This is a genomic window from Serratia sp. OS31, assembly GCF_014164835.1.
Classification (GTDB): domain Bacteria; phylum Pseudomonadota; class Gammaproteobacteria; order Enterobacterales; family Enterobacteriaceae; genus Serratia; species Serratia liquefaciens_A.
In genome coordinates, this window is the sequence record NZ_JACJFQ010000010.1 from 56,601 (window position 1) to 113,335 (window position 56,735).

Below are 56,735 nucleotides of genomic sequence, written 5' to 3' on the forward strand. Positions count from 1 at the left end.
TGGTATCCAGCGCCGAGAAGGGTTCGTCCATCAACACAATCGGCTGACGTTCATACAGGGTGCGGGCAATAGCGGCACGTTGACGCATGCCGCCGGACAGCGCGGCGGGCAAGCTGCGGCCATAGCCGCTCAGCCCCACGCGTTCCAGCAAATGCTCCGCCCAGGCGCGGTCGACCTTTTCGCCGCGCAGCCGCGCGCCGAGGCTAATATTCTCGTCAATTGTCAGCCAGGGATAGAGCAGATCCTTTTGCCCCATATAGGCGATACGCCCGGCGATCGGCAGGCCATCGCTGCCGATAACCGTACCGGAAGTGGGTTTCGCCAGTCCGGCGATGATCTTCAGCAGGCTGGTTTTCCCCGCGCCGCTGGCGCCGAGCAGGGCAACGAAGCTGCCGCCGGCGATATCGAACTTCAGACCATCGAAAATCACCTGCTGACCAAAGCGCAGGGTCAGATCCCGTACCTGAATACCGGGCCGGGCGTTGCCGTGCTGCGTGTCGCCGAGGCTCATTGGGCATTCAACCCCATCTGCCAGAAGGCGGATTCCAGGCGGGTGGCGGTGGTGAAAATCGCCGACAGTTCGTTCAGACGGCTTGGGGCACCCCGCTGGAGGCCAACGTTTTCCAGCAGGTCGAGGGAGGCTTGTACGCCGCTCAGATACGCGGGATCACCATAGTTGCGGATCCACGAGGAATAGGGATTGCCTTCCATCACCGTGTTGGGATCGTTGAGCAGACGCAGGCCGATTTCGGCATAGCCAGCGACGCAGGGCATTAAGGCTACCAGCAGATCCAGAGCGTCCCCGGCGTGGCCGATATCGAGTACGTAGCGGGTGTAGTTCAGGGTTTCCGGCGCTTCGGGTTCGGCGGCTATCTGCGGTTCGCTCAGCCCCCAGTCGGCGCAATAGGCCAGGTGCAGGGGCAGTTCGGCGACAATGGCATTGAGCGAAGCGGTGGCAGCGCGCATTTCCGGCAGGGTGCGCAGTTTGCTGACCAGCAGGGCATAGGCTCGGGCAAAGTGGATCAGGAACAGATAATCCTGCGTCAGGTAGCGGCGAAACGCGGGTTCCGGCAGCGTACCGGCGGCCAGTTGCTGGATAAAGGGATGTGCCACATAGTCCTGCCAGTGGCCGCCGGCCTGTTGGCGCAGCTTTCCGTAAAGACCGTTTTCGAATAAGGGAGTAAACATGGGACCTCCAAAAGTGAGTGGAGATCCGGGCGTGCTGAGGTGAGGTATGAACAGGCAACCGCCGTGAGGGGATTGCCGACCGTCCCTTCGCTGGCATGACCCAGATCAGGTTCAAAGGGTTCGGCTTGCGCCATCTCAGCCCGTAACAGGACACCCCTCGGAGGAGCCTGTTATACGATATTTACTTTTTGATTACAATGCTCAGGCGATGCTTGGCCGCAGGGAAAAAGGATCCGTTTAGTGCGATCGGCCACGATATTTCTGGCCTGGAGGGGGGCATTTTTGTCACTGTAATCCGGTCATTAATGAATCTAAGGATCACCCCCATGAAGAAAATCGGATTCCTTTCTTTCGGCCACTGGACGCCTTCGTCGCAGTCGGGCACCCGTTCGGCGGCCGATGCGCTGCTGCAATCCATTGATCTTGCCGTGGCGGCAGAAGAACTGGGGGCGGATGGGGCTTATTTTCGCGTGCACCACTTTGCCCGCCAGCTTGCCTCGCCATTCCCGCTGTTGGCGGCCATCGGCGCCAAAACCCGACGTATCGAGATCGGCACCGGCGTGATCGACATGCGTTATGAAAATCCGCTTTATATGGTCGAAGATGCCTGCGCCGCCGACCTGATTTCCGGCGGGCGCTTGCAACTGGGCATCAGTCGCGGTTCTCCCGAACAGGTGATTGATGGCTGGCGTTATTTTGGCTATACGCCTGCCGAAGGCGAGACCGAAGCCGATATGGCGCGCCGTCATACCGACGTTTTGTTGGAAGCGCTGCGTGGTGAAGGCTTCGCCGAACCTAACCCGCAACCGATGTTCCCGAATCCACCGGGCCTGCTGCGGGTCGAGCCTTTCTCCGCCGGGCTGCGCGATCGCATCTGGTGGGGCGCCAGCTCGGACGCCACGGCGGTTTGGGCGGCGAAGCTGGGCATGAATCTGCAAAGTTCGACGCTGAAAAACGATGAAACCGGCGAACCTTTCCACGTGCAGCAGGCCAAGCAGATCCGCGCCTATCGCGCCGCCTGGAAGGACGCGGGCCATGTGCGTGAACCACGGGTGTCGGTCAGCCGCAGCATCTTTGCGCTGATGAACCAGCAGGATCGCAGCTATTTCGGCAACAGCGGTCAGGACAGCGATCAGGTGGGGTATATCGATCAGCAGACTCGTGCGGTATTCGGCCGTAGCTATGCTGCCGAGCCGGAGTTGTTGATCAAGCAGCTGGCGCAGGACGAAGCGATCGCCGAAGCCGATACCTTGCTGCTGACCGTGCCCAACCAGCTGGGCGTCGACTACAACGCCCACGTGATTGAGTCGATCCTGACTCATGTCGCGCCGGCGCTGGGCTGGCGCTGATGAGGGAAACGCTTCTCAAACCGGGAAGCGTTATTGACTTATCTTGTCGGTTTTGTATTTTAAGGACATGCATACATTTCTGATTATCGTCCCCGAAGGGGGCATGCTGTTCGAATCGGCGGGGATCGCCGACATCCTGATGCAGGCCAACCGCTTGCGGCCCGATGACGCGCCGCTCTACCAGATGGCGATAGTGACCACGCAAGCCCACCGGGTGGTGCATGGCTCATCCGGCTTGAATTTATTGGCCGATCATCGCCTGGCGGATCTCGACCCTGAGGTGGAACGCGATACCATCATCGTTACCGGCAAAGGTGCGACCGAGGATGAGAGCGCCTTTGTGGTGGATTGGCTCCGCCGTGCGGCCCCCAAGGCGCGGCGCGTGGCGTCCGTTTGCGGTGGCGCGATGCTGTTGGCCGAGGCCGGTTTGCTGGACGGCCGCCGGGCGACCACCCATTGGCGGCTGCTGGAAACCTTGCAGGCCCGCTTCCCCAAAGTGAAGGTCGAAAATGGGCCGATCTATGTGCAGGATGGTGCCGTTTGGACCTCTGGCGGCGTCAGCTCCGGGTTTGATCTCACTCTGGCGCTGGTGGAGGACGATTACGGTTTCGTGCAGGCCCGCGAAGTGGCGCAGGATCTGGTGATGTTTTTGCGCCGGCCTGGCGGGCAGGCGCAGTTCAGCCGTTATCCACTGAATCAGGCCAAAACACCGGGGCCTATCCGCGATCTGCAGAGCTGGATCCTGGAGAATCTGGCCGAGGATCTTTCCGTTGAGAAACTGGCCGAGCGGGTTGCCATGAGTCCGCGCAACTTTACGCGTGTGTTCACGCGCGAAACCGGCATTTCACCCGCCAAATTTGTCGAAGAAGGGCGCTTGTACATCGCCCGCCAGCGCCTGGAACAGAGTTCACAAGGCATTGAACAAATCGCCACCAGCAGCGGTTTCGGCAATGCGCTCAATCTGCGCCGCGTTTTCGAACGGCATCTGCAACTGACCCCAACCGAATACCGCGATCGCTTTCATTCACGCACTTTGGCGTAAATTGATCTACAAACGTCATTTACGACATGCTCCCCGCGGCTTAAATTTACACCAGAGCCAATAACGAAGGAGTAGATCATGGTCAAAGTAGGCATTAATGGATTCGGCAGAATCGGCAGGAATGTTTTGCGTGCTGCGTTAGGTCGCAGCGACTTTGAAGTTGTGGCGATCAATGATTTGACCGACAGTAAAACCCTGGCGCATCTGCTGAAATACGATTCGCTCTCGGGCCGGCTGGCGGCCAGCGTCGAAGCCGGTGAAAACCAGCTGCTGCTGGACGGCAGGCCAATTCATGTCTTCTCTGAAAGAGATCCGGGCGCCATTCCATGGAAAAGCGTGGGCGTTGACGTGGTGATCGAAGCGACCGGTTTTTTTGCCGATAAAGCCAAGGCAGAAGTCCATATCACCCGGGGCGGCGCCAAACGAGTAATCATCTCTGCGCCGGCTAAAGACGACGACATTACGATAGTGATGGGCGTTAACCAGGATCAGTACGATCCGGCCAAGCATCGCGTGGTCAGCAACGGCAGTTGTACCACCAACGGTTTGGCACCCGCCGCGCAGGTGCTGCATCAAGCCTTTGGCATTGAGTACGGCCTGATGAACACCACCCATGCTTACACCAACAGCCAGGCCCTGCACGATCAGCCGGAAAAAGATTTACGGGGTGCCCGTGCCGCTGCGGAGTCGATTGTGCCTTACTCCAGCGGCGCGGCGAAAGCGCTCGGCAAGGTGATCCCGAGCCTGGATGGCCGCCTGACCGGTTATTCGCTGCGGGTACCGGTGCCGGTAGTCTCTATCGTCGACCTGACGGTCACGCTGAAACGCGAAGTGACCGGCGAAGAGATCAACGCCGCTTTCCGTCAGGCTGCGGAGTCAGGGCCACTCAAGGGGATCCTTGGCTACAGCGATGAACCTTTGGTGTCGAGCGATTATAAAGGCGACCCGCGCTCGTCGATTATCGATGGGCTTTCAACGCTGGTGATCGGCGGCAAGTTGGTCAAGGTTCTTGCCTGGTATGACAACGAGTGGGGGTTCTCTAACCGCCTGGTCGACCTGGCGGTGCTGATGGAAAAACGCGGGTTGTAGGGGCCTCGCTGGCGAATATGTCCGTCCTTTCACTCAGGCAATAGCCCCCATCAGGGGCTATTGAGGTCGTTGACAAAGTGCTCTGTTGTTTAATGGTAGGGGCGCTGCATGCTGCGCCCAATAGCATAATCAATGGGTTAAATCGGGTCGAATATGTTCGACCCTTACCGGTTTAGCCTTTTCGAGTGTTTGTCAGTAGTCTGAATAGCCCCCTCCAGGGGGCTATTCAACGTCAATTCAGAGCTGTGCAATACGCATTAACTCTTCTTTGGCCCCAGGGGCCACCGCCAGCACCGGCCCGCCGCGCAGCAAATGTTCCCCGTCGGTATTGAACGGGTGGGTCCAGCCACCGGCTTCGTTCACCAGACAGTAACCCGCCAGACAGTCCCAGGCGTGCATGTAGGGTTCGTAATAGCCCACCAGCCGTCCTGCCGCCACCCAGGCCAACATCATGGCGCCGGAGCCGTTGCGGAAGAAACTGCCGCCCACGGCGGTGATTGCGGCGGCAATTTCACCGACGCGTTCCGGTTTAACATAGCTGTTGGCGCCAAAACCGGTGACGTGGTTTTGCAAGGTGCGCTTTGGATCCACCTGCAGCGTTTTGCCATTGAGGGTCGCACCCGCGCCGCGAGCGGCCTTAAAACACTCTTGCTGACAGGGGGCGACGATCACGCCGATTACCGGCTCGCCGTGATGGATAACGGCCACCGACACGCACCAGTTCGGCATGCCGTTAACGAATGGGCTGGTGCCGTCGATCGGATCCACTACCCAGGTGTAACCGGAATCGCCGGGTTGCAGGCCAAACTCCTCGCCCAGGAAACCGTCTTGCGGGAATTGGCGGGCGATGTGTTCGCGGATCAGCAGTTCAACCTCGCGATCGGCAATCGAAACCACGTCTTGCGCATCGCGTTTGGTTTCAATCACCAGGCTTTCGCGGCGATTAAAATAATCCAGCGCCTTGGCCCCGGCTTCGTGGGCTGCCTGTTCCGCCAGCGTCAGGCGCTGGGCAATCTGTTCGTTCATCTTCATTCCTTAACGTTGTTAGGATCACTGGGCAATCAGTGCCAGACCCTGAGTTTTGAAGTCAATGGCCACGCGGGTGGTCGGTGCCAGTTGGCGCTCCATCTGCACATCGACAATAAACAGCGCGCCGAGATCGGTTTTTACTTCATATTCGATATGGTCCCCAAGCCAGGTGCTGTGGGTGACTTCACCGTTCAAGGCGCCGCTTTGCTCCGGCAGCAGGGTAATGAACTGTGGGCGCACCGACAGTTGCGCTGCGCCGGGACGCGCCTTGGCACCCGGTACCCGGTACTGGCGGCTGCCGAGGGTGATCAGCGCTTCCCCGCCTTCCACTTGTTCTATGTCACAGGGCAGGATATTGGCTTCGCCCATAAAGTCGGCGATAAACACCGACGCCGGCGAGTGGTAAAGCTCCTGCGGCGCACCCTGCTGGGCAATATGCCCTTCTTTCATGACGATAATCTTATCGGAGACCGCCAGGGCTTCTTCCTGATCGTGGGTGACGTACACCGCGGTAAAGCCGAGGCGCTGCTGCAAATCGCGGATCTCGGTGCGGACACGGCGACGCAGCCGTTCGTCGAGGTTGGATAAGGGTTCGTCGAGCAGCAGCACCTGCGGTTCCAACACCAGGGCACGCGCCACGGCGATGCGCTGTTGCTGGCCGCCGGACAGCTCAGAGGGCAGGCGTTGGCCCATGCTTTCCAGACCGACCAGTTTCAGCCCTTCACGGGCCCGATCCTGCGCCTCCTTACGCGACAGGCCGCTGGCCAGCAGGCCGTACATCACGTTATCCAGAGAGTTCATGTGCGGGAACAGCGCGTAGGATTGAAACACCATCGCGACGTCACGTTCGTTGGCGGGCAGGTGTGTGACTTCCTTGCCGCCAATCAGAATACGGCCTGAGGTCGGGTGTTCCAGGCCGGCCAGCAGACGCAGGGTGGTGGTCTTGCCGCAGCCGGAAGGCCCGAGCAGCGTCACCAGCGTGCCGGGCTCGACGGTGAGTGAAAGCCCGGGCAAGGCGGTGAAATCGGCAAACTGTTTGGTGACGTTCTCAAACACCACCGAGCCGGAACGAATGGCAGTCATACGGCATTCTCCTGATGTAGGGCCGGTGGAGGCGTCACCGGCGGTGTGGCAATACGGATGGCGCGGCGCAGGCGACGTTCGCCCACCAGCAGCTGGAAAGTGAGGATCACCGCCAGCATCACCACGATAAGCACGGAGGAGTAGGCGATGGCCACGCCGTATTCCCCGTTTTCGACCAGCCCGACGATGTAGGAGGTGGCCATGTTGTACTGGGCGCTGACCAGGAAAATCACCGCGCTGATGGAGGTGATCGCGCGCACAAAGGCGTAAACCAGCGCCGCGCTGATGGCCGGTTTCAACAGCGGCAGGATCACTTTACGCAGGGTGCGGTAACTGCTGGCGCGCAGGGTCAGCGAGGCTTCATCCAGGCTGCGATCCAGTTGGCTCATGGCGGCGATCCCGCCCCGAACGCCGACCGGCATATTGCGGAACACAAAGCAGGCGACCAGGATCAGGGCGGTGCCGGTGATTTCCAGCGGCGGCAGGTTGTAGGCCATGATGTAACTGACGCCGATCACCGTGCCGGGGATGGCAAAGCTGAGCATCAGCATAAACTCGAAGGTCTGGCGACCGGCGAACTTCTGCCGCACGATCAGCCAGGCGGTGAGCAAGCCGACGATGGCCGTGAGCGGCGCGGCGATCAGGGCAATTTCCAACGTGGTCCAGAACGAGTTCCAGGCGACGCCAGTCCAGACGATTTGGCCGCTGTTCCAGTGGAAACCAAAGGCGCGAGCGTAATGGCCCAGCGTCAGGCTGCTGTCGAGTCCCCATGACTGCACGAAGCCGCCGATCAGGATCATGCCGTAGATGACCAGCGTGAACAGGCCCCAGGGGATCACCAACGCGTATACGCCGTAGCGCAAACCCCGCGGCAATCCACAGTGGGTGCCGGAATCCCCTTTGCCGGTAACGGTGGCGAAGCTTTTTCCTGCCAACCACAGGCGCTGTAAAATAAAGGCGCTGAGGGTAAAGCACAGCAGGATAATCGCCAGCACGGCGGCGCGGCTCGGATCGTTTTGCGCGCCGACCACCGAGAAGAAGATTTCGGTCGACAGTACGCCGTGGCTGCCGCCCAGCACCATGGGGTTACCGAAGTCCGCCATGCTTTCGATAAAGCTGATCAGGAAGGCGTTAGCCAGCCCGGGCGCCATCAGCGGCAGGGAAACGTAGCGGAAAGTGCGCCAGCGGTTGGCGCGCAGCGTTTGCGAAGCCTCTTCCAGCGAGGGGCTGACGCCTTCCACCACGCCAATCAAAACCAGAAAGGCAATCGGGGTAAAGGAGAGCACCTGAGCAATCCAGATGCCGGTCAGGCCATAAAGCCAGCGGCCGGGCTCAATGCCGAACACCCCGGCGAGCAGCTCGGTCACCACCCCGGCACGGCCAAACAGCAGCATCAGCGCCAGGCCGATCACGAACGGCGGCGTAATGATCGGCAGTACCGTCAACATACGCAGCCCTTTTTTGAACGGCAGCGGCGTACGGGTGGCAGCCAGGGCAAAAGCCAGGCCGAGCAGCGTGGATCCGCTGGCGGTCATCAGCGCCAGCGTCAGAGTGCGCCAGGCGGTGCCGCAACTGCCGCCCTTCAGGCAGCTCAGGCTCCAAATGGCCGGATCCTGCATATTGGCGATCAGGCCGTCTGGCTTGAACGATCCGTCCACGTCCTGCACCGAGGCGACAAACATGCTCAGTACCGGGTAAAGCACGAAGGTGGTGACCAGCGCGACCAGCAGCACAATGGCGGCGACCACAAAGGCATCGCCCTTGAGCACGCCGCGTTCGGCAAGCGCGAAAGAGAACAGCAGCAAAAATGTGGTGATCAGTAAAATAGCGCCGGCGCCAAAGGCGGGCTGGCCGTCGCTGAGTGCGCCGAACAGGTGTTCGCTCCACTGCCAGTTCCAGCCGCTGTAACCAATGGCATGGCCTTCAAACAGCAGAAAGACCACGCCGATCAGGCTGGCAGCGGTCAGCAACTGCGAGCGAAAACGGCCAATTTGCAGCAGGCGAGCTAAGGCGCAAACCAGCAGCATCAGCAGGGCAACCGCCAGCCAGGGGCGTTGAAACGTCAGTATTTGCCACAGCGCGGGTGCACTCGCCTGATCCTGCCACAGCGTACTTAGCCAGCCAAAGTCGAAGAACCCGGCTTCCTGGCTGTACCAGGGCAGCACCAACAGTGCCAGTGCGCCCAGCACGAGGGCCCCGTCAAGGCGGCGGTTTTGAGCATTCATCTTAACCTCGAGAGTTCATATGTCCTTCACCGCGCCCTGCATGGGCGAGCGTGACCTCGCCCGATTTATTGCAGAGCGCATCGCATGCGTGAGGGAAGGGCTTGAATTACTGGGCGCTGGCGCCGATCTCTTTATCCCAACGGCTGAGCAGGGCCTTGCGTTTTTCTGTCGCGCCGTAGGTTTTAAAGTCGTAATCGATCAGTTTGATGTTCTCGAAGCGCGGTGCGTATTCGGAAATAGCCGCGTTGCGATTTGACGGCAACTGGAAGGATTTGGCGTCTTTCATGTGCGATTGGGCGTCGGCGCTGAGCGCCCAGTCGTACCACACTTTGGCTTCCTTGAGGTTGCGCGCGCCTTTCACGATCGACATGGAGCCAATTTCAAACCCGGTCCCTTCGCAAGGGGCAACCGCCTTGATCGGGAAGCCATCTACCTGCATCGCGACGGCATCGTGCATAAAGACTATGCCGACGGTGGTTTCGCCGCGCGCCGCCGCTTTCACCGGGGCCGAGCCGGATTTGGTGTACTGCGAAATATTGGCGTTAAGCTTTTTCAGGTAGTCGAAGGCCGGCTCTTCCCCCATGATTTGCACCAGGGTGGCGAGGGTGTTGTAAGCGGTGCCGGAAGAGTTCGGGTTGGCCATTTGGATTTCGCCTTTGTAAGCCGGATCCAGCAGATCGCTCCAGCAGGCGGGCACCTGGAGTTTTTTCTCTGCCAGCAGCTTGGTGTTGTAACCCCAGCCCAGCGCCCCGGCGTAGACGCCGACGGTTCGGTAGCCGGCACTTTCCGCCTGTTTGCGCGCCCAGTCGTGCTGTTGGTCCAGCAGCGGTGACTGGTAAGGCTGGGTTAGCCCCTCGTCGGCGGCCTGCATATGTGGATCGCCGGTACCTGCCCACCAAATATCGGTGCGCGGATTGCGGGCTTCGGTACGAATACGTGCATAGGCTTCCCCGGCGGAGAGGCGCACCATACTGACTTTGATATCCGGGTGCTGTTTCTCAAACAAATTGGTCATTTGCTCACAGACCACCACGTCGGCGGAGCAGATCATATTCAGTTTCCCGGCAGCCTGAGCTGGCAGGGCAGAGAGTGCTGTGCCGGCGGCGAGGACCGCCATCAGAGTAACGCGTTGCATGGTGTTCTCCTTGGTTGTGTAGGGTGGCGATACGTTGTCGCCTATTCTTTTTGCACGTGTGTGCAAATAACTAGAGGATAAAAATTGTGCTGTCAATCGCGTGATGAAACAATTCAACCTACCCGTCACAAAAATGAAACAAAATGACCGCTAAAAATTTGCACAGCTTTGCAAAATGCGGCAAACTTTTCTCAGAGCGCGTAACGGATGGAAGTGAAGATGGCGATGGACAAGGCGATGATCAGTGCAAAAGACGTGGCGGAACTGGCCGGAGTCTCCCGTTCGGCGGTCTCGCGGACCTATACACCCGGCGCCAGCGTGTCGGCGGCAACCCGTGAAAGGGTGATGCGGGCGGCCGAGGAACTGGGTTATCACGTTAACCATTTGGCGCGGGGACTGGTACGCAACCGCAGCGGCATTGTCTGCCTGATCGTTTCGGAGCTGGCGACGCCTTATCGAGCCAGCCTGGTGCGATTGTTGACCCAGCATCTGCAGGATGCGGGGAAAATCGCCATGTTGATCAACACCGATCGTTCCGATGACAGCGTGTCCCAGGCATTGCAGCAGGCGATTAACTTCCGCGCAGATGCTTCTTTTGTGCTCTCCGGCATGCCGGACAGCGGCATTGCCCGCCTGTGCCACAAGCACGGCCAGCGGCTGGTGCTGATCAACCGCAACGATACCTTGCCCGGCTCGCTCAGCATCCGGCTGGATAACGAAGAGGCGGCCGGCAGGGTGGTAATGGCGTTTGCCCGAGCGGGCTGCCGACGCATCGCCTTCGCCAACTCTTTGGCCGGTACGCCTAGCCTGATGGCTCGTGAACGCGGTTTTCTCCAGGCGGCGGAAGCGGCAGGGCTGCAGGTGAGCGTCGAGCGGTTTGGCACCACCTCTTATGAGAGCGGCCAGATCCTGGCGCACCGTTTGCTGACCCGACGTGAACGGCCTGACGCGGTATTCTGCGTCACCGATTTGCTGGCCTGCGGTTTTATGGACGAGGCACGCCATCGTTTTGGGCTGCGCATTCCGGAAGATCTTTGCGTTGCGGGTTACGACGATATTCCGCAGGCGGCGTGGTCTTCTTATAACCTCACCACCTTTACCCAGCCGGTGGCGTTATTTGCTCAGGATGCGGTTTCCTGGCTGATGGCGCAAGAGCAGAAGGAAGAGAATACGATGCCGGCGCTGGGCCAGGAAATGCCGGGTGAAACCCGGCTGTATCATGCTGATTTCGTCTGGCGCGGCACCATCCGCGGCGGCTGAGTGTCCTTATTTCAGATTGCGCATGGCGCGTTGGCAGATCCGACGGGTCGCTGCGGACGGGGGGCCTGTAGCCATTCCTGACACAAACCCGATACCCATTCTGGCCGCTGTTTCAGCTCGGCAATGTGAGCGCGCCAAACGCCACGGGGGTACAGTGTCTCGCTGATGAAGCGGCACAAACGTTCGGAAGGCGAATCAGTCCAGATCACCAGGTGTTGGATAGCGTTATCTAAAGTGCGGGCAAAGAAGGGTTACATAGCGTTCGTAACGATGATGTGATTAATCTTCGCCGCTTAGGATACATGTCCGCTTATGCAAAGCGGACGTTATGCTAATCAATGATGAGGTGGTCAGGCTGAGTAGTACGTTTAGCCAGTTTCTTTTGAAGTATTATGACCATTACGGGAAATCCAGATGCGGCTAATGCACTGACAACTAACAGTCTGTTCAGATTTTGCGTTGTTATTCCCTGGTCAGGTAGCAATAAGGAAGACAGAAAGAATGCGAGAGTTGTTATCAGGGACATAATTGCTGTTTGTAGTGAAGAAAAACCGGCTCGTTGTTCATCCTCAGGATAGTGGACAGCAACCGACGAAGCGGAAACAAGTCGGCTATATGAGGCTCCAAGAAATAAGGTAATAAATAGAACTGCATTATGATAGCCCATCGCAGGAATCAGCAAACTTGCCAAAAAGAACAGAGTTGAAATTGTTGCCAACATAAGAGCAGATAAGCGTGATGTTAGAACACCTGTTATTTTTGTAGAAAGATAACCTGCAACACCTCCACTTAAGAATAATAAAGGTAATAGGTCTTGCTGTGCTCCCATAGAGTGCATCATTAATGGAGTCAAAATGGGAATAATTAGCATTGGACTAAATTGTACTATTGCAGTACAAGAGGCGAAAAGTAAGGTTTGGGTATCAATAGATAGATTACGCCTCACGCTTGATGGAACCGTATCCTTGGGGATAATAAATACTATCAACGGTAAAGACAGTAGGCAAAGTGAACTGATTAACCATAGCGCAGTATGCCAACCATAGTGTATACACAAAAATAATATAGCTGGCATGCCGACGATACTCACCATCGAGAATGATGCGATCACCGTTGCCAGCATCTTTCCACGTAAGTTAGCTGGGGCATAATTGATCAAAATGCTCGTGCCTACCCCCATTGTGGTTCCGCCAATCAATCCTGCGAAAAATCGTAGTGCGAGCAAAGTGTCAAAATGAGTAGTGAGTGTGGAGAAAAATGTTAATACTGCCAACAGCACCATATTATTGACCAGGAATTGTTTTTTATTAAACCGGTCGATCATATAAAAAGCAACAATTCCAGAAAGGACGGCACCCAGTGTGTACATACCAGAAACATAGCCAGAAAATGACACAGGAACCGAAAATTCGGCTGCCATAAAAGTAAACACAGGTGTTAACGCCATATACTCCAGCGCATTAGTGAATTGGATAAAAGCCATAACAATGGCTATCCGCATGAGGGCCTTATAATTAAATGTCTCTGTGACCAGTGGCATAGCAAGCAACCTATGGATAAAAGATGCCCTGAGTGTAACTGCTATCAATGGTGTCTATTATATGGTAGAAATGGCGTTCATTATTATCAAATGTGGGATAGTTGATGCGTTCGGCTCTTGATTTTAATACCCTAAAAGTGTTTGTGGCCGTGGTTGAAAGAGAAAGTTTTGTTGGGGCATCGAAAGTCCTTGAAATGCCGACATCAAATGTGAGCCGTTGTATTTCTCAGTTAGAAGAAAAACTGAATCTTAAGCTTATTGAGCGCAGTACCCGACACATGAAACTCACCCAGGCGGGGCACTTGCTCTATACCCGAGCGAAGCCATTACTGGAGGCGCTTGAGCAAACTGAGACAGAATTAACGTTGCGTCAAATGCAACTCAAGGGGCCATTACGCATCTGTATTCCCAATGAAATAGGTCCTGCATTGCTGGGTTCTATTGTTGCCGATTTCGCCTGTCTGTATCCGGACCTGGAGATCAGCTGTGTCACAAATTTGTCTGGTTTTGAATCCCTGCGTGATGATTTGGATTTAGCTATCATTGTCAGCCGTGGTCAGATGGACGACAGTGACTATATAGCCCGTCATCTCATGACTATCCCTTGCACCATCGTTGCAGCCCCCTCCGTCATTGAGCGTTATGGGACCCCTTCTCATATCCAGCAGTTTGAAGAATTACCCTGTATTACAACGGTAAGTGCACTGAAAGGAGCGCCCTGGCAGTTTGTCAATATAAAGGGGGGATTCGAGACAATAAAGGTTAATGGACATTATCGGGTAAACAGCGGAGAGATGGCTGGTCGAGCTGCGGTATCAGGTGTCGGTTTTGCAATTCTATCGAAACAGGCCTGCCAACCCTACATTAGCGATGGACGGTTAATCGAGGTTAAGTTCGAACAATCGGCAGCCCCATTGCAATTGTTCGCTATTTATTCTGATCGACGTTACTTGCCCGCTAAAACAAGAGCGCTCATTGATTTCATGCACCAGAAATTGAGCAATATACCCTCAGTAACATAAGGCGGCATTGAATCGCTACAGAGTGCCCAGTTGGCACAATGAATCTCCACTTAACGCAGAACGTCCGCTGTTCGCATAGCGGACCTTGCTAAGTTCGTACTGTGCTAACTCTTAGGGAAAAGATCACAGCAACCATCGTCCTCGAGAAAACCTGGGAGAGGGTATGTATTCTCACGCTGGAAAATAAAATGCCTTACAGGGACTGATTTATGGTCGGGGTAGCATAACAAATAACAATAATGACAACAGATGCATAGCCATGACAAAGGCTGCCAGCGCCATCAGACCATGAGTAATAAATTCTGCGCTCACAAGTGACCCCAGTGTCACCATAGTAAAAGTGAAAAACGCAATCAGAGCGGCCCCTCTTGCATTATTGTCTCCTGAAATCACAATACCAAGGTAAAATCCAGTCGGGCCTCTCAGACCAATTGCAATCCCCATGGGGGCAAACAGCGCTGCTAAAACATAGGTGCCAGTGCCATTCAGCATGCCATATCCGGTCAGTGCGATGGCACTTGATAAGGCCAGACATGTACCTACCATGATGACTTTATCTGCACCGTATTTTTCTGCCAGCCTTGGGGAGAGATTAGCAGCCACGATGTATCCAGCAATATTGGTGACCTGCATGATGATAAAATCGTTGAGGGTACCGTGCATCGTCAGCGTGATAACCGTTGGCGCGCCAAAAACAAATGTGATCATCCCTCCTACCGTCAGAGCATGAGTCAGCGCATAACGCAGGTAAATAGGATTTCGCAATAAACTTGTGAAATCCCCTGAGGAACGGTGACGGTGGTGCCTCTCAGGAAGCTCCTGAATCATTACCATTCCAGCCGCAGCGGCAGTCAGTATCGCCAGCAGCTTGAACGAAATGCTCCAGTCAAATAAAGCCAGTAATATGACCCCAACCAGTGGAGCAGCGGCCGGAACCAGTGCCTGAAGACTCCCCAAAAGGCCAATAGCCCGGGCGGTTCTTCGCTCATCAAATAACTCCCTGATAAAGCCAGGAATGAATACCGGTGCTGCTGCTGAAGCTATTCCTTGGACAAACCGGATGGCTACCAATACGGATATACTAGGTGAATATGCGCATCCGAACGAAGCCAGTGAGAAAATAAACAATGCAGAACAAAGTAGTTTCTTTCTGCTGAAATAATCGGAAAGACGGCCAAATAATAATAAGCCACAGGCATTGCCCCCCACATAGGCAGAAAGTATCCACTGAGATACATCTGGTGTGGTATGAAAGACCCTTATCAGTTGCGGAATTGCAGGCAATACAAGATCTGTACCGGCAATGGACGTCATCACACAAAGGACAAGACAAAAAAATATTGGCACCTTTTTCACTTTACTATCCATACCTTATAACGGACAACAGCAGTTTTTTAAAATTAGACTTTAGAAGCAAATCATAAATTTCAGGCTTTAAACTGCGTCATGCTTGTCCAAGAGCGTCTGGCTCACCAGGATTCTTTCAAGGCGTTGTTTGACCCGTGGCAGGGCAAAGGACGCTCGGATAGCGTTCAGATTACAGGTCAGAAACTCCTCGTCCTTCCATCCAAAAATATGATGTAAAAGCTGGTACTCTTCATTCAGCGTTGTATTGGCTACCGTTCTTGCATCCGTGTTGATACTCAGGGAGATCCCTGCATGAAAAAGTGTATTGACAGGATGGTCCCCGATGGACGGATAGATATTACAGACAATGTTACAACCTGGGCACACCTCAAGATGGATGTTATCCCGGAGGAGCCGGTCCAGCGTTGCTTTGTCCTCAACGCTCCTGACACCATGTCCGATACGCGATACGTTCAGGTTATCTAGCGTTTCATTCACACTGGCAAACCCCCGCGCTTCTCCGGCATGAGCAATACAATCCCCACCATGACTCCGGACATAATCAAATGCCTTTATGTGGTTATCCAGAGAATAACGCGCTTCATCCGCCGCCAGATCTAATGCGACAACACCTTTTCCCAGATAGCGGGCTACAAGCCTCGCGGTTTCCAGACTTTGTTGTGCCGTAAAATGACGCAAGGTACACAGGATCAGATTAGCCTCTATACCATATATCTGACTTCTGGCCTGCATGGCTCCCAGAACGGTTTCTACCACCTGCTCGGCCGTCAGGTTCTGGTTCAAATGTAATAGAGGGGCAAAGCGCAATTCAGCATAAATGACACCATCAGCATGTAACTGATCGAAGATATCATCAACCGCCTGACGCAATGCGCAAGTGGTCTGTAATAAATCTAATTGTGGTGTAATTCTGCTTAAGAAATCGCTCAAATCATTACATTTTTCGGGGGCGATAAAATGCGTTCTGAACATTTTGAGATTGAGGGATGGCATAAGCATCCGTGCACAGTGATAACTGATACAGGTATCCAGATGAACGTGTAGTTCAACTTTGGGAATGTTCCGTGCGTCAAAACTCATAAGTTGTTTCCTCCGCATATATTGACAGGATCAGCCAGCAATCTGAATAATTTTTCTTTAAATAGTCCGCTTTTAATTTTGAGTACGATCCTGGCATTGGCGGGATTTCCGGTAAGGTTCGTTGAGTCAATAACATAATGGCCATATGAAGACTGGCTTTTGTACTCTACCCAGGAATAACGGACGAGAGCTTCCTGAATAATGTCGGGATACAATGCCACTGCCATCGTGGTGGGGTCGGGTAAATCGAATCCTTTTCGATCTGTTCTGCCCGCATTAAATTCCATCAGGGTTTTATTGCATCGTACTGTGAAGCGGCCAAGAGGACTCAGCTGGTTCAGATAATCGATATCAAGCTCATTGATAAATGCCTCACCCATGCCTATTTCCCAGCCAACCACGGTGAGCGCTAAACCTGATTTGATAACAATGTCGGCAGCCTCGGCGTCGACATAAAAATTAAACTCAGCGAGAGGTGTTATATTCCCAGGGGTCAGGCCGGCCCCCCCCATAACGTACACATGCTTTATTTTCTCGATGAGCGTGGGTGACTTTAGTACGGCCATCGCCAGGTTGGTCAACGGCCCAAGTGTGACGATCTCCAGTTCACCTGCGTACTTTTCGGCATAGTAAATAATGGCATCAACCGCATGGAGATGTTCCTGTTTCAGAGCGGGTGATGAAATGTCCATATCCCCCATTCCGTCAGCCCCATGGATATGATGTGACACAAAAGGATCTCGCATAAGGGGACGGGTCATTCCTGCATAAACAGGCGGGATATATGTACCGGCTTTTTCAACGCTAACCAGCGCATTACGCACACATTGTTCCAGTTTGCAGTTGCCCGCAACCACCGTGATAGCTTCCACCATTACTGATGGTTCTCGCAAAGCCATCAGTAATGCCACTGCGTCATCAGAAGCCGTATCTGTATCAATAAGTAGTTTTCTCATCATGCCCTCCTGTCTGTGGATGGCCTAACTCTGGCATTAGCCTGATAGCAAAAAAAGGACACATGACCATTTCTTGCTGTCGGTATTGCCGATACAGATGCGACTCAGCTATGCTTCATCGCAAGCATTCATAACCGGCCCATAGCAGGGATATATATTCAGCATTATGTTGACTGGATATCAGGATGGTAGCAAAGCCATTCCGGAACCACCGGATATAACGGGAAAATGTAAGATGAGCATGCCAATTTTAAGAAGTGGTCAGGGCAAAGGACATCACATATTAGACTATCTCCGGTCATTCAGTATTGACACCATAATTCCTGTTGATTTATTGTCGGCAGCGAAGTTGATTACCCTGAATAAGAATAATTTTTTGATTATGCAGAATAGCCGGCCTTTAGGGGTATATCTGCTCGTCGATGGTATGCTTCAGATTAGCCAGTATGACAAAAATGGAGGAAATATTATTTTTACCGTTCAGAACGCATTATCTGTTGTGGGTGACCTGGAATTGTTTTGTGATGAATGCCAGCACAACACATTCAGTACAGTGCAGGCGCTGCAGGCATCACGTGTTATTTTATTTCCGGAACAGGCTTTGCATACTTCTGGCCTGAATGATGCCAGCTTTCTAAAATTTCTGTGCAAGCATCTGGCTAAAAAAGTTTTTGAAACCTCCCAGAATAAAATATCAATGCTGTTGACTGCCACTGAGAGGCTACATCGTTATCTTTATATACAATCAATTATTTATGGGAATAGTTTTCAGTTAATCAAACGTGAGCAACTGGCATCAATGCTGGGCATTTCTGTCAGACAGCTAACGCGTGCGCTGGATAATTTAAACAGAACCGGCATGATCAGCCATAAAAACAAATCTGTGGTCATTCATCAGGCCCCTGATAACCTTTAACCCTTTCCCTGCGGGTTTTGAAATTGTTGCGGCAGCATTAGCTGTACGGTGGCGTTCAGCTGTTGTGGGGAGCGGCAGAACCCTTACGTCGCATGTGAGTACTCTGCTTGGGAAAACTTGATCTATAGTATTTAGTCAAAAGCATCTAAAAGGCAGGAGCTTTTGCCGTATGGATTAATATCAGGTTCTGAGACGTTACAGAATTGATGAACACGGATGTATTACCTCAACGTCTGCTCTTCACTCACAACTGCCCATCAACGCTTGTCTGCTTAAAAAACAGGCGCGGCGTGGGAGGTTTTCCGTTTTGTCAGCGGATCCCTTAAACTACCTCGCGTAGGGCACAACCTATGGGCAATGAACATAAACGGCCGTAATCCTGGGTTTTTAAACGATTGAGTTAGCGCCGTTGTCAGGATATTCATCGCTGTCTGTTGATAAAATCCCTCTATCCGATTCGCGCTGACGCGCCAGATGCCCCGACGACCCAAGAGGGAGGGCAGCTATTCATACCAAGGAAGCAAGATGCTTTTGCCAGATTCAAGCTTTACAAAAACCGTATATCAATCGTCATTTGCAGAATGAGTCGTCAGCTGTTTGTTGCTCTGGATGGCCCCAAGGGAGCCGGTAAAACCACTCTGTTGGAAGCCATTACGAAAGGACTAAGGGCCGACAACAAGAAGGTGATCCGACTTTGCGAGAAAAAAAGCGATCCCTACAGGGCGGAAACCATGGCCCTTGTTAACAAACTCGCCAGAAATCCCACTCTGGATTTAGAACTGGAGGTCTGTGCGCGTTTTGCGGATAGCCGTGCATGGATCTCCCGGCACGTGCTGACTAAACAGCCACCGGACAGCATTATCTTGATGGATCGCTGGTATCCCTCGGATGCCGCGTTTCGTCGGATGGTCCCATTTGAAGAGATTTTACAGCTTAACGTGCAGCGAAACGTGCGAACGCCAGACCTGCATGTCGGGGTTGTTACTGCGCCTGAGATCTCATGGGCGAGGGCGGCGGCTCGGCCGCGTGGGCTAAGCAGTACGGTGATTCATAAGCTGGAAGAGCATGTTGCTTGTACCCATGCGTTCGAGAGAGAAATTGCAAACCACGGCTGGTTTTTATGCCGTAATGAAGGCGCGCTTGAAGACGCAACGATGCAGGTGATTTCTGAGATCTACAGAGTGCCTGGATGCCCATAGTCATCGGTGTGGCGGGCAGAGCTTCCGCCACTCATTACCTGTGTGAGTTTCAGAAAAGCTATAGTGCTTCCTGGCTGAAAGCACTGACGCTATACCTTCAACACCGTTAACGCGGCATCGTTATGGATAAAATCGGATTCTGTCGGAGATTCAATAATCCCGAACAGCAAAAAGCCCGCTTAAGTTTCCTTAAGCGGGCTTCTCTAATATGGCTCCTCTGACTGGACTCGAACCAGTGACATACGGATTAACAGTCCGCCGTTCTACCGACTGAACTACAGAGGAATTGTCTGAACGGGGCGCATCATATCCAGCCACCCAGAGTGTGTCAACGCTAAATTCTCCGATTCGGTTCGACTGCTCAGCATCTGAGCAATGTGGCGAGCTTACGGCCGGTCTACGCCTGCCTCGGCCTGCCAGCGTTGTAAACGCGCCAGCGTATCCTGCTTGTAGAAGCGGCAGAAATGTTGGTACAACGCCGGGAAGCGGTTGGCCAACAGCTCGGGCGCACTGAAAAAATACTCCGACAGAACCGCAAAGCATTCGGCCGGATCGGTGGCGGCGTAGGCATCCATGCTGGCGGCTTCTTCGCCTACCATGTCGATCTCGTCCTGCAGGTTTTCCATTGCGGCGTGCAGATCATGCTCCCAGGCGGCAATGTCGCGCAGCGGAATAGGGGGCACACCGGTGGCACTGCCGCCGTTGCGCATATCCAGCTTGTGCACCGCTTCGTGGATCACCAGGTTAAAACCGGAAAGATCGAACGAGTCCTGCACGTCCTGCCAGTTAAGCACGATCGGCCCCTGTTCCCAGCTTTGACCGGACTGCACCACCGGCCCGGTGTGCACCAGGCCGAAGTCGTCCTGCCATTCGTCTTCGACCACAAAAGGCGTAGGGTAGAGCAGGATCTCGTTGAAACCGTCGAGGCATTCGGCACCCAGCTCAAGCACCGGCAGGGCGAACAGCAGGGCGATGCGCGCCTGCATCTGTGACGTCAACTGCAGCCCCTGCAAGGGGACGATGCTTTTTTGCTGCAAAATCTGCCCGGCAACGGCAATCAGCCGCTGTTGCTCCTGCTCATCCAGGGGAGAAAGCAGGGGGATCGCCAGCGCGTCTTGCCACTGGGCAAGCGTTTCCGCCTGCGGTTGATGCGTTTTCCACGGCCATTTAATCATCGCGTTGCTCGTAAAATCGTCACTTGAACATTCGGCTGGAGGCTAACTCTGTAAAAATGCCGCAAAAAGGGGCATGATAGCAAGCACTTGAAGGAGAGATGCCGGAGCGGCTGAACGGACCAGTCTCGAAAACTGGAGTAGGGGCAACTCTACCGGGGGTTCAAATCCCCCTCTCTCCGCCATTATTCAATCACTTACAGATGATTTTGTCTGTGATCCACGCCTCACCCGTCCTCACGCGATAAAAAATCAACGCTGCCGTCATTCTTAATGATCCGTTACCCGAAACTCTTTGCGATATAAGGATGGGGACGTTTTGAACTGACGTTGAAAATGCCTGCGCATTGACAGCGCGGTGGTGAAACCCGCAGCCTGCGCGATGTGTTCAACCGGCTGGTCAGTTTTCTCCAGAAAACGTTGCGCCATCGCCAGTCGTTGGTTCAACAGCCACTGCATCACGCTGGTGCCGGTGGTTTGCTGAAAACGGCGGGTAAAGCTGCGGCGGCTCATACAGGCTCTTTCCGCCAGTTGGTCCAGCGTCAGCGGCTGCTGCAGATTTTCTGTCGCCCAATTCAGCGTTTGCATAAATCTGTCTCCTCCGGCGGTGTTATACACCGGCTGCTCAATAAACTGCGCCTGACCCCCTTGTCGATGCGGCGGCACCACCAACTGCCGGGCTACCGCATTGGCTGTCTCTGCGCCACAACGCTTGCGTACCAGATGCAGGCAACAGTCGATGCTGGCGGCGGTTCCTGCCGAAGTGACGATATCGCCGTTATCCACGTACAGCACGTTCTTGTCTACGGAAACCTGCGGATAGCGCTGCAGGAACTCAGTCATCCAGCGCCAATGGGTGGTTGCTGGTCGTCCATTGAGCAGGCCGGTCGCCGCCAGGACAAATGCCCCCATGCACAACCCGACCAGAGTGGCACCGCGAGCATGGGCACTGAGCAAGGCATCGATTAACTGCGTCGGCGGCAGGACTTCGGGATCGCTCCAGCTTGGCACTATCACCATATCGGCTTGTGCCAGCGCCGCCAGCCCATATTCCGCGATAATCGAGAAGCCGGCGTTGGTTTTCAATGGCCCAGGCTCGGTGGCGCAAATCAATAATTGATACGCCGGTTCGCCTTTGCCGTTTAACGCCTTCTCAAATACCGCGCAGGGGACCGAAAGGTGAAACGGAATGATATTGTTAAAAACCACGATACCCACTTTAAGTGGCGACATACGGCTTCCTTTGATGATTAAACGTCGGCAGGAAATTTGGCCTGATGGTATCGCTTTTGGGTGCTGTGCTATCTGTTGCTGCGCCCCCAAAACCCACAGAATTTATCCCGACCCTGGCATGATATTGCCTGCTGTTTTCTGCTCGAACAAGGATAAATAAAAATGAAAAAACTGATTGCCTACAGCGCGTTGACGCTCTCGATGGTGGCTTCCAACCTGGCGTTTTCTGCCGACACGCCAACTGCACCGACCATTCGTACCCTCAGTGGTGCCCAGCCTACGCAATCATTATCGGCAACGGCTACAGCCCTGTTAGTGATTGATTATCAAAATGAATATTTTATAGGCAAAATGCCGATCCCCGACGGGATCAAGGCGTTGAAAAATACGCAGCGCTTAGTCAGCTTTGCCCATCAACATAAGATGCCGGTGTTTTTTGTCCGTCACCTTGGCCCGGCGAATGGCCCTTTGTTTGCAGAAGGGAGCAAGTTCGCCGAATTCCATCCGGACCTGCAACCTTCAGGTAACGATCGAACCATTACCAAAGCCACCCCCAGCTCGTTTGTTGGTACCGATTTGGATCGTCAACTTAAGCAGGCCGGTATCAAGCAACTGGTGATCAGCGGTTTGATGACCCATATGTGCGTTTCATCAACGGCGCGCGACGCGGTACCTCTGGGGTATACGGTGATTATTCCTGAAGATGCCACCGCCACCCGCGATCTGGCAACCTGGGACAACCAAATTGTGGATCACGCCGTGCTGCAACGCGCCGCGCTGGCCGGGGTAGCCGATGTGTTTGCCGAAATCAAAACCACCGATCAGGTATTGGCGCTGCCGGTGAATTGACAGATTATCCGCGAATGCCGCTGTCTGTTGAGCACTGCGGCATTCGCGGACCTGAGTTACTGCACACGAAGATAGCGTTTTTTCTCCAGGGTCAGCTATACTCCTCAGCGGGTTTTCCGTCGTACATAACGCTGCTATCAAAGGTCTGCGATGGGCAATTTTTATTGCGCTGGCAGCTGTGCTGCGTGCCAAAACAATTTTTTCGTATGCCTTAATAACAGGTGCGAACGCCGATGACGACTATTACGCCCTCCATCAAGCTTAGAAGCTTTCTCCAGATGGCCCCCTATTTGGCCATGCGGGGCGTATCTTCGTTGGAGTTCTTTCAACGCCTTGGCATTTCGCCAAACATTTTCCAAAACCCCGATATCTGGATCCCGCGATCGGCCTGTTTTCGTATTGCCAATGAAATGGCTGCCATCACGCAGGATCCTTTCGGTGGCGCCTATGTGGGGCACCTGACCGAAATTCGCTCGCTTGGTGTTTGGGGCGAAATGATCATGAACTCAACGAATATCGCCCAGGCCTGTGCGCTGGCTGCAACCCATGCGACCATGCTGCATCAGGGCGGAGAAGTAAAAATTGTCACCGAAGGCCGCACGACAAAACTTATCCACCAGTTCACCGGGCAATATGAAGCCGATCCGAGGCAATTTATCCTCGGCAGTTTGGCGGTGCTCAGAAAAGTCCCGCTGATGTCCGGTGAGCCTTCTTCTATCCGTGTCCATATCAAGTCCTCGCGGGAAAGGGGGGACGACGCGCTTGAAGAGTGCCTGGGGCCAAATCTGGTGATGAATTCGAACTACAACATGATTGAATTCGACCGCGATTTGCTCGAGATCTCGCTGAAAAACATCCGCGATGAAGCCTGGAAAACCACCGAGGCCCTGCGGACGACGGTTGAAACGGCAGGCGCGTTAATCAGGCGGATCGCCGATCCGGAGCAGCCTAAACTTACCGTTATTTCCAAAAGCATCAGGCTGTCACCGCGAACCTTGCAGCGCCGTCTCAAGTATTGCGGTGTCGAATTCGAAGCCCTGCGTGACGAAACCCGTCGTTGCGAAGCTCTGCAGCTAATGGCCAGCGGCAAATACTCGGCGACCGAAATTGCCTATATGGTCGGTTACAGCGATCAGGCACACTTTACCCGCGCCTTTAAACGCTGGACCGGGAGCACACCGTCGTTCTATCGGTCTGCCACCAAGAAGGGGTGACCGCCGCTTTTTCAGAGCCTGTAAACCCGCCGTAGTTTTCTCACTCCCATCTTCCTTATGTTTATCTCCCATCGAATTATCCCGCGGTTAGAGCTTATCACCTACAGCGATCGACAATAGCCAGCAGCAATAAAACCCCGCCGATGAATTTAGTGTCCCTTACGCCTGCCCGCTTTATCTTTGGCGTCAAATGGCAAGTCTCTTTCGAGGCGTTCTTATACAGTCCGCTAAGACAATTCCTAGCTTCGCTGGCGATGCGTTCAGAGATCGCAAAATAAGAAAGGATTGGCATTGGGAAACTGTATTAATTCATACCTTCAGGGGGGTTATATGTCTTATCTATCCACGGCCAGCGTGGTCGCACTCACATTGGCAACATTGGGAAGTGCGAACGCTCAACCCGTCGCGGGCGAGGTGATGCCGGTGGGCGTCGATAATTTTATCCGCGCCGAGTCCGATCTCTATATGGGCAATATGGTGAAGGAGGGGGGCCTGGGACAGTTTGTACATAGCCGCGAACCTGTTGCCATTGACGCGCAAAGTGTCATCCGCATGAATCGGGATACGCTTTATTCGAGCGCGGTATTCGATCTCGATGCAGGTCCGGTCACCATCACCTTGCCTGAGGCGGGTGAGAGGTTTATGTCGACGCTGGTGGTCAACGAAGACCACTATGTCCCCGCCGTCTTTTACGGCGGTGGACATCATACGCTGACTAAAGAAGAGGTGGGGACACGCTACGTTTTTGTCGCTATTCGAACGCTGGTCGACCCTGCGGATCGCAAAGACGTTGAGCAGGTCCATGCCCTGCAGGATGCCATCAAGGTCAGTCAGGCACAGACAGGAGAATTCGTCGTGCCAAAATGGGATCCCGTCAGTCAGAAAAAGATGCGCGATGCGCTGCTGGTGCTTGGCGCAACGCTTCCCAACTATAACCAGGCCTTTGGCACCAAGAACACGGTGGATCCTATTCAGCATCTGATCGCTACGGCTTCCGGATGGGGCGGCAATCCGAGCAAGGACGCTATCTATCTCGGCGGCGTGATGCCGAAAAATGATGGGAAAACCGTTTATCGGCTCAAGGTCGGGCAGGTTCCGGTTAAAAGTTTCTGGTCCGTGAGCGTTTATAACGCCGCCGGTTATTTTGAAAAGAACCCCTATGAGGCCTATTCGTTAAATAACCTCACCGCTAAAAAAAGTGATGATGGCTCGATTCTGATCCAATTTGGGGGTTGCGACGGCAAGATTGCCAACTGTTTGCCGACAATGCCAGGCTGGAATTATACGGTCAGGCTTTATCAGCCCGGCAATGAAATTCTTAATGGTCAATGGCATTTCCCACAACCGCAGTGATCCGTTTGATTTAATTTAGATGGCTAGTTTCTGCGGCTGAAAATAACCGACCTCGATAGCGGTGGATTTATAACGCTGCCGGGGTCAAGTATTCATGATTTGGCTGTTTTGGCGCGGCGGAGAATTCTATTCTGAACCGAATAAGACGGTCGGGAATTACCGTAAGGCATTGAGAGCGCGATTCCCGCTGCGCATAAACCGAATCTGGAGGCAACAATGAAAAAACCATGTCATCCCTTATATCTGATCGCGCCGTTAGCCGGTTTGTTGTATTCCGGCATTGCGGCGGCGAATGACACGGGCCCGGTGATTACGGATCCCCATTTTAAGCTGGCGCCAGGCTACCTGGAGCCTGCCAGCTTACCGGTGCATTTAGCCTTGCTGGGGGCACCGCCAAAACCGGACTCTGCGGCCTTCGCACGTGATGAAGAAGCCCGGCGGGCCGCATTGGCTTTACGCGGTAGCGCTCGGGAAAAGCTGGCCGCGACGGATGCCGAGTTGACGTTCCCGGCCCCGGCTCAGGCGTTTTCGTGCGCGCTGGGCACCGACATCAACCAGAAAAAGACCCCTCATCTTTACTCTATGATGCAGCGCGTGTTGACGGATGCCGGTGGCTCAACCTATGCCGGAAAGAACGCGTATAACCGTACGCGCCCGTTTGTGCAGCACAACGAGGGAACTTGTCGCAAGGACATGGAGCCCCTGTTGAGAAATGACGGTTCCTGGCCATCCGGGCACTCGGCGGCAGGTTGGGCATGGGGATTGGTGTTGGCCGAAATCCAGCCTGCACGGTCGACAGAGCTGTTGGCCCGGGGTTTGGCCTTTGGCCAAAGCCGGGTGATTTGTGATGCGCATTGGCAAAGTGACGTGGATGCGGGCCGCATCATGGGCGCGGCCACGGTAGCCGTTCTGCATGGCAATCCCGCTTTTATGGCGGATTTGGCTGCCGCGAAGCGCGAGGTGCAGGAGGCAACCAGGGCGAACCTGAAACCTACCGGATCCTGCGCGGCTGAACGTGTTGCGCTCTCCCTGAGTATGCATTGAGAGGGCCATGGTGATGATGAACGGTGACAATATACCAAACAGGTTCGCCACAGGGTTCCTGCCCGCGGTGCTGTTGATTTCTGGCGTTATGAGCCTCCCGGCAGAGGCGGTTCAACCGTTATCTGCTGGCTATCAGGCGGCAGACGAATGGCAGTTCACATTCGCGCCTTATGTATGGGCCGCAGGGATCCGGGGAGATATCGGCCATCGGTCGACGGGAACACAATTTATGAAAACCGATTTCTCCGAAATCGCCCGCGATCTCGATGTGGCGGTGATGGGCATGGGAGAGGCGCGTAAAGGGCCTTACAGCCTGCTGGTGGACTTGATGTACATCGACACCACGACCCGTAACGATTTACCCGATAGCATCCCGGCGGATCGCCTGAAAGTGGATAGCAGGACGGTGTCCGGGTTTTTGGGCGGGGGATATACCCTGCTGGAAAAAGGCGGTGGCCGTCTTGATGCCGCCGGTGGTGCCCGGGTCTGGTACAGCAGTACCCGGTTAACTTTCCAGGGGGGAGGTGCCGGCGGGATATCGGGCAGCGATCGAGCGACCTGGGTAGATGCGGTGGCGGGATTGCGCGGGCACTATGCGCTGACGCCGACGGTCTGGCTGTCGGCCTGGGGATTGGCCGGGGGTGGGCAGTCCCGATTGGACTGGGATGTGGCAGGATTGGTGGGGTGGGAATTTATGTCGGATTTCTCTGCGGTGGCCGGTTACCGGGCGATGGGGGTCGACTATCGTCATGACGGCTTCGTGTATGACGTGGTGCAGCAGGGGCCAATATTGGGGGTGAGTGGCAGATTTTAGCAGGGGAAATATAACTATTGATCTGAAGGCTTGTCAGTCTGTGTACCGCCAAAAATCATTAATTCTATGCAGAGAATGGAAAAGAAAAATATTAATTTAAAAATAATATCACTGTGTCGTTGGCAGAGTGAGTTTCGTTGCGATTTTAAATTAACAGCTTGAATAATTGTTTTTCTTTGAATTGTTTTACGAGCCACTTTCACATGTTTAGTGGCTTTTGGGCTGGCTTCTATTTACAGGCAGAGAATAAGGGGGGTTATTTAAGAAAGTGTCAGTAAGGTGAAATCCATTATTAATGGGGTTGGGTAAACTCGGATTTTAATTTTCCATATTTAAAACAATAACCGGATGCGGCGTGTCCGGCGCTTATTTTTGCTTGTCGGAATAGAGGGCGACCAGACCGCGAAACAGACGAGTATTTAAGGAAGAATGACATTATGGCAATTAGCAAAAGAAAGCGGGTCCATGCTTTTTGGTTGATGGCTGCGCTACCGCTGTGTGCAACGGCAGCTGCGCCGGTGGAACAGGCGGTCAGTACCTCTGTTGTGCCACATTCGGCTGCAAGCGAGGCGATCCCTACCTTTACGTTGGGGGGCGGGGTAGTGGTCAGCCCGCTGTATGAAGGCTCCTCGCGTTACGCTGTTTTTCCGTCACTGGTGGCGAAAGCCGTGATGCCGACGGAGAACTGGGGCACGTTCACGGCAGCATTTCCTGAAGGACTGCGGTGGGATCTGCCGAACCTGTCGACGTTCGGCGTAGCGCTGTTGGTGGGTTATGATCCTGGCCGCAAGGAAAAAATCCGTACCCTGGGGGGCCACAACAGTTACCTGAAGGGGATGGGGGATCTGGACAACTCAGCGATGGTGGGGGCGGAAGCCTACTGGGGGCTCTCCGCCAGTCGATTGTTTGTTCGCGGCTGGCAAGCGACCCGCAGCCGTGAATACGGTGGCGAGGATCTGGGGCACACGGCATATCTTGAAGCGGGAGCTTCCAGCGCATTGCCGCTGTCTTCTGCGTTGACGCTGGACTCCGCGCTGTACGGCACCTGGGGTGATAAGGACGACATGATGGCTCACTTCGGGGTGACAGGCGAACAGGCGGCACGTACCGATTTTCGTGAGTATCACACCGGTGGGGGCATGCGGGATGTGACGCTCAAAACCGGTCTGACCTGGCAACTGCAGCCTCACCTGGCGTTGCAGGGCGGAATGAAGCTCTACGCCCTGACCGCAGGGGCACGCCGCAGCCCGTTGACCGATAACAGCGTTGGCGCAGGCTTTTACCTGAATGCCCTGTATCAATTCTGATTCTGTCTTTGGTTGAATCCTGTCCCTCGCCACCTTCAGGGTGTACTGAGGGACAGGCCCTAGTGTTGTTTATCGAAGCGGTAAACCAACGCTAAAGCGACCAGTAACAGCAACAGCGGTGGGACCAGCGTCGTGAGTGGGACATTAAGCGAAAACAGCAGCCCGAGGTTGAGGATAATCTGGTAGATAATGTAGGTGAGCAACCCCACGATCACCCCTACGGCTAAACGGCTGCCTAGCCCGGGGGCGCGAGGAATACTGAAGGTGAAGGGGATGGCCAATAAAATCATCGCCAGCACCAAAAGGGGGCGGCCCAATTTTTGCCATAACGCGATCCGGTACTCGGTGCTGGGTTGCTGCGAACTTTGCAGGTAGGTGATGTACTGCTTCAACTGTTTGATGGAGAAGCTGTCGGCAGGCAAGGTCAGCCCTTTCAGGTTCATTCCGGCAAAAAGGGATTGCCAGAGCAAAGTATCCTGGGTTTGTACGCTCTCTTTTTTGTTGTCCCATTTTTTTTGCATAACTTTATGCAGCGTCCACAGTCCGTTATCGGCCGTGGTGGCCGTCTCTGCATACACATAGGACTCCAGGGACAGGTCGTCTTGGTAGCGGAAAATCTCAATCCCGACGGGTTGGCTATGCTCGTCCAGAGATTTCACGGTAACAAATTCATTACCCTTTCGGGCCCACAGGGCGTTCCCCGCATCCGTGGCATCACCGGTTTTTGCCAGGGCGCCGTCTTTAAGCTGCAATGCGCGTTGCTGCAGAGGGGAAGCTACCCACTCATCGAGTGCGCCTAACGACAGGTTGATAAACAGGCCGGCGTAGAGTGTGACCAGAGCAATGCGGAAAATTGAAAAACCGGCGGTGCGGATTGCCGTTAATTCAAGGCTTTTAGACATCTGGCCAAGCCCGATAATGCCGCCAAGCAGCGCGATAAAGGGGCCGAGATCCACCAGGCTTCGGGGTAACGTCATTAACACTACCAGTAATGCCTGGTTCCAATGGTAACCGTTAGGGGTGACGTCCTCGAGCTCGTTGATCAGATTAAAGGTGGTAAACAAGGGGATTAACAATCCGGCCGCGGCGGCAAAGCCGATAAACAGATTACGGGTCAGATAACGGCTGAAGATGTTCATCGGAAGGGCTTCCGCAGCAGGGAAAAATCGCGGGCGATCAGGATCAGCATCCCAGCCAGCATCAGCATCGGCACCAGCCAGACGCCCGGCGTGGTTGGGAGGGTTCCGTTAGCGACCAATGTCCGACAGATATTTCCGCCATAAAAAATGGCGGTAAACAGCAGGGTCAGGGGCAGCAAGGTGGCATAACGTCCCTGACGAGGTTTGATGCGGCTAAAGGGGATCGCCAATAGCACCATCAGCAGGGTCGTGACGCCGCGGCTTTCTCGCCATTGCAATTCCGCCCGGTCTGCGGGATCCGATGAGCGTGACAATTCCCCCAGGGAAGCTGATTTGCGCTTCACTTCCAGGCTTTCGATAAAGGGCTTCAGCGATATTTTGAAGTTATTGTAATTCTGCATGTTGTCATCGGTCCCTTTGCGCTCCAGCACATAGGCCGTGCCCGTTTTCAGTATTACGGAGGGGCTTGAGGGCGAAGGATCTATGACCTCGACGGAATGAGCCCGATAGAGGCTGGTATTATTGGCCGAGCGTGAATAAATCAGTGCATCCGTCAGGTGGTTTGAGGTCGGGTCAATGCGCGAGGCCATGATCATTCGGCCGCTGCCGTTAACGTTAAACTTGTTCGCCTGCAGATGGCTGACATCCAGCACTGATTGCGACTGGCGTTCCAACTGATAAATGTTGCCGTACGCCCAGGGTCTGCCATACAGGGACAGCAGGGTGACAAACAGGGCCAGCGGAATGGCGAGTACCAACACCGCTTTGTACAGCCGCCACGGGCTGGCGCCTGAGGCGTGAATGGCGGTGATTTCGGAATCGCTGTAGAGCTGCCCCAGCGCCACCGCGACGGAAACATACAGGCCTACCGGCAGCAGCATCTCCAGGGCAATCAATATTTTATAGCAGACAACGTCGAATACGATGTGCAGCGCCAGTGTGCCGTTGGCGGCCTCGGTGAGATAGCGTTGGGCCGAATAACTGGCAAACATGAAAATCAGAAAACCCACGATGATCATCACCAATCGGCGGATTTCCACCATGATATAGCGCTCAATCAACACCATAAGTTATAGACGTCCCTTATTATCAAACGCATGTTTTGCAGAGGAAGACCGGCTTTCAGCCTGTGTTTCATCATGATTGATCATCGTTAATCAGCTTTTGCAGCAGTGCGATGACCTGATTAACCTCATCAGGGGTCAGAGCACCATCTTTTGCCCATTGGACGCGGCCTTGTTTATCCAGCACCAAAATGGTTGAACTCTCTTCTGGCAGTTGCCAGGCTTGACGCACCAACCCGTCGCTATCGACGATAAATTGCGCCCAGGGATAATGCCTTTTGTTTTTCTCAATTTTGCCGCGGACGAAAAAACCGCTGCCGGGGATCGCATCGTCAGTATTGACGATGGTGGTGGGCTGAAAACGGTCGTTTGGAAGATTCGCCTCTTTGACGGCGGTAATCAGCATCGAGTTCTTCTTTTTGGCCGAGGTGCGACCGGCGATGCACTGGATGACCCGCACTTTCCCTGCCAGTTCTGCACTGTTCCATTTTTTATAGCTGAAAGTGCCATTTTCCAGCAGTAACTCACCCCGATCGGCGATGGCAACCGGTACTACAGGCTTACCCTGAACAAAATTATGCGCTGATGCCATCAGTGGCAACAGCAGCAGTGGCAAGGGCAGTAACCTGCGTAGCATCATGAAAATAACCCTAATTTATCAGTGGCTGCGGCCGGGGGAGCGGCTATCTCCCCCGAACGACAGCTACATAGGATAGCGCTCAAGAAGTAACTCCAGGCGTTGGCGGATATCGACATCCAGCATGGTGGGTTGGTCATAGGATTTCCCCCCAGCCAGCTTGTCCGCCACCATCACATCATGGCGATCGCCCATTAGCCCGTTAATCGCGGCCAGGAATCTGGAGATCTGCAGAGCCTCGCGGTTACCTGGATCTATCGATCTTAGCGTGTCATAGAACGAGACCTGCTGGCTGACGATTTTCCGCACGTCGTGGAACTGCTTTCCCGTGAGCTCTGGATTCACAATCAGCTCCTGGAGTGAGCGCATTTGCTCCTGACGGTAGGCAATAAAATCACTCTCGGTTTCTAACTGAATATGCTGCAAAGCGTAATTCACCAGCGACCAGACCGGCCTGCTCAGCAGCAGCCGAAGAAGATTGCCGTAGAATTTCAGGTTCTGTTGGTTGCCATTGCGAAACGCATCCTGAAAATGGCCGAGCACCACGGTGGTGGTGTGAAAAAGGCGGCCGGCACTGTGCTTTTTGCTGTAAAGACGCTGGGCAAAGCGTAAATGTTTATAGCGCGCGCGAATATATTTGTAGCGCATGCGCGTCGCGGCGGGTAAGTCTGAATCTTTAAGAAAATCATTCACTAAGCCCAGGAGCTCTCGCCGGGTAAAACCGTCCTGCCAAAACTGCAGGCACAGGGCGTAATTATCCTGAATGCTCTCATATGAGCATTGCAAATCAATATGTTGTGGCAAACTGATATTTGCATCAACAATGTCATCCGTCTCTACGGCAATAAACAGTAACTGCGTAGTTTCAGCAGAGAATTTTTTCCCGTTGCTGCTATTCATCATTGATTACTCTCTCTGGATACGTTGAATCCCAGTAAATAGCGATTACGGTAAGCGCCTATCGTCGGTATGAGCGTCAATAAAACGTCCAAACATTGGCCTGCCAAATAAGCGAAGGCCGCACCCTGCACACCAAACAGATGAGACATGCCCACCAGCAGCGCTATATAGGCGACCGCAGAAAAAGTCTGCACAATCAAGAAAGCCCGCTGTTTGCCCGCCATGAACAATAAGGATTCCTGCGGGAAACCCAGCATGGAAACGATAATGGCGCCCAGCATGATTTGGATTAAATCATAGGCTTGCAAATACTGCTGACCGAACACAAAGGAAATTAATGGCTTACCTACGACGATGACCAGCAACGCCACGGCAAGGCCTATGCCGCCAGCCAACAAAGCCGATCTGAGGCCCAGCATCCAGGGTTTGCTGGTACGGGGATCCAGACGCATGATCTCAGGGTAGAAGCTTTTTTCCAGCAGCTTGGCCGGGGTCCCCGTGGCGTCAAAGAAGGTCATCGCGATTTTGAACAGCCCGGCGGCGGCTGGCCCCAAAACGACGCCGACCAACACCGTGCTGCACGAGTTACGGGTAGCCCAAATAGTATGGGCAAAATTGGTGGTCCAGACGAAATTCCAGGCGCCTTCGATACGACGAGCGGTCTTGAATAGCCGTGGTTTCAATGCGTTATGGATACCCCTGCGGTGCAGTTCACGCGCGGCGAACCACCAAAATAGCGTGCCGCCGATCAGGTTGGAGGCATACCACGTGACGATGAACCCTGGAAATCCCCAATCAAAATAATAGGACAGGACGCTGCCGAAGGCCTGCAGGAAGGGCTTGATGGCTTGCTGAACGGCAATCAGATCGAAGCGGTCAAACGCGCGTAAAATTCCCGTAGGGGTGGATGACGTCATCGATGGAATTAAGGTGCAGTAAAGGATCGCGAGCCAGAAACTTTCCGTATCCAACCCTAAGGCATGCGAAAGGAAAGGGAGCAGCAACATGCCGCCCAGGACTGCAATGGTGCCGCTGGCGATATCCAGACCGAACGAAAATGAAATGACGTCACGAAAGCGTTGAATGTTTTGGCGTTCCAGCGCCGGAGTCCCAAATTGAACAACGAATTGCCACGTCTGAAACTTGATAAAGTCGCTGACGGCTTTGGTATAGGCTTGAATAACAACCAGAACCCCGAACATTTCGGGCGACATGCCTTTACCGGCGCAAGAAAGCGCAAGCAACCCGAGCAAGGCGCTGGCGACACTGCCGGAACCTAAATAAGCGGCGTTACGTAGGATGGAACGAAAGGCCCCATCGGAAAACCAATGCTTCATGGTAAAACCAGCCATACTGACCACTTCAGGTTATCAATAGCTCAGCGGACATAAGCTGGCCTTGCATACCTATCCTGTGCGACGAAATTCAGGGATAGGCATCCGTTCATGGAGTGAAAAGTAAAGAATCGCCCGTTTTGCCTGGCGACACTCTCACCAGGATTGATAGCGGATCAATCCCTATTTTACATTGCGAGCGACAGGCTCCGGTAAAAATTTTCACACCTGAAATATAATCATGAAAATCTCTCCAATAATACTTTTCCAGGCTGAAAAAATTTTACCATTCAATGCTGTTTGGTCATTACTTCCGTGCCGATATTCATTTTAAAACATGATCAAAAAGTGCGTTTTCCTAATTTTTGGGTAATAAACATTAGCGTTGTTTATCCCTGAATCTTAATAGTGAACGATATTATTGACATGTCTGTAGATGAATGAATTCGCTATCCGGGAGAAGCCTGGGAGCGCGAAGGGATCATTACGACGGAGGATATTGCATTCAGCGCTTTTTCCAGTACTTCATCGTAAGGCGCTTTAGCATCCAACTCTATAATTCTGGAACCATTATATTGCAGCCGAACCATGGCAGATATTTTGTCCTTCAGTTCTTCGTAGCTGTGATCGGGCTTACGTGAAAAGGCGGTATCGACATCAATATCGAGGCGAATGATAAGTTCAGGGCGGTATAAGGCCATTGATTGATATAAACGTTTTTCGCGTGCCGCCAAGCGAGTCATTAACCAGCCCTTTGCCCGCTCCACGCCAATGCCCGGACCGTCATAGTAAAAACCAGAAATCTCGGCCTGCGGAAAACGATCGCTGATCACCAGTACGCCGCTTTGTGCCAGACGTTGTACTTTGCGCAAATTAGACGCACGCCACACTGAAAAACCATACATAATCAGGGCTGCCCAGAGTGCCGGCGGCTTATTGCTCATGCGCTGAGTTTTGTCGGACTTGGCGGCCAGACGGCGTTCAAGCCAGACACCAATAACCGGCAGGCGCTTAATTTTGTCGCCATCTTCACCGGAGATCAGTCCTAAATAACGCCGTTCCGTTGCCCGGTATTTTTGCAGGTTTTTGACCAGGTCAGTGGTAAGCGTGGATTTCCCCGTGCCGTCACTGCCCACGACCGCAATCAGGCCGGTAATAACGGTCGATGCGGGATCGCTGGCGGTATTTGATTTATCTGTTTGCATTTTTTTCAGTATTAATAAGTTATCGGCAGACTAAACCTCGGGTGTCGCCAGGGAGGTTCGAATGGCTCGCAGCGATTCATCGAGAATTTTACTCGCCGGCTCTCGCCCATCTAAATCCAGAATGTTTGCGCCGTTAAAAGTAAGATGCGGAATGACGGCAATCTTTTCGCGCAGCGCAGAAAGCTTGTGATCGGGCTTGCGCGAGAATGCAGTTTCCTCGTCAATATCGAGACGAATCAATAAGAAAGGAGGATATGATGCCATCCACTGATACAGCCTCTGCTCATGTTTTCTCAACCAGCGCACCCAGCGATTTCCGCCATCCGTTTTTGCCAGCTGCGGCCCGTCGAAACGAAAACCCGCCACTTCCGCTTGCGGATAACGATCGGTGACCAGTAATTGTCCTTTGCGGCTTTTCGCCAGCATTCGGCGAAACTTATAAACTCGCCAATATGACAACAAAAAGATCACCAGCGTGGTCAGGTTAGCCGGCGGCGTTGAAGGATGTTCATGAACGCGATCGGACTTCGCCAGTAAATAACGACCGAAGGGGGCGCCAATAATCGGCAAGTTACTGATCCATTCCCCAATACGCCCTGAAGACTGGCCGAGATAAAGTAATTCCGTCGGTTCTTGCGATGAGAGATGATTGACCAGACTGGCAGCCAAGGTCGATTTTCCCGAGCCATCACAACCCGTTATTGCAATTACGCGCACGGGGGGATGATTAGCAATGGGCATGGTCTGTTGACTCACAATAATTGGTCCAAATCAAAGAAACTATTGTATTATAACCAGCCTTGGGTTCAAGATATTTATTGCGTATTATCTCAGTGGTAATCAAATTTGTTTATTATTGATGATTATGTTTTGGTAAATCCGTCTTGTTTTTTTGTGCTAACCACGACTGCGATTGTTCTTATAGCTCTTAATGCTAATTAGGCGTTGTGGCACCGGGTAATGGAACAGATTTCCTCATTGTTTTCTTAATCTTTTGTGTGCTTTGGCCTGGGGTTGGCAATATTTATTCCTCATGGCTTTGATAACGTCATTAAGCGACTTTTCGTTTTCGAAATGGTACATTTTTACAGGTGTCTTAGAAGAGAATCTTATTATGCATTCAAAACTCCCGCCGCTTATTGCGGTAATTGGCAGCGATGGCTCGGGTAAGTCTACCGTTTGTGAATATCTCATTGAGTATGTGAAAAAATACGGTCCCGCAGTGAAGGTGCATCTGGGTAAGCAGGCAGGAAATGTCGGGCGTGCGGTTTCGCAACTTCCGCTGATGGGCAATTCTGTTGGCAAGGCCATCGAACGCAATACTAAAAAAGTGAAATCCAAAAAGTCCAGGGTGGGGCTGTTGCCGGGTTTGGTCATCATTACTTTCGTTTTGCGTCGGCTGTTGCGTTTTCGCCGCATGTTGGCTTTTCGTCGGCAAGGCCTAATCGTATTAACCGACCGTTTTCCGCAGGTACAAATTCCCGGCGCCTACGATGGCACCGTTTTTCCCGAAAATACCCAGGGCAGCCATTTTGTCAGGTGGTTGGCGGGGCGCGAACGCAAAGCTTTTCAATGGATGGCGGATAATAAGCCGGACCTGGTGATCAAGCTGAATGTGGATCTGGACGTTGCTTGCGCACGTAAACCCGATCATCGCAAAGAAGCATTAGCCAAAAAGATTGCCGTTACGCCATTGCTCACTTTTGAAGGTGCGGAAATTGCGGATGTCGATGCCAATAAACCGCTGGATGAAGTGTTATCCGCCGCTGAAAAAGCCGTTGCGGAATTTATGCAAGCGCAGGGATATAGCTTTGTTGTCGAAGGCGAATCGGTAGCGACCCACTGATTATTTCAGTTCTTGCCGTCAGAAAGTTTGATTCCAGTGCCGATAACTTTTCGGCACTGGCAGGCAAGGTGAAGAGAATTGTCTATTGGAACACTGCCCATGAGTTTTATGGGCAGCGGGAAGGGCATTATTTTTTCAGCGCGGCAAAAGCGCCAATGATCTTATCAATCTCTTCTTCACTGTGCGCGGCGTTAACGCTGCATCGCAGGAGCGTTATGCCGGCCGGCGCTGCCGGGGGTAACACGAGATTGACATAAACACCTTTGGCGATCAGGTCGCGCCAGAAATGCAAACCCTCTTCTTTTGAGCCAATCATCACCGGCACCACCGGACTGATGCGCGGCCCCAGCTCGTAGCCCAGCTTGGCCAGCCCCTGATAGAGCCGATGCGCGTTGCTCCAGAGTTTTTTCCGCAGCTCAGGATGTTGCGCGATCTTTTTCAAAGAAGCGCGCACCGAAGCGATACTGGATGGCGAAGGCGAAGCGGTAAAAATATAAGGGCGGCTGCTGTAGCGCAGCACTTCCATGTCTTTGCCACCCACGGCAAAGCCGCCGATAGAGGCCAGGCTTTTACTGAACGTGCCCAGAATGATATCAACGTCTTGCTCAACGCCCAGCTCTTCAGCCAGACCCCGCCCGTGGGCCCCCATGACGCCGAATGAATGAGCTTCGTCTACCAGCAAATAGCCGCCGAGCCGCCGTTTGATGTCGACGATTTCAACCAGCGGAGCCACGTCGCCCAGCATGCTGTAAATGCCTTCGACGATAATGATCGCCTCTCGGGCTCGTTCGCCAAGGCGCACCATGCGACGTTCCAGATCTTTGGCATCGTTGTGGCGGAAGCGAATGATTTCAGCGCCGCCCAGGGCGCAGGCATCATAAATACTCGCGTGGCTGTCCGCGTCGATCAGCACGACCGAGCCGGGGGTTGCCAGAGTACTGATGACCGCCAGGTTCGCGGTATAGCCGGTGGAAAAGACGATGGCGGTAGGGCGATCAAAGAAGGCCATCAGCTCTTGCTCTAACTGCAAGTGGGAACCGTAGCTGCCGTTCGCCATGCGTGAGCCCGTTGTGCCGGTGCCCTGTGCGGCCAAGGCCGCCTGACCCTCGGCAATAGCCTGCGCATCGAAGGTCAGGCCCAGGTAGTTGTTGGTCCCCGCCAGAACAATTTTCTGATTGCCAATACGTCCTTCGGTTGCCGAGTAAACCTCGTCGATGCAGGTGCCAAAGGGGTTCAGGCCATCGGCCTGGAATTGCTTACGATCGTTGGTAAGCCGCGAAAATTTATCATAAAGACCCATTGGTTTTCTCCAGGCGAGGGAGTAGAGCGTCAAGCAGCTGCTCTGGCGTTCTGACATCAAGCAATATATTGATAGGAATAGAAATATCGAATTCGTCTTCTAACATCATCAGCAGATCCAGGACTCTGATGGACTCCAGGCCAAGATCGTTGACGAGATCGCTATCAGGTTTGATTTCTAACCCGCCTTCGACCAGACCTTGCAGGCAAGTCAGAATATAATTCATTACAGCGTCGCGATTTCGCATAAGAATTTTGGCAAACCTCTAATTTAGATAATTAAAATAACCCTTCGCGCAGTGCGCGCTTCAAACTGATCTTGGGGACCCAATGAATATTCTCGGACAGGCTTCGATTGTTTGCAGACCAGTCCGGATAGGTTAATTCCCGTATTTTGTTGTGGGTCAGCATCGGTTCTTTCTTGGTCAACCGGCTCAGCAACATGCTGCCATCGGCCAAAATTTTCAGCAGGGGCAGCGGGATCCCCACCAACCGCACCGGGCCATTGCGCACGGCGGTACCTATTTCCCGTAATCGCTGCCAGCTATAACCGCCAGCGACCCCGTCGCAAAGTTCATAGGTTTGCGTCTGCGGGCCAGGGGCCAATAGCCACTGGCTCACGGCTTCGGCTAAATCGCTCACATGGAGAAACGTCAGCTTTGCTTCCGCTGCGCCCAGTCGTGGAAGCACGCCGCGCAGCAGCCAGCTAAATATCGGCTTAAGCTCTTTATCGCCGGGCCCGTAAACCGCGGTGGGGCGAAAGATGCCCAGTGAGATATCCGCAGCCATGGCGGTTAGCCGTTGTTCAGCAACATGCTTGGAATTGGCATACCAGGACAGCTCCGGATGGCGAGCGGCAAGAGAAGAGATAAACAGGAAACGCTTGCAGCTGCCGCTTTGTCGGGCCGCCTGCATCAGGTGTTGGCTGCCGTTGACATTACACCGGGTGAAGGTTTCTTCCGTTCCTCCCCGAACCTGGCCCGCACAATGCACCACGAACTCAGCGCCGCGAACCAGTTCGGTGAGCGAGTCCTGATCTTCCAGTGCCCCTTGGACCCAGGTCAGATTAGGGGGGGCGGTTTGACCTGCGCGCCGGGTGAGGGCGCGCACGGTAAAACCACGCGAAAGCAGATTCTGAACGATATGCCGGCCAATAAAGCCGGTTACGCCAGTGACTGCTACGGTGCCTGTCATTGTGCAAAGCCTGCCAGTTGCTGCATCGGCGGGCAGATGGAGGTGGTCAGCCAACGCTTTTTAGCCTCTGCACGGGCAGGTTTCCCCGAGGAGGTGCGGGGAATGCTGTGGGGCGGCAACAGCTCAATATCTACCGCAATGCCGAACTCGCTTTGAATGCGGGCGCTCAGCGTGTGGACGATTTGCTCCCGACGATCTTCAGCGCTGACGCGGCACTGGATTTGCAGAATAATTCTGGCGCCGTCACCGTGCTCTTCGGTCACGAAGGCAATGGCGTCACCAGAGCGGATTTCCGGCTCGGACTCCGCAACATATTCAATATCCTGCGGCCAAATATTACGGCCACGAATGATGATCAAATCTTTCTTGCGGCCGGTGACGTACAGATAGCCATCCAGCAGATAGCCCAGGTCACCGGTATCCATCCAGCCGCTTGCCTGGATTTGCTGTTGAGACGCATCGTCGCGGAAATAGCCGTTCATCAGGCTGGGGCCGGAGATACAAATACGGCCGACCTGCCGCTCTGGCAATGGGAGCCCGGTTTCGCTGCGAATTTCGATACGGTGACCGGGCAGTGGCTTGCCGCAATTGACGAAGGTCGATGTGACCCGCGTTTTTTTGCCGGGCGCTACCGCCTTACCTTCGTATTCCAAAATGTCTCGGTCGACCTGGTTGATTGGCGTGCCGGAAGTTTCGTCATAAAAACTGACCGCCAGGGTGTTCTCGGCCAAACCATAGCAGGGCATCAGCGCCTTGCGGTCAAAGTTCAGGTGGCTGAAGTGCTCAGCGAACTGAGAAAGCAAATCTGACGGAATAGGTTCAGCCCCTACGCCGGCTACGCGCCAACTGGAGAGATCCAGGTCAGTGATCTCTTTGTTGTTGCTGTAACGCAGGCATAAATCGTAGCCAAACGGCGGGGCGACGGACACGGTGCCGCGATTTTTGGCGATCAGTTTTAACCATTGCATTGGACGCATGGCAAAATCTTGCGTCCGCAGATAGTCAACGGACAGTTGAGTCGCCACCGGGGTAAGCAGGAAACCGACCAGGCCCATATCGTGATAGAAGGGCAGCCAGGAAACGCAGCGATCGCCCGCACGCAGTTTGATCCCGTCATGGCTAATCACGCGCAGGTTGGACATCACCGCACGCTGGGTAATGATAACCCCACGTGGAAAGCGAGTGCTGCCCGAGGTGTATTGGAGATAAGCAATATCGTCGGGCGACGGTGCCTGCAGCTCCACATCCCGCTCGGGCAGAGCGTTAAAATCTGCGTCGCTGAGAATATGGGTTGGTGGTGCATCCAGGGTGGCGGAACTGATTAACGGTACCCACTCTTCACTGCTGATAATGGCGGCAGGTTTACAGCTGTTGATCAGGCCCTGTAGCTTGATGGTATAGGAGTCCCGCTGCCCGACGCCCATAGGGATCGCCAGGGGCACGGCAACCAAACCGGCATATTGGCAGGCAAAAAAAGCCTCAACGAAGCCGGCGCTGGTTTCCGCAATAAGCGCAACCCGATCGCCCTTGTTGAGGTTCAGTGATAACAGGCGTCGCGCACCCACAATCGCCCGCTGTTTTAGCGTGCGATATTCCAGTACGGCCACGAGCTGATTACGACGATCGTAAAAGTTCATTCCTGTACTGCCCTGCGCCGCATAATCTAAAGCCTCCACCAGGGTGGGGAAATCTGCATAACGCATGGGAAGAGAATGAGTGGAGCTTGTTTCAGACATATACAAATTAGCCATAGATTAAAAATCACCAAAAGAGATAAACGACGATTGGCGAGAGAGTTAATGTTTTTACAATGAAAATGTTTTGAATATATTTGTTATTCAGTCATTTTCTTTCATTCCACAAATGGCGTATCGAATGGTTAATAACCACCGCGCCGACTCTGAACTAAAGGTGAGGAATTAGCCTGAGATTATTACCAAGCCTATTTTCACGTGAGGACCATGGCCGAGGAACTGCGAATATACGGGCTGCCATCGTAGGCGCCGGATAACTCAGCCCTTTGCCCGACAGCCTTCACCGGGTGCCTGTTAGCGGCACATTTCCGGAAGGCAATAATCGTAGATTCATAGGATCCGATCTTGCACATGGCTATCTCCGTACTTAAACATATCATAAACAGTATCCGGAAGATGACCAAAAGTGAAAGCCTCATTTAACCCCAAGGATAGAAAAAGCATTAAATGTTAAAATATGCCAATGCGTCTCCAGAGCAGAATTAGTAAACTAAAAAACGATTGGTTTTCTTTTGCTGGAAATAGCACGAAATAATAAAAAGCATAATTTGCTCAGATCACTCACGCCCCTGTCTGGCATCACTTTTGATAAAGAACAGCACGTGTCAGTGTAAACTCTGCTCGGATAACATCCCGCAGGATAATAGGTATTAATTGATTTTTCTTATCTCTTAAAGGGATAAGTCATAGCCGAGAGCGGATCTCATTTCAGAAAATGTCACTGGCGTCATAACGTTCTTTTTTTGAGCATGTCACTAAATTGTAAGGTTATTTATGATTCATATTGAGCAAGTCCTCGATAAGCGTGATCTTAAGGCATTTATCGCTTTTCCTTCCTCCCTGTTTCGTGACGATCCTAATTGGATTGACCCTTTGTATTTAGAGCGCGAAGAGCATCTCTCTAAGAAGAATCCTGGGACTGACCATATAGAGTGGCAGGCTTGGGTGGCCAAAAAAGAGGGGAAGGTGGTCGGGCGGATCACCGCTCAAATTGACGCTTTGCACCGCGAACGCTACGGCGAGGATACCGGCCACTTTGGCATGATCGATGCCATCGAGGATCCGGCGGTTTTTAGTGCGTTATTTGCCGCGGCAGAAGCTTGGCTGAGGTCTAAGGGCGCATTAAAAATCACCGGTCCCTTCAGCCTTAATATCAATCAGGAAAGTGGCCTGTTGGTCGAGGGGTTTGATACGCCGCCATCGGCACTGATGACGCACGCCAAACCCTACTACGCTGCCAATCTGGAGCGCCAGGGCTATACGCAAGGCATAGATTTATTGGCCTATTGGATGAAGCGAACGGACCTGCATTTTTCGCCTTCCCTGGCCAAAATGATGAGTCAGGTACGCAAAAAGGTCACCCTGCGCCGCCTCAATCGCAAAAGATTTAGCGAGGAAATGCAGGTGCTGCGCGAAATATTCAATTCCGGTTGGCAGGATAACTGGGGATTCGTGCCTTTCACCGAGCATGAGTTTGCCACCATGGGCGATCAGCTGAAGTTCCTGGTGCCTGATGACATGATTTATATTGCCGAAGTCGATTCAGTGCCTTGCGCTTTCATCGTCGGTTTGCCCAATATCAACGAGGCAATTGCCGATCTCAACGGCAGTTTATTTCCCTTTGGCTGGGCGAAGCTGTTGTGGCGTTTGAAAGTGAGCGGGGTGCGTACCGCGAGGGTACCGCTGATGGGCGTTCGCCAGGAGTATCAATTCAGCCGAATAGGGCCGATTATTGCGCTATTGCTGATTGAAGCGTTACATGATCCCTTCGAGAAACGCGGTATTGATGCGCTAGAGATGTCCTGGATCCTGGAATCGAATACCGGCATGCGCACCATCCTGGAGCGAATTGGCGCGGTTCCTTATAAGCGTTATCGCTTATATGAAAAACAACTCTAACCCCTCTGCGAGACGCTGATTTTATCGGCCTTTAACAGGATGCAAAACGCGCTGCGCTCAGAGAATACCTATGGCCAAAAATTGCTTTTTGGCTGTTTGCGATTCAACGTTGCCGGAAAAACAATGTCACACGGGTGATTATTTAATTTCATTAACCAATTTCGTTATAAGTTGCTGCGCGTTATTGGTTGGTGTTAAACATCACCCGGGTTTTTATAAGAGTAAGATGCATGTCCTTTGAAAAGAAAAAAGGAATAAATCGCTTAATAAGTAGCATAAAAAACTCACTGGCGGGCCTTGTTGATGCCGTTTTTACCGAAGATGCTTTCCGCCAACTGCTGGTAATTAACGTAATATTACTGGTTGTTACATTTACTTTAGATATTACAAAAATAGAAAGGTTGTTATTGATTGCCAGCAGCTTCCTTTTACTGGTTGTTGAGTTGCTTAATACCGCCATTGAGAGCGTCGTCGATCGCATTTCTCTGGAGATACATCCCTTATCCAAGCGCGCCAAGGATTTGGGTGGCGCGGCACAGTTGGTTGCGGTGGTGATGACAATAATTCTTTGGCTGGTGGTCTTATTGGGGTGACTAGTGCTGAAGGTTATCCGTTGGCTTGCAGTATTTCACTGCTCGCCTAAGCTGACTTTAACCATCATCTTTTTGCGGGTAATGATTATGTTTACTGTGATACGCACTTCTGTTTTGGGCGCGGCGGCATTGTTACTCCTCGCGGGTTGCCAGCAAAGGGTGCCTAAACCGGTTCCCCCGTTGCAAACGCAATTGAATGAGCTTTCCACTATGCTGGCCGGCGGCCATTTCCTACGGCAAAACTGCCAACGTACGGACATCCCTGACGATGTTAAATTACAACGTACAGCGATGCGTGTGGCGGAGCATCGTGGCTGGAATACCCAGGCTTCTGGCTATCAGAAATTGCCGGCATTGGCACAGGCACGTTATCTGGCTGTGTTGGAAGATCGTCAACTGCTGACGGATAAATGTGCCGCGCTGGAAAATCGCACCGCAAACTTTATCGCCGCAGCGAAGTCCGATCAGGAAGACTATATGGAGTAGCGGGCACCTGATTAATGCAGGCCCGCCATGCTTGCCTCTGGTCATCCCCGATTCCCAGCGCATTTTCGAAATATTCTTTGCAGGATAACGTTCTGTCGCTCATTATTTGAAATGTTGTTTCACTTTTATGCCATGAGCCGATCTTGAACTTATACGCCGCCCTGCGCCAGCGCGTGGAAAATACGCCCTGGTATCCTAAACGCAAAAGCTATCGCGTCCTGTTTTGGCGTGAGATCACGCCGCTGGCGGTGCCGATCTTTATGGAGAATGCCTGCGTCCTGCTGATGGGGGTGCTGAGCACCTTTTTGGTGAGCTGGATTGGCAAAGAGGCGATGGCCGGGGTGGGGCTGGCGGACAGCTTCAACATGGTGATCATCTCGTTCTTTGCCGCGGTGGATCTGGGCACCACGGTGGTGGTGGCTTTCAGCCTCGGCAAACGGGACAGAAAAAGAGCGCGAGCGGCAGCACGCCAGTCGCTGGTGTTAATGACCCTGGTGGCCTTTGCGTTGGCGATCGGCATTCATTTGGCGGGTGAGCAGATTATTGATGTGATCGCCGGTGCCGCCACGCCGGAGGTAAAGGCGTTGGCATTGTCTTATCTGCAAACCACGGTGTGGAGCTACCCGGCCGCCGCCATCGCCTTGATTGGCAGCGGGGCATTGCGCGGTGCCGGCAACACCAAAATCCCGCTGTTGATCAACGGCGGCATGAATATCCTGAATATCATCATCAGCAGCATACTGATTTACGGCATGCTGGGCTGGCACGGGCTGGGGTTTGTCGGTGCCGGGCTGGGGCTAACCATTTCCCGCTATATTGGTGCCATCGCGATCGTTTACGTCCTGATGATCGGCTTTAATCCGGCGCTGCACATCACGCTGAAAAGTTACTTTACCCCGTTGAAGCTGACCATCCTGTGGGAAGTGCTGGGGATAGGTATTCCCGCCAGCATTGAGTCGGTGTTGTTCAACGGCGGCAAGTTATTGACCCAAATGTTTGTCGCCGGCATGGGCACCAACGTGATCGCCGGCAATTTCATCGCTTTTTCTGTCGCTTCGCTGATTAACCTGCCGGGCAATGCCCTGGGGTCGGCGTCGACCATTATTGTAGGCAAACGCCTGGGCAAAGGAGAAATAGCGCAGGCGGAGCGCCAATTGCGCCACATTTTCTGGCTGGCAACGATTGGGCTGACGGTGATTGCCTGGGGTACCGCGCCCCTGGCGGGGGTCTTCGCCTCATTTTATACCCAACAAGACGACGTGAAGGAGGTGGTAAAGGTGTTGCTCTGGCTCAATGCCGCCTTTATGCCTATCTGGGCGGCCTCATGGGTGTTGCCCGCCGGTTTGAAAGGCGCGCGCGACGCCCGTTTTGCGATGTGGGTTTCGATGCTGGGCATGTGGGGTTGCCGCGTGGTCGCCGGCTATACGCTGGGCATCATGTTGGACATGGGCGTGGTCGGCGTCTGGTTGGGGATGTTTATGGATTGGGCGGTACGCGGCGTCTTGTTCTACTGGCGTATGGTCAGCGGGCGGTGGCTGTGGAAATACCCGCGCATAAAATCGAACGCGCTGGCGGAAAATATCCGGGCAGAAAAAAGCGGCGAGTAAGGGTCAGGCGTTCGCTTCTACCCGGCCCGGCACCGATGATGCCTGACTATTTTCCAGGCGCCATTTGGCCGGCGAGAGGCCGTGGACCTGTTTAAAGGCCTTGGAAAAGTGCAGCTGGTTTTCATACCCCACCGAAATTCCCACCACCTTGATTGACGTCTGGCTATTGCACAGCAGGCTGGCGGCGATGCTCATGCGGAAGTTCAGCAGATATTCCTTTGGTCCGATGCCGTAGGTGCCTTTAAACAGCCGACACAGGTAACTGCGGTTGATGTTGCAGTAGGCGGCCAGGCGCTCAATGGTGAGGGGTTCATGGTAGCGGTTTTCAATGAGCTTTACCGCCTTGCGCAGATGCTGTGCCTTGTCGCTTGGCGGCTCGGCGATGCTTTGCAAAGCGTTATCAATCAGCGCAGAAAAAAACAGATAGCTCAGGCCCAGCGTCTTTAACCGATGCTCATCACCATGGCTGATGAGTTGCCGCAGATAGCGCAGTGCCAGAGGAGCATCTTCGTTCTGGCGGGGACGATAAATCGGGAACTGGCGACTCAGGCGGCACTCTTCGAAAATCTTGCCGGCCACCAGTCCGTCGACCTCCAGCCACATGTAGTGCCAGGGATCTTTTGAGTCGGCACGATAGGTGGTCACGTCATGCGGGTGGATCAAAAAACCTTCTCCAGCCACCACCGGGAATGAGCCATATTCACTGCTCAGCACCCCGGTCCCCCTTATCACATAATGAAATAAATAGTGTTGGCGTACCGCCGGCCCAAAGCTGTGCCCCTTGTCACAGTTCTCCTCGCCATATTGGTACAGGTTCAGCTCGATATTGTCAGTGCGACTCAGAGTAAAACTCTTATGCATCAGTGATGGCCCCTGTATTTTCACTTACTGTAGCAGTGTAGTCGTGGCACGACGGTGGGGGGATCTTCAGATCCAGACCTGGCTCACAGTTTTCATGCTGCGTCATTTTTCGCCATAACAAGGTCACATTTATCCCTATATTGCGAATGCGTTGCCGCGTAGCTTCAGCTTATCGAAAACCACAGCAGCGGAGAAATACGATGATTAAAGTGACTTTTATGGGGGCAGGTAGCACCATTTTCGCCAAGAACGTTCTCGGCGATATCATGGCGACGCCGGCCCTGAAAGAGGTGGATATCGCGCTGTATGATATTGACAGCGCTCGTCTCAATGAATCTTTCGCCATGCTGAGCAATATCAACCGAAATATTAATGCGGGCAGGGCGAAGATCACCCCTTATCTCGGGGTAGAAAACCGCCGTGCGGCGCTGAAAAACGCCAATTACGTGGTGAATGCCATTCAGGTCGGTGGTTACGATCCCTGCACCATCACCGATTTCACCATCGCCAGAAAGTACGGCCTGCAGCAGACCATTGCCGATACCCTGGGCATCGGCGGCATCTTCCGCGCGCTGCGTACCATTCCTGTGCTGTTTGATTTTGCCCGGGACATTGAGGCGGTCTGCCCTGACGCCTGGTTGCTGAACTACACCAACCCCATGGCGTCCTTAACCGGCGCCATGCTGCGCCATACCGGGGTGAAAACGGTTGGGTTATGTCACAGCGTTCAGGTGTGCGCGGAGACCCTGCTGAAAAGCGTCGATATGCCTACCGACGACGTTCAGTTTCACATTGCCGGCATCAACCACATGGCCTGGCTGCTTGACGTTCGCCGCCACGGCGAGGATCTGTACCCGGAAATCAAGCGCCGCGCCAACGCGCTGCAGGGCAAGCATGACGACATGGTGCGCCATGAAATCATGAAAACCTTTGGTTACTACGTCACCGAATCTTCCGAGCATAATGCCGAATACATGCCGTATTGGATTAAACGTCATTACCCGGAACTGATTGAGCGCTTCAATATCCCTCTCGACGAGTACCCGCGCCGTTGTATCGAGCAAATCGACCAATGGCAGCAACGCAAGCTGGCGTTGACCCACGACGCTAACCTGACGCATTCACGTACCCACGAATATGCCTCATACATTATCGAAGCGATGGAGACCGACCGGCCGTACAAGATTGGCGGCAACGTGCTCAATACCGGTCTCATCACCAACTTGCCGGCAGAGGCGTGCGTGGAAGTGCCCTGTCTGGTGGATGGGCAGGGGATCACGCCTTGTTACGTCGGCCATTTACCGGAGCAACTGGCGGCGCTCAACCGCACCAATATCAATACCCAGCTATTGACCATCGAAGCGGCAGTGACGGGCAAACGCGACGCGATTTACCATGCGGCTCTGTTGGATCCTCATACTTCCGCCGAACTTTCCATTGATGATATACGTAAGCTGTGCGACGAGCTGATTGAGGCTCACGGCAGCTGGCTCCCTGCCTATCACTGATCGCCGAATTTAACCGTATTACCTCCTCAAAACGCACAAGGCGCAGGGCTTCCTGCGCCATCAAAAATAGGGTGGTGAGCCATGTTTTATTTGAGAAACAAGAATTTTTGGATCTTTGGGGCCTTCTGTTTTTTCTACTTCTTCATCATGGGGGCGGTGCTGCCGTTCTTTCCTATCTGGCTGCATGACGTCAACCAGCTCGACCAACAGCAAACCGGATTGGTGTTTGCCTGCATGGCGCTGTTTGCCCTGGTGTTTCAACCGATTTTCGGTTTTGTCACCGACAAATTTGGCCTGAAGAAACACCTGCTGTGGATGATCATCTTCTTGCTGCTGTTTCTGGCACCGCTGTTTATTTATGTGTTTTCGCCTCTGCTGCAAACCCATTTTGTGTGGGGGGCCTTGCTGTGTGGGGTTTACCTGGGGCTGGTGTGCAGCGGCGGTTCACCGGCTATTGAAGCCTATATCGAAAAAGTGAGCCGACGCAGTCAGTTCGAGTATGGCCGCGCCCGGTTGTTCGGCTGTATCGGTTGGGCGATTTGCGCTTCGATCGTCGGCTATATGTTTACCATCAACAACCAGTTCGCGTTTTGGTTGGCCTCCAGCTTTGCGCTGATCCTGGCCGGTTTGCTTTATTTGTTCAAACCCGATCAGAGCAGCACGCTGGCGGTGGCGGACGGGTTGGCGTTAAACCACAAACCCATCAAGTTAAAGGCGGCGTTGAACCTGCTGAAAATGCGCAAATTCTGGTGTCTGGTGATGTATATCGTGGGGGTGGCCTGCGTGTATGACGTCTTTGATCAGCAGTTCGCCAACTTCTTTACGTCGTTTTTCAGCGACCGGCATGCGGGAACGCAGGCGTTTGGTTATGTCACGACGCTGGGCGAGTTTCTTAACGCTTTCATCATGTTCTTTGCACCGTTGATCATTAATCGCATTGGCGGCAAGAATGCGCTGTTGATAGCCGGGGTGATAATGTCGGTGCGGATTATTGGTTCATCGCAGGCGGATTCGGTCACCGCGGTCATTATCCTCAAAACCCTGCATATGTTTGAGGTGCCGTTCCTGTTGGTGGGCATTTTCAAATACATCACCACCCAGTTTAACGTTAACCTCTCGGCGTCGATTTACCTGTGGGGCTTTTGCTTCTTCAAGCAGCTCTCGGCCATCGGTATGTCCTATGCGGCAGGCCTGATGTACGTCAATTACGGCTTCAAAACCTCTTACCTGATCCTCGGCTGCATCGCCTTGCTGTTCACGCTGATTTCAGCCTTTGCCCTTAGCGGTAAGGTCGCGGTAGCCAAGCCGGAGGGCGCACTGCCGGTCGCGGCGAATTAGTGCCGGCTCAACTCAATACAGCAACGTCATAAGGCTAAAAAACAGCAGCGTCAGCACAATGATAAACCCGGTCTGCAGCGTCTTGCGCATCAGGCGACTGTGGCCCCAGCGGGTGGCGCTCAGGCGGTTATCGATGGCAAACAGTGCCGGTACCATCAGCAGCACGTAAATCAACATCAGCATGGCGGTCAACGGTTGTTGGCTCATTCTGGCGTCTCCGTGCTGAGGGAGAAAGGGGGAGCCCGCAGGGGGGCTATGCTGTTTTTTTGCCTGTGATTGTGCTCGACCATGTGCCTCCGAATAGGGCCGCCCGAAGGCGGCCACCGGTTACTGCTTGCGATATGAAGATGATTGCCGGCCACTGCCGGGGCCAACGCAGATATAATATTGCGAATGATAATCATTATCAATACTTGGCGTGAAATTTTATTGCAGGACGAGGATGAGCGGGAGGGAAAGCTTTTTACTGCGGTTTTAAAGTGACAGGGCACGCCATCCGGCGTGCCCTGTGACAAGACTATCCTCTGCGATTATTTCTCGTCTGGCAAGGCGTAAGCGACAATATAGTCACCCAGCTTGGTGCCGAACGAGCCATGACCGCCGGCGGAAATCACCACGTACTGCTTGCCGTTGACCTCATAGGTCATTGGCGTTGCCTGGCCACCGGCCGGCAGCCGCGCTTCCCACAGTTTTTCACCGTTGGTCACGCTGAAGGCGCGCAGATAGTTGTCCGCGGTTGCGCCAATGAAGAAGACGTTACCGGCGGTGGACACCGGCCCGCCCAACATCGGCATGCCCATTTTGAACGGTAACGGCAGCGGAGAACTGTCGCGTACGGTACCGATACGTTTTTTCCACACGATGTCGTTGGTTTTCAAGTCCACGGCGGAGATATAGCCCCAGGCCGGCTGTTTGCACGGCAGGCCAAACGGCGACAGGAACGGGTTCAGGGTCACGCCGAACGGCACGCCATACTGCGGTTGAACGCCGGACTCGGTACCTGAGCCGCCTTTGTCATTTTCGTCAGGCTCGATCGGGTTGCCCGGACCGCGTGGGATCAGTTTGGAAACAAACGGCAACGCGATAGGGTTGGCGATAGCCACCTGACGGTCGGTATCCACAGACAGACCGCCCCATTCGAACATGCCCAGGTTACCCGGGAACACCAGCGTGCCCTGCTCGGAAGGCGGCGTGAAGGTGCCTTCGTAACGCAGGCTGTGGAACATCACCCGGCAAACCAGTTGGTCGTAAATGGTGGCGCCCCACATGTCCGCACCGGTCAGCTTTTTCTCCGGACGGAAAGTCAGCTCAGAGAAAGGCTGGGTCGGTGACAGACGGTCACCCTTGGCTGGCCCCTGAGGAACCGGTTTTTCCGGCGCCGGCACCACCAACTCACCGTTGGTGCGGTTCAGAACGAAAATGTTGCCGGTTTTGGTCGGCACGTAAATCACCGGCACCTTGTTGCCGCTCTTGTCGGTAATGTCCGCCAGCGTCGGTTGTGCCGGTACGTCCATATCCCACAGGTCATGGTGCACCGTCTGATAGAACCAGACCAGTTTGCCGGTGGAGGCGTTCAGCGCCAGCAGGCCACTGGCATAACGCTCCATTTCCGGCGTGCGATCGCCGCCCCAGATGTCCGGCGTGGTAACGCCCATCGGCAGATAAACGATATCCAACTTGGCATCGTAGGCAGAAGGAGCCCAGGAGTTAGGGGAGTTCGGGGTGAAGTGGTGCTCGTCCGCCGGAATGGCGTTCGGATCTTTCGCACCCGGATCGAATGCCCACAGCAGCTTGCCGCTGTTGACGTCAAAACCGCGGATCACGCCCGAAGGCTCGCGGTTGGAGTAGTTGTCGGTCACTGCACCGGCTACCACAATCACCTTATCGGTGATCACCGGCGGCGACGTTGGCTCATAATGGCCCGGCGTCGCATACGGCATATTGCTTTGCAGGTTGAGTTCGCCGTTATTGGCGAAGTCGGCGCAAGGCTTGCCGCTATCGGCATCCAGAGCGAACAAACGACCGTCATTCACCGGCAGGATAATGCGTCGTGCGCACAGCGCCGGGGCGGTTTCTGCGGTTGTGCCTGCGGCGGCAGGGGTTTCATGATAAGACACGCCACGGCAGGTGATGTGCTGGAAGGTCGGGTTAAATTTCAACTGAGGATCGAACTGCCACTTTTGCTTGCCGGTGGCGGCATCCAGCGCGAACAGCTTCTGGTGCGGGGTGCACAGATAGAGCGTGTCGCGGATTTTAATCGGGGTCACTTCGTTGGTGATTTCCCCCGGATCGTTGGCGGTTTTCAGGTCGCCGGTCTGGAAAGTCCAGGCTTCCTTGAGTTGGCCGACGTTCTTATCATTGATTTGGCTCAGCGGAGAGTAACGCGTGCCTTCCTGGGTGCGACCATAGGCCGGCCAGTCGGCGTCTGATGCCTGAGGTTCGACTTTTACCTGCGCAGGTTCGAGGGTACCGTTGATCTCTTGCGGATCATTAAACACCGCGTAGGCCAGCGCCACCACGGTGACGACCAGCGCCAGGCTCAGCGCGCTGTAGGCCAGCTTGCCCTTGGCGTGGAGCTTGCGATAGATAAAAGGCAGTACCAGCCACAGGCCGAAGAAGAAGGTGACGTCCAGACGCGGCGTCAGTGCCCAGAAGTCCGGGCCCACTTCCCACAGCGCCCAAATTGTGGTGCCGAGTAAAAAGATCGCGTACAGCAACAGAGCGGTTGCACGACGGCGGACCAGTAACCAGGCGGTGATCAGCAGCACCAGGCCGGCGATGATGTAGTACAGCGAACCGCCGAGCTTGGCCAGCCAGATGCCGCCTCCCAGCAGATAGAGCCCACTCAACGCGGCGAACAGTGCCGTGATGATGATGAGCGGCGATGATGACGCTTTATTTTGCATAGTATTATCCTTACCAAAATGAAAAGTCCCCGATTTAGAGATTAAGCCATATCCAAAAAAACACGCGGTTTCTCCCCAAAAATCCATCCCCGGTGTCTGGCATATCCCCCTGTTGCCAAGGCTAAAAGGCAGCGGCAATCAAAAATAAGGCGGACAGTTTTGGACGTTGAATAAACGCTTTCGTCAGAGGTAAAGCCCCAAACAGGCTGAATCAGGCGTAGCCGTTTCGATGATGTTGCACGGATGTGACGACGCCGCCCAAAGCGCGGCTAGGGTACTCTAATTATTCTGCTTTTATTGAATACCTTGTGCTTTTTTTTAGCGCCTTGTGGGTTTATGAATTGAGCTCATAAGCTCATGCATATTCAGCGCGTAGTTATTTGCCCGGTTGCCTCTTACAGTGATCGCACTTGGTCGCCCCGCACAAGCGGTGACCCATTCGTACACATCGGAGGAAAAATGCAAAAACGTAAGCTGGGTAGCAGTGGGCTGGAGGTATCCGCGTTGGGACTGGGCTGCATGGGGCTTAGCTTTGGCTATGGCCCGGCCACCGACAAACAGCAGGCGATTGGCCTGATCCGAGCCGCGGTGGATCAGGGCGTGACCTTTTTCGATACCGCAGAAGTTTATGGCCCCTTCACCAATGAGTCACTGGTGGGCGAGGCGCTGGCACCGGTGCGCGATCGGGTCGTAATAGCCACCAAGTTTGGTTTTGAACTGCCTCAGCCGGATGGCAAACAGGTGCTCAATAGCCGGCCGGAACATATCCGCCAGGCGGTGGAAGGGTCGTTAAAGCGTCTTAACGTCGAAACGATCGATCTGCTTTATCAGCACCGGGTCGATCCCAATGTGCCGATTGAAGACGTCGCCGGTACGGTGAAGGCGCTGATCCAGGAGGGGAAGGTGAAGCATTTTGGCCTGTCCGAGGCGGGGGCGCAGACGCTGCGCCGTGCCCATGCGGTGCAGCCGGTGACGGCGTTACAAAGTGAATATTCGCTGTGGTGGCGGGAGCCCGAGCAGGAAATCTTGCCGACGCTGCAAGAGTTAGGCATTGGGTTTGTTCCTTTCAGCCCGTTGGGGAAAGGTTTTCTCACCGGGGCGATCAACGAAAATACCACCTTCGACAGCAGCGACTTCCGCAATGTGGTGCCGCGTTTCAGCGAACAGGCGCGCAAAGCTAACCAGGGGCTGGTGGAGGTGCTGGGGCAGATAGCTCAGCAAAAAGGGGTCACCCCGGCACAGATAGCGCTGGCCTGGCTGCTGGCACAGCAACCCTGGATTGTGCCGATCCCGGGGACCACCAAACAGCATCGCCTGCAGGAAAACCTCGGGGCCGCGTCGCTGTCGTTATCATCGGAAGAACTGCGCAGTATTGAAGCGGCACTCGCGGTTATTGAGGTTCAGGGCGATCGCTATCCGGCGCATCTGCAACAAAACGTCGGACGTTGATGCGGCCGTTGCCCGCGGTAGCTTTTGAACCGCCGTCACCGACCGGCGAAAAGGCGCGCTCGCTCTACAATTATCCTGTCAATGTTAACGTCGGCAGCCTCTGCCGAACTGGAGAAACAAGTGAAAATTCAACGCAGCGGTTCCCAACCCTCTCGTTCGGGGCCAGAAGAGTACTTTACCGGCAAAGTTCGCATCGATGCGCCTTTTGCAGGGAGCGAACCGGCCCGCGTGGGAGGCGCCACCGTGACCTTTGAGCCAGGGGCGCGCACCGCCTGGCACACCCATCCGCTCGGCCAGACGCTGATAGTGACTCAGGGGCGTGGTTGGATCCAGGTGTGGGGTGAGGCGATCCAGGAAATGAACCAGGGCGATATTGTGTGGATCCCGGAGGACGTCAAACATTGGCACGGTGCGACGCCGGATACTGCCATGACTCACATTGCCATCGCCGAGTCGTTGAACGGCAGCCCGGTTGACTGGATGGAGAAGGTCAGCGACGCGCAGTACCACAAGCCTGCCCTGAACGGCTAGGCGCCAAAAGGGTCAGGCGTCGCCGATTTGCTGGCAAAAACGCAGCCGGTTGCCAAAGGGATCGGTGAGGATAAGCTCTTTCCCCCAGTCGAGGGTTTCAACGCCTGGCCGGGCATAGCGGTACTGCCTGGCTGATAGCTCCTGGTGCAGCGCGTCGATATCCTCGGTGGGAATAAACACTGCGGAACCCGGCGTGCTGTCACCATAGTGCTCGCTGAGATGCAATCTCAGGCCAGAACGCGTGATCTGCATGTACAGCGGCAGATCTTCACTGAAACGGTGCTCCCAATCCAGCGTGAAACCGAGAAAATCCAGATAAAACTCCCGGGCCTTTTCAACCGAAAAGATGCGAAGAATGGGAACGGCAGGGGATAACTCCATTGTTGACCTCGCTTGAGCGACTGCTATAGGTAATCGGGCTTTACCGGCCCGCGTGAGCGGGCCGCATAAAAGCGCCGGGTGGCTAGATCCCTAACCCGCCCAGGCACAGATACTTTATCTCGAGATAATCTTCGATACCGTATTTCGAACCTTCACGCCCCAGCCCGGAGTTTTTAACCCCGCCGAAGGGGGCCACTTCGGTGGAAATCAGTCCTTCATTGATGCCGACGATGCCGTACTCCAGCGCTTCGGCAACCCGCATTACCCGGCCAATGTCGCGACTGTAGAAATAAGAAGCCAGTCCGAAAGGGGTATCGTTGGCCAACTCAATGGCTTCGGCTTCGCTGTCAAAGCGGATCAGCGGCGCTACCGGGCCAAAGGTCTCTTCATGGAAGATTTTGGCCTGCCGCGGCACGTTGGTCAGAATGGTCGGCGTAAAGAAGTTATTGCCCAGCTCATGGGGTTTGCCACCCAGCAGTATCGAAGCGCCGTGTTGCACCGCGTCGGCGATATGCTCGCTGACTTTTTCCACGGCGGCCGGATTTATCAACGGGCCGATGGTGACGCCATCATCCATGCCATTACCGACTTTCAGCTTGGCTACCGCCGCCTTCAGCTTTTCGGCAAAGGCGTCGTAAATACCGTCCTGTACCAGGAAGCGGTTGGTGCAAACGCAGGTCTGGCCGGCGTTGCGGTATTTGGACGCGACGGCCCCGGCGACGGCGGCATCCAGATCGGCATCGTCAAACACGATAAACGGCGCATTGCCGCCCAGTTCCATACTGGTTTTTTTGATGGTCGGGGCACACTGCGCCAGCAGTTGCGCACCCACTTCGGTGCTGCCGGTAAAGGAGAGTTTGCGTACGTCCGGATTGGCGGTCAGTTCGCCACCGATAGCCTGGCTTGGACCGGTGATCACATTGCACACGCCGGCCGGTAAGCCTGCACGTTCGGCCAGCACGGCGAGCGCCAACGCCGAGAACGGGGTCTGGCTGGCGGGACGGATCACCCCGGTACAGCCCGCCGCCCAGCCGGGACCGGCCTTGCGGGTGATCATTGCCGCCGGGAAATTCCACGGCGTAATGGCGGCGAAAACACCAATCGGCTCTTTCTGCACGATAATGCGGCGACCGGACAGATTCTGCGGGATGGTGTCGCCGTAAACCCGTTTGCCTTCTTCGGCGAACCACTCGATGAAGGAGGCGGCGTAGGCAATTTCCCCCCGGCTCTCTGCCAACGGCTTGCCTTGCTCGGCGGTCATGATGATGGCCAGATCTTCCTGGTTTTCCATCATCAGTTCGAACAGTTTGCGCAGCTTGCCGGCACGCTCTTTGGCGGTCAGCGCACGCCAGGCCGGCTGGGCTTTTTTGGCGGCGGCAATCGCCTGCGCGGTTTCTTTGGCTCCCAAAGCCGGTACCTGACCGACCAGCTCGCCGGTGGCGGGGTTATGGATCTTGATGGTCTGGTCGCCTTTGGCCGCCAACCACTGACCATCGATATAGTTGGCTTCGCGGAACAGCGTGGGATCTTTCAGGCGGGCGGAGAAGTTAGTGCTCATCGGTTATCTTCCTTTTTCAGAATTCAACACGGGTTGACCTACCCCAAACGGCTACCCTTTACCCTAGCAAATTTTTTCGCCTTGATTTGCCCGATCCTTGGCAACAGATCAATTTATCGCCATTCGCACCTTCTGTACAAAAAATGCCCGCGCCCAGGCCGATACTGAAATCAGCAGGCATATGACCCATTTTTGAAATGACCTTATGACCTAAAAGGAGCGTGCAGCATGATGACTTCAGTGAGTCGGCACCTTGCGGCCTACAGCAGCAACATGGATTTTTTGGCTTCCAGCATTGCGCTGATGGAGTGGCAGGGGCGTGAGATCGACGCCGGCAAGGTGGCGGGCAACATGTCCGAAGCACAAAGCCGCTTGTTCTTTGAACGCCTGAGCTATTTCCGCCAGCTTTATCAGGCCGCCGCGACGGCGGAACACAGCGTATAAATTTACCTAACCCCGCTGTCGCGGGGTTTTTTACGCCGGTTCCGACCACACGCCGGTGTTCAGCGTGGCCGGCGAATACGTCAGATTGCGCCCGCGCCACGGCAGAGCCTGTGAAAAACGCCACGCGCTGTGGATATTGAAGCGCCAGTAACGTTCCGCTCCCACGACGCCCTGGCCGCTTTCCGCCTGCCAGAGGATCTGCGTTTCTCCCTGCAGGTGCAGCACATCACCGCGCTCAAAATCGATAAACAGCAGCGCAGCCCTGGGTTCCGCCAGCAGGTTTCCCAGCGTGTTCATATAGCGGTTGCCGCGAAAATCCGGTATCCACAGGCTGT

Annotated in this window: 52 protein-coding genes, 2 tRNA genes and 1 riboswitch (2 of these 55 cut by a window edge); of the genes, 24 read left to right on the forward strand and 30 right to left on the reverse strand. The window is 54.1% G+C overall.

The window, feature by feature from the left end; genetic code table 11:
* Positions 1-511: the 5' portion of an ABC transporter ATP-binding protein gene (locus tag H5P17_RS10910; RefSeq protein ID WP_182822856.1), read on the reverse strand. Its footprint begins 245 nt before the window's first position; only the first 511 of its 756 coding nucleotides appear in the window; the start codon lies at positions 509-511; its stop codon lies off the left edge, out of view.
* Positions 508-1,188 (reverse strand): TenA family protein, encoded by a 681-nt coding sequence (locus tag H5P17_RS10915; RefSeq protein WP_044552345.1) that lies wholly within the window; start codon positions 1,186-1,188, stop codon positions 508-510. The genes H5P17_RS10910 and H5P17_RS10915 overlap by 4 nt, the downstream gene beginning before the upstream one ends.
* Positions 1,189-1,253: 65 nt before the next feature.
* Positions 1,254-1,356: riboswitch (TPP riboswitch) on the reverse strand.
* Positions 1,357-1,514: 158 nt separating this feature from the next.
* Between H5P17_RS10915 and H5P17_RS10920 the strand changes: the two genes are divergently transcribed.
* The 3 genes from H5P17_RS10920 (at position 1,515) to gap (ending at position 4,668) form a co-directional block, all read left to right on the forward strand.
* On the forward strand, positions 1,515-2,537 hold the full coding sequence (locus H5P17_RS10920; protein WP_044552343.1) for an LLM class flavin-dependent oxidoreductase: 1,023 nt from the start codon (positions 1,515-1,517) through the stop codon (positions 2,535-2,537).
* 67 nt (positions 2,538-2,604) lie between these two features.
* Entirely contained in the window at positions 2,605-3,579 is a 975-nt protein-coding gene (locus H5P17_RS10925) for a GlxA family transcriptional regulator (RefSeq protein ID WP_182822858.1), read from the forward strand.
* Between the two features lie 78 nt (positions 3,580-3,657).
* On the forward strand, positions 3,658-4,668 hold the full coding sequence (gene gap, locus H5P17_RS10930) for a type I glyceraldehyde-3-phosphate dehydrogenase (protein WP_182822860.1): 1,011 nt from the start codon (positions 3,658-3,660) through the stop codon (positions 4,666-4,668).
* A 237-nt stretch (positions 4,669-4,905) separates the two neighbouring features.
* Here the strand turns inward: gap and H5P17_RS10935 are convergent, their stop codons facing one another.
* The 4 genes from H5P17_RS10935 to H5P17_RS10950 form a co-directional block, all read right to left on the reverse strand.
* Positions 4,906-5,694, reverse strand: a complete 789-nt coding sequence (locus H5P17_RS10935; protein ID WP_044552335.1) for an inositol monophosphatase family protein — start codon at positions 5,692-5,694, stop codon at positions 4,906-4,908.
* A gap of 24 nt (positions 5,695-5,718) precedes the next feature.
* On the reverse strand, positions 5,719-6,780 hold the full coding sequence (locus H5P17_RS10940; RefSeq protein WP_044552333.1) for an ABC transporter ATP-binding protein: 1,062 nt from the start codon (positions 6,778-6,780) through the stop codon (positions 5,719-5,721).
* Entirely contained in the window at positions 6,777-9,005 is a 2,229-nt protein-coding gene (locus tag H5P17_RS10945; RefSeq protein WP_182822862.1) for an iron ABC transporter permease, read from the reverse strand. The genes H5P17_RS10940 and H5P17_RS10945 overlap by 4 nt, the downstream gene beginning before the upstream one ends.
* 106 nt (positions 9,006-9,111) lie before the next feature.
* Positions 9,112-10,140 (reverse strand): ABC transporter substrate-binding protein, encoded by a 1,029-nt coding sequence (locus tag H5P17_RS10950; protein ID WP_182822864.1) that lies wholly within the window; start codon positions 10,138-10,140, stop codon positions 9,112-9,114.
* 207 nt (positions 10,141-10,347) lie between these two features.
* Between H5P17_RS10950 and H5P17_RS10955 the strand changes: the two genes are divergently transcribed.
* Positions 10,348-11,400 carry a LacI family DNA-binding transcriptional regulator gene (locus tag H5P17_RS10955; protein WP_081835861.1) on the forward strand — a complete coding sequence of 351 codons (1,053 nt, stop codon included), beginning with the start codon at positions 10,348-10,350 and terminating at the stop codon, positions 11,398-11,400.
* A 331-nt stretch (positions 11,401-11,731) separates the two neighbouring features.
* Here H5P17_RS10955 and H5P17_RS10960 read toward each other — a convergent pair whose 3' ends face one another.
* A complete protein-coding gene (locus tag H5P17_RS10960) occupies positions 11,732-12,940 on the reverse strand; it encodes an MFS transporter (RefSeq protein WP_182822866.1) in 1,209 nt (402 codons plus the stop codon).
* Between the two features lie 104 nt (positions 12,941-13,044).
* On the opposite strand from H5P17_RS10960, the gene H5P17_RS10965 reads away from it, so the two are divergent.
* The gene (locus H5P17_RS10965; RefSeq protein WP_182822868.1) at positions 13,045-13,962 is read left to right on the forward strand and encodes a LysR family transcriptional regulator; all 918 of its coding nucleotides are present in this window, start codon (positions 13,045-13,047) and stop codon (positions 13,960-13,962) included.
* Positions 13,963-14,169: 207 nt separating this feature from the next.
* On the opposite strand, the gene H5P17_RS10970 is transcribed toward H5P17_RS10965, so the two are convergent.
* The 3 genes from H5P17_RS10970 to H5P17_RS10980 form a co-directional block, all read right to left on the reverse strand.
* Positions 14,170-15,330 carry an MFS transporter gene (locus H5P17_RS10970; protein ID WP_182822870.1) on the reverse strand — a complete coding sequence of 387 codons (1,161 nt, stop codon included), beginning with the start codon at positions 15,328-15,330 and terminating at the stop codon, positions 14,170-14,172.
* A 66-nt stretch (positions 15,331-15,396) separates the two neighbouring features.
* A complete protein-coding gene (add, locus tag H5P17_RS10975; RefSeq protein ID WP_182822872.1) occupies positions 15,397-16,410 on the reverse strand; it encodes an adenosine deaminase in 1,014 nt (337 codons plus the stop codon).
* The gene (locus H5P17_RS10980) at positions 16,407-17,369 is read right to left on the reverse strand and encodes a nucleoside hydrolase (RefSeq protein ID WP_255477893.1); all 963 of its coding nucleotides are present in this window, start codon (positions 17,367-17,369) and stop codon (positions 16,407-16,409) included. The genes add and H5P17_RS10980 overlap by 4 nt, the downstream gene beginning before the upstream one ends.
* A gap of 232 nt (positions 17,370-17,601) precedes the next feature.
* Here H5P17_RS10980 and H5P17_RS10985 point away from each other — a divergent pair, with 232 nt between their 5' ends.
* Both H5P17_RS10985 and H5P17_RS10990 read left to right on the forward strand, forming a co-directional pair.
* On the forward strand, positions 17,602-18,282 hold the full coding sequence (locus H5P17_RS10985) for a Crp/Fnr family transcriptional regulator (protein ID WP_182822874.1): 681 nt from the start codon (positions 17,602-17,604) through the stop codon (positions 18,280-18,282).
* A gap of 581 nt (positions 18,283-18,863) precedes the next feature.
* A complete protein-coding gene (locus H5P17_RS10990; RefSeq protein ID WP_182822875.1) occupies positions 18,864-19,481 on the forward strand; it encodes a dTMP kinase in 618 nt (205 codons plus the stop codon).
* Between the two features lie 209 nt (positions 19,482-19,690).
* Here H5P17_RS10990 and H5P17_RS10995 read toward each other — a convergent pair.
* Positions 19,691-19,766: transfer RNA gene (locus H5P17_RS10995), tRNA-Asn, on the reverse strand.
* A 101-nt stretch (positions 19,767-19,867) separates the two neighbouring features.
* Entirely contained in the window at positions 19,868-20,656 is a 789-nt protein-coding gene (mtfA, locus tag H5P17_RS11000) for a DgsA anti-repressor MtfA (protein ID WP_182822877.1), read from the reverse strand.
* Positions 20,657-20,748: 92 nt separating this feature from the next.
* On the opposite strand from mtfA, the gene H5P17_RS11005 reads away from it, so the two are divergent.
* Positions 20,749-20,838: transfer RNA gene (locus tag H5P17_RS11005), tRNA-Ser, on the forward strand.
* 85 nt (positions 20,839-20,923) lie between these two features.
* Here the strand turns inward: H5P17_RS11005 and H5P17_RS11010 are convergent.
* A complete protein-coding gene (locus H5P17_RS11010; RefSeq protein ID WP_044552309.1) occupies positions 20,924-21,886 on the reverse strand; it encodes a GlxA family transcriptional regulator in 963 nt (320 codons plus the stop codon).
* A gap of 162 nt (positions 21,887-22,048) precedes the next feature.
* Here H5P17_RS11010 and H5P17_RS11015 point away from each other — a divergent pair, with 162 nt between their 5' ends.
* The 6 genes from H5P17_RS11015 to H5P17_RS11040 all read left to right on the forward strand — a co-directional run bounded on the left by H5P17_RS11015 (position 22,049) and on the right by H5P17_RS11040 (position 28,467).
* Positions 22,049-22,735, forward strand: a complete 687-nt coding sequence (locus tag H5P17_RS11015) for a cysteine hydrolase family protein (protein ID WP_182822879.1) — start codon at positions 22,049-22,051, stop codon at positions 22,733-22,735.
* Between the two features lie 233 nt (positions 22,736-22,968).
* A complete protein-coding gene (locus tag H5P17_RS11020) occupies positions 22,969-23,949 on the forward strand; it encodes an AraC family transcriptional regulator (RefSeq protein WP_182822881.1) in 981 nt (326 codons plus the stop codon).
* A gap of 330 nt (positions 23,950-24,279) precedes the next feature.
* Positions 24,280-25,302, forward strand: a complete 1,023-nt coding sequence (locus H5P17_RS11025; protein WP_182822884.1) for a DUF1254 domain-containing protein — start codon at positions 24,280-24,282, stop codon at positions 25,300-25,302.
* Positions 25,303-25,518: 216 nt separating this feature from the next.
* Complete coding sequence (locus tag H5P17_RS11030; RefSeq protein ID WP_182822886.1) at positions 25,519-26,346, forward strand: phosphatase PAP2 family protein; 828 nt, start codon at positions 25,519-25,521, stop codon at positions 26,344-26,346.
* A 229-nt stretch (positions 26,347-26,575) separates the two neighbouring features.
* The gene (locus H5P17_RS11035) at positions 26,576-27,160 is read left to right on the forward strand and encodes a hypothetical protein (RefSeq protein WP_255477894.1); all 585 of its coding nucleotides are present in this window, start codon (positions 26,576-26,578) and stop codon (positions 27,158-27,160) included.
* Between the two features lie 437 nt (positions 27,161-27,597).
* A complete protein-coding gene (locus H5P17_RS11040) occupies positions 27,598-28,467 on the forward strand; it encodes a MipA/OmpV family protein (RefSeq protein WP_220496785.1) in 870 nt (289 codons plus the stop codon).
* Positions 28,468-28,526: 59 nt separating this feature from the next.
* Here H5P17_RS11040 and lptG read toward each other — a convergent pair whose 3' ends face one another.
* The 7 genes from lptG to H5P17_RS11075 all read right to left on the reverse strand — a co-directional run bounded on the left by lptG (position 28,527) and on the right by H5P17_RS11075 (position 35,502).
* On the reverse strand, positions 28,527-29,606 hold the full coding sequence (gene lptG, locus H5P17_RS11045) for an LPS export ABC transporter permease LptG (RefSeq protein WP_182822890.1): 1,080 nt from the start codon (positions 29,604-29,606) through the stop codon (positions 28,527-28,529).
* Positions 29,603-30,673, reverse strand: a complete 1,071-nt coding sequence (gene lptF, locus H5P17_RS11050; RefSeq protein ID WP_182822892.1) for an LPS export ABC transporter permease LptF — start codon at positions 30,671-30,673, stop codon at positions 29,603-29,605. The genes lptG and lptF overlap by 4 nt, the downstream gene beginning before the upstream one ends.
* 70 nt (positions 30,674-30,743) lie before the next feature.
* Positions 30,744-31,310: a YtfJ family protein gene (locus H5P17_RS11055; RefSeq protein WP_182822894.1), complete on the reverse strand. Its 567-nt coding sequence runs from the start codon at positions 31,308-31,310 to the stop codon at positions 30,744-30,746.
* A 63-nt stretch (positions 31,311-31,373) separates the two neighbouring features.
* On the reverse strand, positions 31,374-32,210 hold the full coding sequence (locus tag H5P17_RS11060; protein ID WP_081835859.1) for a hypothetical protein: 837 nt from the start codon (positions 32,208-32,210) through the stop codon (positions 31,374-31,376).
* The gene (locus H5P17_RS11065) at positions 32,207-33,544 is read right to left on the reverse strand and encodes a lipopolysaccharide biosynthesis protein (RefSeq protein ID WP_182822979.1); all 1,338 of its coding nucleotides are present in this window, start codon (positions 33,542-33,544) and stop codon (positions 32,207-32,209) included. Before H5P17_RS11065 ends, H5P17_RS11060 begins: the two co-directional genes overlap by 4 nt.
* Before the next feature lie 446 nt (positions 33,545-33,990).
* On the reverse strand, positions 33,991-34,746 hold the full coding sequence (locus H5P17_RS11070) for a hypothetical protein (RefSeq protein ID WP_182822896.1): 756 nt from the start codon (positions 34,744-34,746) through the stop codon (positions 33,991-33,993).
* 30 nt (positions 34,747-34,776) lie between these two features.
* Positions 34,777-35,502 (reverse strand): dTMP kinase, encoded by a 726-nt coding sequence (locus H5P17_RS11075; protein WP_182822898.1) that lies wholly within the window; start codon positions 35,500-35,502, stop codon positions 34,777-34,779.
* Positions 35,503-35,860: 358 nt separating this feature from the next.
* Between H5P17_RS11075 and H5P17_RS11080 the strand changes: the two genes are divergently transcribed.
* Entirely contained in the window at positions 35,861-36,592 is a 732-nt protein-coding gene (locus H5P17_RS11080; protein ID WP_044552291.1) for an ATP-binding protein, read from the forward strand.
* Positions 36,593-36,719: 127 nt separating this feature from the next.
* On the opposite strand, the gene H5P17_RS11085 is transcribed toward H5P17_RS11080, so the two are convergent.
* Genes H5P17_RS11085 through H5P17_RS11100 form a run of 4 tightly spaced genes read right to left on the reverse strand, consistent with a single transcriptional unit; the run spans position 36,720 to position 40,821 of the window.
* The gene (locus tag H5P17_RS11085; RefSeq protein WP_044552289.1) at positions 36,720-37,892 is read right to left on the reverse strand and encodes a pyridoxal phosphate-dependent aminotransferase family protein; all 1,173 of its coding nucleotides are present in this window, start codon (positions 37,890-37,892) and stop codon (positions 36,720-36,722) included.
* On the reverse strand, positions 37,879-38,139 hold the full coding sequence (locus tag H5P17_RS11090; protein ID WP_020827632.1) for an acyl carrier protein: 261 nt from the start codon (positions 38,137-38,139) through the stop codon (positions 37,879-37,881). Before H5P17_RS11090 ends, H5P17_RS11085 begins: the two co-directional genes overlap by 14 nt.
* Before the next feature lie 31 nt (positions 38,140-38,170).
* A complete protein-coding gene (locus H5P17_RS11095; RefSeq protein WP_182822900.1) occupies positions 38,171-39,085 on the reverse strand; it encodes an NAD(P)-dependent oxidoreductase in 915 nt (304 codons plus the stop codon).
* The gene (locus H5P17_RS11100) at positions 39,082-40,821 is read right to left on the reverse strand and encodes a fatty acyl-AMP ligase (RefSeq protein ID WP_182822902.1); all 1,740 of its coding nucleotides are present in this window, start codon (positions 40,819-40,821) and stop codon (positions 39,082-39,084) included. The genes H5P17_RS11095 and H5P17_RS11100 overlap by 4 nt, the downstream gene beginning before the upstream one ends.
* 792 nt (positions 40,822-41,613) lie before the next feature.
* Here H5P17_RS11100 and H5P17_RS11105 point away from each other — a divergent pair.
* The 4 genes from H5P17_RS11105 (at position 41,614) to H5P17_RS11120 (ending at position 45,424) form a co-directional block, all read left to right on the forward strand.
* On the forward strand, positions 41,614-42,738 hold the full coding sequence (locus H5P17_RS11105; RefSeq protein ID WP_044552281.1) for a hypothetical protein: 1,125 nt from the start codon (positions 41,614-41,616) through the stop codon (positions 42,736-42,738).
* Positions 42,739-42,968: 230 nt separating this feature from the next.
* A complete protein-coding gene (locus tag H5P17_RS11110; RefSeq protein WP_182822904.1) occupies positions 42,969-43,331 on the forward strand; it encodes a diacylglycerol kinase in 363 nt (120 codons plus the stop codon).
* A gap of 87 nt (positions 43,332-43,418) precedes the next feature.
* Entirely contained in the window at positions 43,419-43,817 is a 399-nt protein-coding gene (gene gspS, locus H5P17_RS11115; protein ID WP_044552983.1) for a type II secretion system pilot lipoprotein GspS, read from the forward strand.
* 143 nt (positions 43,818-43,960) lie between these two features.
* On the forward strand, positions 43,961-45,424 hold the full coding sequence (locus H5P17_RS11120) for an EmmdR/YeeO family multidrug/toxin efflux MATE transporter (protein WP_182822906.1): 1,464 nt from the start codon (positions 43,961-43,963) through the stop codon (positions 45,422-45,424).
* 3 nt (positions 45,425-45,427) lie between these two features.
* Here the strand turns inward: H5P17_RS11120 and H5P17_RS11125 are convergent, their stop codons facing one another.
* Complete coding sequence (locus tag H5P17_RS11125; RefSeq protein ID WP_182822908.1) at positions 45,428-46,285, reverse strand: AraC family transcriptional regulator; 858 nt, start codon at positions 46,283-46,285, stop codon at positions 45,428-45,430.
* Positions 46,286-46,485: 200 nt separating this feature from the next.
* Here H5P17_RS11125 and H5P17_RS11130 point away from each other — a divergent pair, with 200 nt between their 5' ends.
* Positions 46,486-47,793 carry an alpha-glucosidase/alpha-galactosidase gene (locus tag H5P17_RS11130; protein ID WP_182822910.1) on the forward strand — a complete coding sequence of 436 codons (1,308 nt, stop codon included), beginning with the start codon at positions 46,486-46,488 and terminating at the stop codon, positions 47,791-47,793.
* An 81-nt stretch (positions 47,794-47,874) separates the two neighbouring features.
* Positions 47,875-49,131 carry an MFS transporter gene (locus H5P17_RS11135; RefSeq protein WP_182822912.1) on the forward strand — a complete coding sequence of 419 codons (1,257 nt, stop codon included), beginning with the start codon at positions 47,875-47,877 and terminating at the stop codon, positions 49,129-49,131.
* A gap of 12 nt (positions 49,132-49,143) precedes the next feature.
* Here H5P17_RS11135 and H5P17_RS11140 read toward each other — a convergent pair whose 3' ends face one another.
* Both H5P17_RS11140 and H5P17_RS11145 read right to left on the reverse strand, forming a co-directional pair.
* A complete protein-coding gene (locus H5P17_RS11140) occupies positions 49,144-49,338 on the reverse strand; it encodes a hypothetical protein (RefSeq protein WP_020827623.1) in 195 nt (64 codons plus the stop codon).
* A gap of 323 nt (positions 49,339-49,661) precedes the next feature.
* Positions 49,662-52,037 carry a glucose/quinate/shikimate family membrane-bound PQQ-dependent dehydrogenase gene (locus H5P17_RS11145; protein ID WP_044552265.1) on the reverse strand — a complete coding sequence of 792 codons (2,376 nt, stop codon included), beginning with the start codon at positions 52,035-52,037 and terminating at the stop codon, positions 49,662-49,664.
* Between the two features lie 459 nt (positions 52,038-52,496).
* Between H5P17_RS11145 and H5P17_RS11150 the strand changes: the two genes are divergently transcribed.
* Both H5P17_RS11150 and H5P17_RS11155 read left to right on the forward strand, forming a co-directional pair.
* Complete coding sequence (locus H5P17_RS11150; protein WP_182822913.1) at positions 52,497-53,486, forward strand: aldo/keto reductase; 990 nt, start codon at positions 52,497-52,499, stop codon at positions 53,484-53,486.
* Positions 53,487-53,606: 120 nt separating this feature from the next.
* The gene (locus tag H5P17_RS11155; protein WP_182822915.1) at positions 53,607-54,017 is read left to right on the forward strand and encodes a cupin domain-containing protein; all 411 of its coding nucleotides are present in this window, start codon (positions 53,607-53,609) and stop codon (positions 54,015-54,017) included.
* Positions 54,018-54,029: 12 nt separating this feature from the next.
* Here the strand turns inward: H5P17_RS11155 and H5P17_RS11160 are convergent, their stop codons facing one another.
* Entirely contained in the window at positions 54,030-54,398 is a 369-nt protein-coding gene (locus H5P17_RS11160; protein WP_182822917.1) for a glyoxalase superfamily protein, read from the reverse strand.
* Between the two features lie 82 nt (positions 54,399-54,480).
* On the reverse strand, positions 54,481-55,956 hold the full coding sequence (gene gabD, locus H5P17_RS11165) for an NADP-dependent succinate-semialdehyde dehydrogenase (protein ID WP_182822919.1): 1,476 nt from the start codon (positions 55,954-55,956) through the stop codon (positions 54,481-54,483).
* 228 nt (positions 55,957-56,184) lie between these two features.
* Between gabD and H5P17_RS11170 the strand changes: the two genes are divergently transcribed.
* On the forward strand, positions 56,185-56,400 hold the full coding sequence (locus tag H5P17_RS11170) for a glycogen synthase (RefSeq protein WP_020827617.1): 216 nt from the start codon (positions 56,185-56,187) through the stop codon (positions 56,398-56,400).
* A 30-nt stretch (positions 56,401-56,430) separates the two neighbouring features.
* On the opposite strand, the gene H5P17_RS11175 is transcribed toward H5P17_RS11170, so the two are convergent.
* Positions 56,431-56,735, reverse strand: partial view of a pyridoxamine 5'-phosphate oxidase family protein gene (locus tag H5P17_RS11175; RefSeq protein WP_182822921.1) — the 3' portion only. It continues 616 nt past the right edge of the window; 305 of the gene's 921 nt are visible here — the last part of the coding sequence; its start codon lies off the right edge, out of view — the gene reads right to left on this strand; the stop codon is at positions 56,431-56,433.

Coding starts and splice junctions, on each gene's coding strand:
- H5P17_RS10915 (WP_044552345.1), bottom strand. CDS start 1,188: ATGTTTACTCCCTTATTCGAAAACGGTCTTTACGGAAAGCTGCGCCAA.
- H5P17_RS10920 (WP_044552343.1), top strand. CDS start 1,515: ATGAAGAAAATCGGATTCCTTTCTTTCGGCCACTGGACGCCTTCGTCG.
- H5P17_RS10925 (WP_182822858.1), top strand. CDS start 2,605: ATGCATACATTTCTGATTATCGTCCCCGAAGGGGGCATGCTGTTCGAA.
- gap (WP_182822860.1), top strand. CDS start 3,658: ATGGTCAAAGTAGGCATTAATGGATTCGGCAGAATCGGCAGGAATGTT.
- H5P17_RS10935 (WP_044552335.1), bottom strand. CDS start 5,694: ATGAACGAACAGATTGCCCAGCGCCTGACGCTGGCGGAACAGGCAGCC.
- H5P17_RS10940 (WP_044552333.1), bottom strand. CDS start 6,780: ATGACTGCCATTCGTTCCGGCTCGGTGGTGTTTGAGAACGTCACCAAA.
- H5P17_RS10945 (WP_182822862.1), bottom strand. CDS start 9,005: ATGAATGCTCAAAACCGCCGCCTTGACGGGGCCCTCGTGCTGGGCGCA.
- H5P17_RS10950 (WP_182822864.1), bottom strand. CDS start 10,140: ATGCAACGCGTTACTCTGATGGCGGTCCTCGCCGCCGGCACAGCACTC.
- H5P17_RS10955 (WP_081835861.1), top strand. CDS start 10,348: ATGGAAGTGAAGATGGCGATGGACAAGGCGATGATCAGTGCAAAAGAC.
- H5P17_RS10960 (WP_182822866.1), bottom strand. CDS start 12,940: ATGCCACTGGTCACAGAGACATTTAATTATAAGGCCCTCATGCGGATA.
- H5P17_RS10965 (WP_182822868.1), top strand. CDS start 13,045: ATGCGTTCGGCTCTTGATTTTAATACCCTAAAAGTGTTTGTGGCCGTG.
- H5P17_RS10970 (WP_182822870.1), bottom strand. CDS start 15,330: ATGGATAGTAAAGTGAAAAAGGTGCCAATATTTTTTTGTCTTGTCCTT.
- add (WP_182822872.1), bottom strand. CDS start 16,410: ATGAGTTTTGACGCACGGAACATTCCCAAAGTTGAACTACACGTTCAT.
- H5P17_RS10980 (WP_255477893.1), bottom strand. CDS start 17,369: ATGATGAGAAAACTACTTATTGATACAGATACGGCTTCTGATGACGCA.
- H5P17_RS10985 (WP_182822874.1), top strand. CDS start 17,602: ATGAGCATGCCAATTTTAAGAAGTGGTCAGGGCAAAGGACATCACATA.
- H5P17_RS10990 (WP_182822875.1), top strand. CDS start 18,864: ATGAGTCGTCAGCTGTTTGTTGCTCTGGATGGCCCCAAGGGAGCCGGT.
- mtfA (WP_182822877.1), bottom strand. CDS start 20,656: ATGATTAAATGGCCGTGGAAAACGCATCAACCGCAGGCGGAAACGCTT.
- H5P17_RS11010 (WP_044552309.1), bottom strand. CDS start 21,886: ATGTCGCCACTTAAAGTGGGTATCGTGGTTTTTAACAATATCATTCCG.
- H5P17_RS11015 (WP_182822879.1), top strand. CDS start 22,049: ATGAAAAAACTGATTGCCTACAGCGCGTTGACGCTCTCGATGGTGGCT.
- H5P17_RS11020 (WP_182822881.1), top strand. CDS start 22,969: ATGACGACTATTACGCCCTCCATCAAGCTTAGAAGCTTTCTCCAGATG.
- H5P17_RS11025 (WP_182822884.1), top strand. CDS start 24,280: ATGTCTTATCTATCCACGGCCAGCGTGGTCGCACTCACATTGGCAACA.
- H5P17_RS11030 (WP_182822886.1), top strand. CDS start 25,519: ATGAAAAAACCATGTCATCCCTTATATCTGATCGCGCCGTTAGCCGGT.
- H5P17_RS11035 (WP_255477894.1), top strand. CDS start 26,576: ATGAAAACCGATTTCTCCGAAATCGCCCGCGATCTCGATGTGGCGGTG.
- H5P17_RS11040 (WP_220496785.1), top strand. CDS start 27,598: ATGGCAATTAGCAAAAGAAAGCGGGTCCATGCTTTTTGGTTGATGGCT.
- lptG (WP_182822890.1), bottom strand. CDS start 29,606: ATGAACATCTTCAGCCGTTATCTGACCCGTAATCTGTTTATCGGCTTT.
- lptF (WP_182822892.1), bottom strand. CDS start 30,673: ATGGTGTTGATTGAGCGCTATATCATGGTGGAAATCCGCCGATTGGTG.
- H5P17_RS11055 (WP_182822894.1), bottom strand. CDS start 31,310: ATGATGCTACGCAGGTTACTGCCCTTGCCACTGCTGCTGTTGCCACTG.
- H5P17_RS11060 (WP_081835859.1), bottom strand. CDS start 32,210: ATGATGAATAGCAGCAACGGGAAAAAATTCTCTGCTGAAACTACGCAG.
- H5P17_RS11065 (WP_182822979.1), bottom strand. CDS start 33,544: ATGAAGCATTGGTTTTCCGATGGGGCCTTTCGTTCCATCCTACGTAAC.
- H5P17_RS11070 (WP_182822896.1), bottom strand. CDS start 34,746: ATGCAAACAGATAAATCAAATACCGCCAGCGATCCCGCATCGACCGTT.
- H5P17_RS11080 (WP_044552291.1), top strand. CDS start 35,861: ATGCATTCAAAACTCCCGCCGCTTATTGCGGTAATTGGCAGCGATGGC.
- H5P17_RS11085 (WP_044552289.1), bottom strand. CDS start 37,892: ATGGGTCTTTATGATAAATTTTCGCGGCTTACCAACGATCGTAAGCAA.
- H5P17_RS11090 (WP_020827632.1), bottom strand. CDS start 38,139: ATGCGAAATCGCGACGCTGTAATGAATTATATTCTGACTTGCCTGCAA.
- H5P17_RS11095 (WP_182822900.1), bottom strand. CDS start 39,085: ATGACAGGCACCGTAGCAGTCACTGGCGTAACCGGCTTTATTGGCCGG.
- H5P17_RS11100 (WP_182822902.1), bottom strand. CDS start 40,821: ATGTCTGAAACAAGCTCCACTCATTCTCTTCCCATGCGTTATGCAGAT.
- H5P17_RS11105 (WP_044552281.1), top strand. CDS start 41,614: ATGATTCATATTGAGCAAGTCCTCGATAAGCGTGATCTTAAGGCATTT.
- H5P17_RS11110 (WP_182822904.1), top strand. CDS start 42,969: ATGTCCTTTGAAAAGAAAAAAGGAATAAATCGCTTAATAAGTAGCATA.
- gspS (WP_044552983.1), top strand. CDS start 43,419: ATGTTTACTGTGATACGCACTTCTGTTTTGGGCGCGGCGGCATTGTTA.
- H5P17_RS11125 (WP_182822908.1), bottom strand. CDS start 46,285: ATGCATAAGAGTTTTACTCTGAGTCGCACTGACAATATCGAGCTGAAC.
- H5P17_RS11130 (WP_182822910.1), top strand. CDS start 46,486: ATGATTAAAGTGACTTTTATGGGGGCAGGTAGCACCATTTTCGCCAAG.
- H5P17_RS11135 (WP_182822912.1), top strand. CDS start 47,875: ATGTTTTATTTGAGAAACAAGAATTTTTGGATCTTTGGGGCCTTCTGT.
- H5P17_RS11140 (WP_020827623.1), bottom strand. CDS start 49,338: ATGAGCCAACAACCGTTGACCGCCATGCTGATGTTGATTTACGTGCTG.
- H5P17_RS11145 (WP_044552265.1), bottom strand. CDS start 52,037: ATGCAAAATAAAGCGTCATCATCGCCGCTCATCATCATCACGGCACTG.
- H5P17_RS11150 (WP_182822913.1), top strand. CDS start 52,497: ATGCAAAAACGTAAGCTGGGTAGCAGTGGGCTGGAGGTATCCGCGTTG.
- H5P17_RS11160 (WP_182822917.1), bottom strand. CDS start 54,398: ATGGAGTTATCCCCTGCCGTTCCCATTCTTCGCATCTTTTCGGTTGAA.
- gabD (WP_182822919.1), bottom strand. CDS start 55,956: ATGAGCACTAACTTCTCCGCCCGCCTGAAAGATCCCACGCTGTTCCGC.
- H5P17_RS11170 (WP_020827617.1), top strand. CDS start 56,185: ATGATGACTTCAGTGAGTCGGCACCTTGCGGCCTACAGCAGCAACATG.